Below are 57,671 nucleotides of genomic sequence, written 5' to 3' on the forward strand. Positions count from 1 at the left end.
AACGGTATTCGTATAGGCCACAACCATTTCCATGGATTCATATGGATACGGCGTACTGAATAGCCCCAGTTCGATACCCTCACGGATTATTTCCGTCAAGATTGGCGGAAGGCCGTTTATGATAACCTTTTGTATTTTCCGATGCATAAGTGCGTTTTGGGGCTTATGTATATGATCAATAATTTCCTTGCCGTTTCCGTCACTTATATTTAGTGCCATGACAACACGGACAATACGCTCGTTAATGGGAATGCTCTTATCTGCGGCAATTGCCTTAGCAGCCCCTAAAATTTGGGCATTATATCGCTCAATTAGCGCATCCATAATATCCTCTTTCGACTTGAAATGATAATACAATGTTCCTCGCGCAATTCCGACCTTTTCGAGAATATCATTTGTACTTGTACCATCAAAGCCCTTCTGACCGAACAGCTCATCCGCTGCATCAAGTATTTCGTTTCTGCGCTCCATCGCTTCTTTTCTCATTTTTATTCCTCCTTATAGACCGACTGTCTGTCTGTTTATAAAAATCATAACATTTTACAATTAATTGTCAATACAATATGCTAATTTTTGTAAAAGATGAATTACAAACTCTAATTCAAGTAAGGTGGCCGCCGCTTCGCTTTCGTCTTTAATGAAAAACGAAGGTAAAAATCTCCTTTCATAGATAATTAGTGATAGAATCATATGTAAGTTTATCGTTAAGAGGGGAAATCAATGATGTCAGAAGTAAAAAAAATAGATTACACAATGGGAAAAAAGATACGCGAAAGTTTACAGGCGGATTGCCAAAGCTGTTTCGGCCTTTGTTGCACGGCTTTAAATATTGCTGCCTCTAGCGACTTCGCGATTAATAAGGCAGCTGGGACACCATGCCCGAATCTACAATCGGATTTTAGCTGTCAAATTCATAGTAAACTTCGAGATCAAGGGTTTAAAGGATGTACAGTTTTTGATTGTTTAGGAGCAGGTCAAAAGGTTTCACAAACTACATTCCATGGGCAAGACTGGCGACAATCCCCTGAAATTTCTGAGAAAATGTTTCATGTCTTTCCTATTATGGAGCAGTTATATGAAATGATTGCGTATGTAGCAGAGGCTTTATCCCACAAGGTTGATTCATCTCTATTTAACAAGCTACGTTTGCAATTAGAACAACTACAGCGTGCAACAGAGCTGGAAGCAGATGCATTATTAGCAATAGATATTCCTAATTATCGACTGCCGGTGAACATTTTACTATTAGAAACAAGTGAGCAAATTCGCCAAAGTCTTATCGTAAAGATGAAGGAGAAAAACGCTCGCAAGTATGACAATAGAGGGGTCGATTGGATGGGGAAGAATTTAAAGAGGAAGGATTTAAGAGCAACTAATCTTAGAGGAGCTTATTTAATTGCTGCTAATTTTGAAAATGCAGATTTAAGAGGTGTTGATTTTATTGGTGCGGATTTACGTGATGCCAATTTACGTGGCGCAGACCTTTCAACAAGTATGTTTTTAACCCAAATGCAACTTAATTCAGCTCAAGGCAATCATCAAACAAAATTACCCTCCCACCTGAAACGTCCGTCTCATTGGGATCACTAATAAAAACAGGGCAGATGAAAATACCTTCATCTGCCCTTCTATTTATTTTTGTTTCTTTTTAAAGATGATCGTAACTACAACTAGTACAAGTAAAATCGCTTGTCCAATCATTGTCTCTACAGTTGGGTAAAAACCAATGAAGCTGATAACCGGTAAGCCATCTACAACTGTTGTTGAAACTGCATCCCTCAGCTGCAACGTATGCAGACTGACACCAATAATTTTAAAGGCCAGTACATAAATTAACACCGTTGCCACTGCGAAAAATTTATGAACTGGTATTTTTCCACTTGCTTTAAATAACACAAATGCAAAAATCGTTAATACTAGGAGTGCTACTACGATACCTAGTACAAATTGCGATGTCTCCATTTTAGGTGCAATTCCTGCATAGAAGACAAGTGTTTCTGCCCCTTCACGGAAGACAGATAGGAAGCTAATTGCGGCCATGGCAAACACTGAACCACTGGAGATCGCATTGCCCATTTGTTTAGAAATATAGCGATTCCAGCTTGCCACACTTGATTTACTGTGGAGCCATATCCCAACTCCTACCATCATTGCAGCAGCTAGTAAGCCAATATAGCCTTCCATCAGCTCTCGGTTTGTATCAACTGTCGGAGAATTTAAAATTGTCGACATTAATATAGCCGCTACCGCTGATAACAGAATCCCTACAAATGCACCGATATAGATCCATTTGCGCATTGGCTTTTGTCCTGATTTCTCTAAGAATGAAACTAATGCCAAAATAATTAGCAATGCCTCCAAGCCTTCACGCAATAAGATAAGCGCTGAATCCCAAAAAGTATAATCTGAATCAGCTTGAATTAACTCTATTTCAGTGCGGAAATTATCTAATTTACTTTTAATAGCTTCTTTATCGACTGTTGATTTTAATAAATCACTAGCGATAATCGGCATATCACTTTCAATTTTAGTATATAGGCTACCGTTACGAGTCGAAATCTCAATTTCTACACTTGGCCATATTGTAATGAATTCAAGAATTTTATCAGAGGCAGCTTTATAATCACCTGCATCGATAAAATCGTTCGCCTCATCAATATAGGCAATTAATGTAGATAACGAATATTCTCCTTCGACCGCTTTCGCTGTTTCCTTACCAGCTACAAAATCCTCAATTGTTTGTTTTAACTCTGCAAATTGGGACTTCATAAGAGCTACATCAGGCTCTTCAGCGGAAATGGAAATGCGTAAAAACGCCATTTGTGTTTCAATTTGCCCGTACATCGCAATACTTTGCTCACGCACAGGTCTTTCATTTTTATTCCATTTGATATTAAAGTCTTTATAGGCTTCATCGATGGCAGCAATGTCCCCACTGGCTAATGCTTTTTCAAAGTCCGCCATGACGGGTTTAAACTTTTGTCCAAATTCTGCACGTTGCGCCGCTTCATCCACAGGGTTTTCAAGCTCTTCGAGGGCACGTAAAGCATTTGACAAAGCGGAAAGTGCCTCTAAACGTTCATCCTTTGAAGTAGCTTCAACTGCTTGTGCAAGAAGTTCATCCACTTTTTCTTTTGCTTCTGTCTGTTCAGATGTCACGGATGACCAATCTTTAGTAAACTGTTCAAGTGCCTGTTTTGCTTCGGCTTCTTTGTCTTGCTTCGTATTCATCAGTGCATCACTAATCGAGATGTACAAATGACTATAAGATTGCGCTGCCTGCACTGGTACAGCAAGTGCAAATAACAAGCATAATATTAAACTACAGCGCGTTAAAAAGTGCTTCACCTAAATAACTCCCCTTTTGTACACCAGGGAAGCAAGCAAACACTGCACTGCCTCGATGGGTAATGTACTCATTCATTTTATCCATACGCCCTAAACTATTTTGCACTGTTGTAAATTGGGCCGGGTCTTTTTGAAAAGATATGAACATAAGCCCCGCATCATGCGCGCCAGTATTCGTCATCACACCGGATGCATAAGAGTATGAGCGACGTAACATACGCGCACCCGATTTACGAGCCAAATGCACATGAGATGTATCTGGCATAATATACTCGCCATTACTATCCTTCGCTTCTACGTCGAAATCATCAAACTCTTTCTTTTTACCAAACGGTGCCCCACTATCGCGATAACGACCAAATGTTGCTTCCTGATCTTTTAAAGATGTGCGATCCCATGTTTCAAGATGCATTTGAACTTTACGAGCAACTAAATAAGAGCCACCTTTTAACCAACCTTTATCGACCCAAACCACTTTATTTAGATCTTTTTCATCAGTAGGATTGCCCGTACCGTCCTTGAACGCAAATAAATTTCGAGGTGTTCCTCCGCCAGTTGGGAAAGAGTTGAATCCTGCCTGTGACCATTTAATCTCTACTTTACCAGAAGCTGCACGTACTAAATTACGTACTGCATGAAACGCCACTTGTGGGTCATCTGCACATGCTTGAATACAAATATCTCCACCTGTGTATTCTTTTTGTAGCTGATCTTTTGGGAAATGTGGTAAATCATTTAATTCAGCTGGCTTTAAGTGCTGGATACCAAGCTTTTCGAAAAGAGATGGACCAACCCCTATAGTTATGGAGAGATTTGAGGCGTTTAATCCTTCAGCTTCACCCGTATCTCCTGTTGGAACTCTAGTATTTGTTGTTAAATCTACCATTAATTCACCATTCATTAAACGTACAACAAGAGGTGTCCATTGTTTGAACAACTCTTGTAGTTCCTTCTTTGATGTGAATAAAACATCTAAAGAAGCAAAATAAATATTCGTTTGAACGGGTGTAACAATGCCAGATTGATGTTTTCCATAGAAATCAACTTTATTACGTGCTGTCGTGCTATCCGCAACAGGCTCAAACACATCATAGCCCATTGCTTTCATAACACCACCTAAGCCTGAAGCACCGATTGCTACACCTGCTGCCCCGATGCCAGTTAGCTTTAACATGTCACGTCTAGATATTTTTTTATTGATCCATTTTCCATCATTTGACTCTGTCATTTATTATCACTCCAAAATAATCCCCATTTGACTTAATGGTTCTCCTAGTTGATTAACTGCTGCTGCAAGTGCTTTTGTGTTTTCTTCCGTTAATTCCTCGTAAGAAACATATCCACCTTCAGCTGTTGCGTGCTGTGCCAATAAATCATCCACTGCTTTGAATTTTTCATCTAATGTTGCGACTAATTCTTTATCTTTTGCTTCTAATTTCGGACGTAAGATTTCAAAGATTTTTTCTGCACCTTCAATATTTGCTTTAAAGTCGTAAAGGTCAGTGTGAGAATAGATTTCCTCTTCACCAGTGATTTTAGATGTTGATACTTCATTTAATAAATCAACAGCACCTGTAATCATTAAATCTGGTGTTACTTCAACAGTTTGAACTAATGCGTGAAGTTCTTTTGCATCGGCTAATAGTTGATCTGCTACCTTCTCGTAACCTGCAGTTTTATTTTCAACCCAAAGTGCATGTTCAAGCTTATGATAACCTGTCCACTCTTCCTCGCCCTTACCTTCTTCTTGGATATCGGCTAAACGACCATCGATTCGTGGGTCAAGGTCTCCAAAGCTTTCTGCGATTGGCTCTGAACGCTCAAAATACATACGAGCTGGTGCATAGGCTGCTTTTGCCCCTTCAATATCGCCAGCTTTAACTAGGTTTACAAATTTCTCTGTTTCTAGTAAAAATTGATCCATTTGTTCTAAAGCAAATTGTTTATAGGCTGCTAGTTCAGCTGTAAGATCAGCCTCTTTTGTTTGTTCTGCTTTATCTGCTTGCTCCGTTGCGGGCTTATCTTCTTTTTTTGTTTCTTCTGTATTACCACAGCCAGTCATTAGAATGCCACCTGCAACTAATACTGACAATATTGATGTTTTTTTCATGCTAAGTACCTACTTCCGAAATAGTTTATATTGAGAATGATAATGATTATCATACTCTATTGCAAGAAATATTTTTATTTAAAGAAAAAAACGTCATTTTCTAGTTTATATATTAATATAACTAGAAAAATAACGTATTTCCCACAATATAACGATTCTAATCTACGAAATTTTTGTTATTTTCATATTTTCCATATAAGAAATAATAAAGGACAATTGACAGTAAAATTACGAATACCATCGCAAAGAAAATCGCACTGTATCCCATCGTTGGAACGAAGAACCCTAAGAAATAAGGACCAACACCTAAACCTAAATCATATAAAATAAAATAGGTCGATGTCGCAAGTCCTAATCGCTCATTTGGTGTAACCTTAATAGCTATTGCTTGCGCTACAGAATTGAAGTTACCATAACCAATACCGATGCAAGCAGCAGCTAGTAAAAATACAACACTACTTGTAGCCGAGCTAAAGGCATACATACCGATTGCAAAAATAACTAAACACGGATAAACAACAATATTCGCGCCTCTTGAGTCTAGAAGCTTTCCTGTAAATGGACGTGTCGCTAGAATCACTATTGCATAAATAATAAAGAAATAACTTCCCGCTGAGACTAAATCAAGCTCTTTCGCATAAAACGTCATAAATGACATAACCCCAGAGTAAGCAAAACCGATAACTAACCCCACCAAAGCAATTGGCACAGCACGCATTTCGATAAAATTGCTTAGCTTAAAGCTTGTTTTTTCTACCATTTCTTTCGCTTTCTTCGGTACGTCAGGAACTGTCACGATAAAATACATCAAAAAGCAAATTATAGCTAATACTGAATCGACTGCAAAAATCATACGAAAATCTTCAAACAGTTGTGTTAAAAGAATACCTACAAACGGTCCAATAGCAGTTGCTAAGATGGCACTTAAACTGTAATAACCAATACCTTCACCACGTCGATTAGACGGTAAAATTTGTGCAATAATTGTTCCAGTTGCCGTACTCGCCAAGCCAAGTGCAATTCCTTGTACTAAACGATTGAGCATAAGAAGTGTCAAATTTACCGCAAAAAAATATGACATCGTTGATAGCATAAACAATAATAATCCACAAAATAATGTTTTTTTACTACCCCAATCCCCAATGATTCGTCCTGCCCCAAGACGCCCGAATAATGTACCTATAATAAAAATACTCGATACAAGCCCTGCCGTACTAGTTGAAGCTCCAAAGTGCTCAACCGCATAGCCTGCAATCGTTACCATCAATAAAAAAAAGATCAAAGTAATGGTAAAGTTAATAAGTGAGACGATTAAGAAGTCTTTTGTCCATAGTCTATCTCTAGTTGTTTCCACTTCCATCTCTCCTACCGATTTATGTTTGCACAAATTTTCGCTAAAACTTGTGTCGCAATCTCTATCTCCTGCTTTGATACGCCTGCAAGTGCCTGTTCAAACAACGGTTTTAAATGCGCCTTTATTTCTAGCACAAGTTCTTCACCATAAGCCGTTAATTGTACAAGCTTTTCGCGCTTATCCCTACCCGCTACCGTTTCCACATAGCCAAGTTCTACAAGCTTGTGAACGAACCTTGTGACACTTGGCTTTTCAATTGACATATAATTCGCAATCTCCACGAATGAATGTCGCCCCTTATCATTAAGTAATCGAAGAACAGCCCATTGCGAGCTATATAGTTGATATTTCTCTAATTGCACATTCACTTGATTGATAAAAGGTCTGTACATTAAGCGATACTGATTAAAAAAATCCTGTTCAACCGTCACAGTTACCACTCCTTATAAATTAGTTAGCCTAGGTAACTATATACCTGAAATAGCGATTTGTCTAGTAGGAAATTAGCGAGGATTCCTTTAGTTTAGAGCCGCTATCGTTGTCGTTGGTCTTTTCGTCGCTTCGAGACTTTTATCCGTCGGTGCCGGGGTTCTTTCCGTCGTTCTGAGGGTTCTTTCCGTCGGTCGCTCCATTGTTTCCGTCGCCCCTTTTCTATCCGTCTCCTTGAGATTTTTATCCGTCGGGGCCGGCGTTCTTTCCGTCGCTCTGAGACTTCTTTCCGGCGATCGCTCCATTGTTTCCGTCGCCTGTATTTCTATCCGTCGATCACTCCATTGTTTCCGTCGCCTCTATTTCTATCCGTCTCCTTGCCTTTTCTTTCCGTCGGTGCCGGCGTTCTTTCCGTCGCTCTGAGACTTCTTTCCGTCGATCGCTCCATTGTTTCCGTCGCCTCTATTTCTATCCGTCTCCTTGCCTTTTCTTTCCGTCGTTGTCGCTATTCTTTCCGCCACTCCTTTTAACTAAAAAGCCGCAACTGTATTAAACGGAATCTGTTCGCCATTTTTATATAAATAAATATATTCATAATTAGCATCTTTCGTTAGTTTATAAATATGCTGCTTCATAACTTCGTCGTTTTGATTTTCAATTTCGTCAATGTTTATTACAATCGTATCTTCCTTACTCTTCACGCTGACTGTAACAGTTTCCTTTGTATTGATCACAATATACGAGCGCTTTTCACCATTATTTATCATTTGGGCATAATCTTCCATTCCAAGGTCATTTAAAGTTTCTTGTAAATCCTTTGGTACAGATTTTACTTTAGTAATTGCTAATGTTGAATTACATGCTGACAATACAATTATTGAACATAATAAGACGATTAATAATTTCTTCATGTACCATCACTCCTTATTTATCATATTCAATAAATATTCCGAAAAAGCCTTTCAAAATAAAAAAACAACCGAACAGCCAAAGCCATTCAGTCGTTTTTTCGTAATAAATATAAAAAATAAGGAGCACCGATACATGCTACGACAATACCAGCTGGCACTGTCGCACTGGCAATCGCTACGCGGCCAATCGTATCCGCCAGCATTAATAAACTTGCACCTATAAACAAGGTAAGCGGTAAAAAGAACTGGAAGCGTGGTCCGACAAGCTGTTTCGCAATATGTGGAGCCATTAGACCGATAAAGGCAATTCCCCCTGTAATTGAAACAGCAGCCGCAGCTAATGCAACAGCGACCACTAATAATTGCAAGCGCTCGCGAGCAATATTCATGCCTAAACCAACTGCCGTTTGTTCGTTCATCGCCAGTACATTTAACACATTGGCCTTATAAAAAATAAATGGAATGCCTAGCACCAGCCAAGGCAATAACGCCCAGAAAAACGGCCAATCCGTTCCCCACACATTGCCCGCGAGCCATTGCGCGATAAATTGCACATCACTACGCTCCGCTGAAGAAATTAACATCATCATCAATCCAGATAAGGCAGAGGCTACTCCCACTCCGACTAAAATTAGTTGGACTGGCTGTACACCCATATTGCGCTTATAGGCGAAAAAGTAGATACACAATGCTGTTAATAAAGCACTACCAAATCCGACAAGTGGTAATACATATGCAAAGTTAGGAAGATTACCATCTACAAGGAGATAAAAAAGCGTAATCCCAACACCCGCCCCAGCATTAATCCCAATAATACCGGGGTCCGCTAAGTCATTTCGGGTCACTCCCTGCAACACGGCACCCGCTAATGCTAATGCCATCCCTGCTGCTGCCAATACAAACAATCTTGGCAAACGAACAGAAAACAATACGAATGATTCTTTAAAGCTGCCGTCTCCCAACAAGATCGGTATGATGCGGTCAATAGAAACCGAAGCAGCTCCCATGGATATGCCCATCACAAAAATAACGATTGTCAACAATATCCATACAATTAACCATTTACGTTGTTTTTTTCGCCCGTCATTAAACAAGCTGACGACCTCCCTTCCGAACAAGAAGTAAGAAGAATGGAAGGCCGATAATGGAGATAATTGCAACTACCGGTGTTTCATATGGAGCATTAATCATTCTACCTGCGAAATCCGCTGTTACCATAAACCAACCACCGATAATAGCACTCATCGGTAAGACCAATCGATAGTCTGTCCCAACAATAGCACGCACAATATGCGGCACCATCAAACCAACAAATGCAAGATTCCCAACAAGGGCAACTGCAGAGCCTGCTAGTACAACAACTACAAACATCATAATTCCTTTAATTACTGTTGTATTTTGTCCTAACCCTACAGCAACTTCTTCGTTTAAACTTAAAATGGTTAGCTGACGACTAAATATAAACGCTACTATTAAGCCTATTATAATAAAAGGAACAATCATTAGCGCTTGCCATGTTGTGCCAATTAAACCACCACTCGTCCACATCGATACATCTTTTGAAATTTGAAATAATATTCCCGTACCATCTGCAATTGCTTGTAAAAGAGCAGATACAGCTGCACCGGCTAAGACAAGCTTTAACGGAGAAAAGCCATTCTTTGTAGAAGCACCAATACCATATACAATCATCATCCCGATTCCAGCACCTACGAAACAGGCAAAAATAAGCATCATATAAGAGGCATTGGGGATAAATGCCATTGTTAAAGCAAGTACAGCATTGGCACCCGCTGTTAGACCGAGGAGCCCAGGATCTGCTAATGGATTTCTTGTAACTCCTTGCATAATAGCACCAGCAACCGCAAGTGCACTGCCTACAAAAATAGCCGCAATGATACGTGGAAATCGAATTTCACGTAAAATCGTATAATGCTTGCCACCGCTTTGTCCGACAACAGCTTCATAAACATCTTGAATGCTAGTATTAGCCGCGCCAACACAAAGCGAGATCGTCACTGTCACTGCTAATAAGATCAGTGCAAACAGCGCCTGAAGCCAAAATGGGAATTGTCGAAACTTTGTCATTTGCCTTCGCTACTCTCTACTAAAAATTATTGTAAAAACTTCTCTTCAAAGAAATCTAATTGATACTCTAAAGTGATCGGATCATTAAAGTAAAATGCGTTGGCATTCACTTCAAATAATTGTCCTTTTTTCACCGCTTCTAAATCTTTAAACCACGCAGCATCTGTAAATGAATTATCTTGATCCTGGAACATACTAAAAATCACATAGTCTCCTGCATATTCACCTAAAACTTCTTGTGAAATTGCAAAATAACCTGGCTTCAAAGCATCTTGTTTCACTTTTTCAGGCATATTTAAGCCCATTGCTTGATATAAAATTTCTGTTCCACGACCCCAGTTATCACCATAAACATACAATTGCTTATTAAAGCTTTCTGCAACAGTAACGGTTGCATCTTCACCGATTTTTTCTTTAATTTTCGTACCTGTTTCTGCAGCACGCGTTTTAAAATCCTCAACCCACTCAGTAGCTTCTTTTTCTTTGTTAACGACCTTACCGATTTCAATGAATTGTTGTAAATAGTCGACTTTTCCGTAAGTAAATAATACCGTCGGAGCGATTTCTGCTAATTTATCCGCATTTTCAATACCACTTAAACCAATAATTAAATCCGGTTCTAGCTCAAGAATTTTTTCAATATCTGTATTCTCAACAACCACTGCATCTTTAATATCATCTTGGAAGTTTGGATTTTTCGCAGCCCATGAATCAACGCCAACGACATTTACTCCAAGTTGTAATAAATCCCCAACAAAAGAAGATAACACAACGACACGTTTAGGGTTAGCAGGTACTTCAATGGGACCTGTTTCAGATTGATACGTAATCGTTTCTGCTGATGATGCTTCTTTAGAGCCCTCATCTGTCTTCTCTTCTTTATTGCCGCACGCTGCAAGCACTAGTACAACCATCATAAACATTGGTAATAACCACTTTTTCATTAATTCATTCTCCTTCTACACCGTTTCTAGTAAGTTATATGTAATGCACATTGGCTTGTCTGTTCGTGGATCCTTGCCAATGACTGCATCAATATTAAACACTTTTTCTAATACTTCTGGTACAATCACTTCCTCTGCCGTACCAAACTTCACAAGCTTTCCTTGCGAAAGAGCAACAATATAATCTGAAAAACGAGCTGCTTGATTTAAATCATGTAGCACCATGACAATTGTGCGTCCTTCTTCTTCGTTTAACTTGTAAAGTAGTTCTAAAACTTCTAACTGATGGGCCATATCTAAATAGGTTGTTGGCTCATCTAAAAAAATAATAGCGGTCTCCTGTGCTAATGCCATCGCAATCCACACTCGTTGACGCTGTCCACCAGATAAGGCATCAACTGTATTTAACCGAAATTCATCCGTTTTAGTTACCTTTAAGGCCCAGTCAATCACGTCTTTATCCTTTTGTGATAAATTGCCGAAGCCTTTTTGATATGGAAATCGACCGTAAGATACAAGTTCTTCCACTGTTAAACCATGCGCACTTTCTGGACTTTGTGGCAATATAGCAAGCTCTTTCGCTAATTCCTTCGTTTTCATCTTGGAAATATTTTGACCGTCTAGAATGACTTGTCCACTCTCATGCTTCAAAATTCTTGTAATAGCTTTTAAAAGTGTAGATTTACCACAGCCATTAGAGCCGATTATCGTTGTAATTTTACCGTCTGGAATTTCCAGCGACAAATCATGCACAATCGTTTTGTTCTCATAGCCAATACGAATCGATTCAACTTGTAAACGCAAAATGTAACCTCTCTTTCTTTTTACTTCTTTCCATGCTATGATACTCACAACTAACAATGATAATCATTATCACTAGATTAGTCTAGTAATCAGATCAAGTTTTGTCAAATACTTTTTTAATATTTTTCTAAGGATGTGCGAGAAAATGCAACATATATATGATGTGACAATTATTGGTGGTGGGCCTGCTGGTCTATATAGTGCCTTTTATAGTGGTTTACGAGGATTAAAAACGAAATTAATCGAGAGTCAACAACAGCTTGGAGGTAAAGTATTGCTTTATCCAGAAAAGCTAATTTGGGATATTGGTGGTCACCCTCCTGTGTTAGGCGAACAATTTGTACAACAATTAATTGCGCAAGCTAAAACGTTTGATCCAACTATTTTAACAGACACAAAAATCGATTTCATAGAGCGTCAAGACGATATTTTTATACTTCATAGTGCCCAAGGTGATCAGCATTACTCTAAAACTGTTCTTATAGCCGTTGGTGGTGGAATCATCAACCCTCAAAAGCTTACTCTGGATGGCGCAGAAAAATACGAAATGACCAATTTGCATTATACCGTGCAATCCTATCAACGTTTTGTGGACAAGGAAGTTATTATTTCGGGAGGCGGAAATGCGGCGATTGACTGGGCAGTTGAGCTTAATCGTATCGCTAAAAACGTTACTGTTGTTTATCGCAAAGATAAGTTATCTGCCCACGAAGCCACAATTCAAGAAGCTTCGGATGCCGGTGTCCAAATTGAATGCAATACAACTATTACGAAACTAACTGCGAATGCTGACAAAACGGCTATTCAATTAGTAACGTGCGAAAACTCAAAAACGAAGCAAAGCTATACACGTCAAATTGATGAAGTCATTGTAAGTCATGGTTATAACCGCGAAGCATCATTAGAATTTGATCAAGCGATCACCATTCCTAAAAAAGATGATTACTATTTCGAAGGCACAGCTACAGGAGAAACCGCACAGCCTGGAATTTTTGCAGCAGGTGATATTTTAGCATTTGAAGGGAAAATTCATCTTCTCCTAGGAACCTTCCAAGATGCAGCCAATGCCGTGAACTCCATCAAAACATTTTTAGAGCCTACTGCCTATCGCCATGGCATCGTTTCATCACATAACGAGGCATTTAAAGAGAAAAATCGCTCTATTATTGAAAAGCACCTTATACAAGTAAAATAAACACAAAAACCTTTGCGCTAGTAGCAAATTAGGTTGCTGTCTTCTTTCAATCTAAAGAAGAGGCTGGGACAAAAAGAAAAAATGTTAGACTGATTGCATCGGTCTAACATTTTTTTGATTTAGGAAGGAACACTCTACTCATTGAAGCGAAAAAGTTATTATCTATTTTCTCTATTTTTCAAAATAATCGAGTTCTGTCCCGGCCTCTTTATTACTATTCGTCTATAATCTAGAAAAACTACCTAAATAAACTTAAAAAATATCCCATTTGCCTGATCATATTTACTCCGTTTGTTATGGTTCCGGCATGGCCCATAAGCGTATTGAGATGCTGTGGTAATCTTCCTACTCTAGAGGTTTGAGGTTGTTGATATGGATAATAAAAGGGCTGCACGAATCTACCTTGAGAAGGGCCATAGCCTTGTCGATATCTTGGTTGGATTGGTCCCCTTCTAGGATTTGGCGGAAAATACGGCATTCATTCACCCCCTAACAAATAACTTTTAAATAGTATATGTTGGTATTTTTTCGATACTTAGACTTTCACAGATGTTTGTGAAAAGAACATCCTATATATGACATTAAAAAGCCCCGAAATCTAGTAATTTATTCTATCTCTCGGAGCCTAAAATAGCGCACTGGCAAGCGGATTTGATCTCTTACAGGAACCATACTATTTTTTATTTCATATTATAGAAAAAGACGATTAAAGAAGGGATTCCTATTCAAAATTCTAAATATCTAGAGTTTCTGTCCAAATTTGGTGTTGGTGGTGCGCATCCTGGTGGTATTAATCTAACAAAGGAAATATTCAAGACTGAGAACATTAGTAAAACTTCTCACATTTTAGATGTAGGGTGTGGTACAGGTCAAACCGCTGCCTATTTGGCTGACAAATATAAATCAAAAGTAACTGGTATAGATAGCAATTCCATAATGGTTGCAAAAGCAAAAAGGAGAATGAAAAAAAAACGCCTACCAGTAGAAATATACCCATGTTCTATAGAACAAATGCCTTTTCCGGATCATACATTTGATGTCATTATTTCCGAATCAGTTCTTTCTTTTGTCAATAAACCTAGTGCCTTAAAAGAAATCTTTCGTGTATTAAAGAATGGCGGTCGTTTTATCGCCATTGAATTTACTATTACTCAACCACTTGAAGCGAAGGTTGAAAAGGAAATCCAACAGTTTTATGGATTTGATTCTTTCTCAATGAAAAAGGATTGGATCGCTTTGTTTCAACAAGCTGGCTTTAAAAATATTCGTATTCAAAAAAACAAATCTATCTCATCGGTACCTGAATTTCATTACTCGGAGGATATTGAACCTGAACTTTATGAGGTAATGGATAAACATATGGATATGAACTTAAAGTATGAAGGGATTTTAGACTATAGAATTTATTCATGTACCAAATAGTTAAACAAATAAATGTACAAAACCAGCAGCCAATTGCTGGTTTTTTTCTTATCGAGCACACCATAAAATGACACCTGTCATAAAGAACCTTTGACTCGTGTGAATGTTTTTTTCCTTTGATTTTCCATATGATTGTAGTAAGAAAACAAAGAAAGAGTGATTTGAAACATGCAAAATAATCAAAGACTACCATTAATCGATATATTACGAGGTTTTGCTGTATTAGGGACGCTTGGTACAAATATTTGGATTTTTGCTTACCTTGGGGATCCATCATCTATTATGACCAGTAATTATTCAGGCTGGTGGTCATTTAATGACTTTTTACGAATGTTCGTTTTATTTTTAGTAAACGGCAAGCTACTTGGTTTGTTAACAATTATGTTTGGGGTTGGTCTGGAATTAAAATATCAGCAATCCATGCGACAAGGAAATGCTTGGCCAGGTATGTATATTTGGACACTGTTATTTTTATTTACGGAAGGGCTTATCCACTTTACCTTAGTCATGGAATACGATATTTTAATGAGCTATGCTGTGACAGGGGTCATCGTTGCCTTTATCGTCAAAATTGGTGATAAAGCGATTAATCGTTGTTTATATGTGTTCGGCGGCTTTCATGCCATGATGATTCTTTTACTTTTATACAGTACATTGCAAGGTGCCAATGCACTTTATGAAAGCGATTCAGTTGTTTCGCTTTATCAACACGGTACTTGGTTTGAACAAATACAATATCGCTTAGCAAATTTTCTCTACTATAGAACGGAAGCAATCTTTATTATTCCAATGAACATCTTTTTATTTTTACTTGGTGTGAAATTTATGCGTAACGGTGTCTTTTCTCAAAGTGAACAGGGTCGCAAGGTACGAAAAAAGCTTTTATTAATTGGGATTTATATGGGGATACCATTGAATCTTCTTATTTTTATTCCAGGAGGAACTTTTGATTTTCCAGTTCGCTATTTATTTGCACCAATCCTATCAATTGGTTATATTGGTATTTTAGGTAAACTGATAGAATACAAGAAGGTAGATTGGTTATGGAAGAAGCTTGGAGACGTCGGTAAAATGTCCTTAAGCTGCTATGTCCTTCAAAATATAATGGCATCGATCATTTTCTACGGCTGGGGTTTAGGTTTAGGAGGAAAGCTAAATAGCATTGAGATTATTGCCATTTGGATGACGATTTCCCTGCTACAAATTTTTATCGCCAAACTGTGCATAAAACACTTTCATTTTGGACCATTAGAATGGATTCGTAAAAATACTATTCAAGCTATTACACGTAAATAATCAAAAGGGCTGGTGTAGCATATAAAAATTTACCCAAGAGATCAAGCAAAGCATTATCTAATTATCGATGTAGTATCGCTCATTTTTTTATTCACCATGGTATTAGGGTCAAATTCTCAATTACCATTATTAGCTAAAACAATAATCCTACTGTTATTTTTAGTAGCGTTCTATATTGCTTTATGGTTTAAAGATTGGCGTTTACTTGTAGCTTCTTTAATAGGCTTTACTCTTATTATCATACTAGGTATTTATGAAGGATCTTCTATGTTGATTTTTGGATTTACATTTGCTGATTTACTTGGAAGAGCTAAAACGAAGTGGCATATTGCAGTAGGCATGATGGCAATTGCCCTTATGTTTTTAATCGTTATTTTGTTTGAATCCGAAACATCTTTCCAATTAGAGACCGAAGCTTTAATACCTATAATGATCATTCAGCTACTATTTCCAATGTTAATCTATTATGTGGAAAAATCCAAAAAATTACAATCGGAATTAACAGAGGTCAATACGCAGTTAGTTCAGCAAGAAGAAAGACAACGTATTGCCAGAGACCTCCACGATACGCTTGGTCATACATTGACAATGATTAAAATAAAAACAGAACTAACATCAAAATTAGTCGATAAAGATACGATGCGTGTAAAAGATGAATTAAGTGATATTTTAGCAACAACGCGGACGGCATTAAAGCAAGTAAGAGAATTAGTCTCTGATATGAATTTTATTTCTCTAGAAAGTGAGCTCACACATTGTAAACAGCATTTACAAACAGCGAATATTTCCATAAAAATGAAAAACAACTGCCCAAAACTACTACTAGCCAGTGTGGAAGAAACGATGCTGTCTTTATGTCTTCGAGAAGCAACTACAAATATTATTAAACATAGTCAAGCGAAAAAATGTCGAATTGAAATGAATGATATTGATGGCATTTTGACGTTAAACATCGTGGATGATGGTGTGGGCTTACATAACCAAGGGCTCGGAAATGGACTAACATCAATGAAAGAAAGAATGACTGCCCTACACGGAAGTGCTTCCATTGAAAATGTATCGACGAATGGAACAATTGTGACGTTAACACTCCCTATCCAACACTACAGAAAGGAGCCAACTACATGATACGAGTATTACTAGCAGAGGATCAACAAATGTTACGCGGCGCCTTAACTTCCTTGTTATCGTTTGAGCCAGATATCAAAGTGATTGCAGAAGTTTCAGACGGTCAAACAGCGTGGGAATCTATTCAACAAGAGCTACCCGATGTTTGTGTATTGGACATCGAAATGCCGAACCTTACTGGACTTGAGCTTGCAGAAAAAATAAGGCAAGCAAATTTACCATGCAAGGTGATGATTGTCACAACCTTTGCACGTCCTGGCTACTTACAGAAAGCAATGGACTGTGAGGTACACGGTTATTTACTAAAGGATGAGCCGATCGATTATTTAATTGAAACCATCCGAAAAGTAATGAATGGTGAAAAGGTTGTCAGCAGAGATTTAGCTGCTACCTTATTTATGAAGGAACAAAATCCATTAAATGACCGTGAAATTGCTGTTCTTCAGCTTGTAAAAGAAGGGCTCACAACGAATGAGATTAGTAAAAAATTATTTTTAACAAAAGGTACCATTCGAAACTATTTATCAACCTCCATTCAAAAGCTACATGTCGAATCTAGACAACAAGCAGCCCAAGTTGCCAGTGAAAAAGGCTGGCTTTAAAAAAAGAAAAGCGATACTGCATTCCTCATCTAGAAAGGATACAGTATCGCTTAGTATTTTAATTGACTTCTTTTTTATTCTTAGATACCAAATTTATTATTATTTCTATCAGTACAACAGCAATTAAAGAAAGTCCGAATAGTGGCATCAGTATACCTAAAATTATCATGAAAATGATAAAAGGAATGGATACCTTTTGAGAGATTTTAGGTGGTGCAGAAAGATGATCTTTCTTCTTTCGTAGTACCCATGTTCTAATTCCCCAAGCAATAACAACTAAAAATGCTAGACATACTAATAAATTTATTAATTTATTTGGCCAGCCAAACAAGTGACCTTCATGTAAAGGAATTCCCCACGTGAACCATTTGGCAAGAATACCATAGTCCTCATATCCAACCTTGTCAATAAACTTCCCGCTATACTGATCAAAATACATCGTTGTTTCATCATCCGGACTAACATCAAGTCCTGTTATACCTGTGTTACTTGATTTTGCAACTGTATAGACACCGACTTCACTAGTAGGATAGATAATCGCGTAAGGTTTTGATATATTCATTGCATCAATTTCATGTTGTAGCTTTTCTACGCTTAGTTGGTACGGGTTAACACCACAGCCCGTATTGGCTTCCATACCATGATGTGCTGCATGTCCTGAATCTGACGTTGGAGGGATTTCTTGTCGAGTAGCCCAAGGAATCTCACTTATATCCGATGTAGGAGGCTGCTGCTGTAATAACGGCGTGCCGAAAGAAGGATAATCTTGTGAAGCTTGGTAAATATAGTTCCCCATCACTGCAGACCATGGTAAGCCTGTGAAAATAATAACAAGCATAGGGATCGTAATAATTGTCCCAATAAGCGCATGAAATTTTCTACTTTTTTGACGTTTGTTTGTCTGCTTTGTTTTCTTTAGTAGTTTTGCTTTAAATGTCATATATACACCTGAAAGCAGTAAAAAAACAGCCCAGCACGAAGCTAATTCTACTAAATAATTAACAAAAGTTCCCCCAATAAATAAAGAACTATGCAGATTTCTCATAATATTTGCAAAGGTGTAACCAGCATCTTGACCACCAATAATTTGGTTATGATCATCTAAGAACACATATCTTTCGTCACCATCTGCATTTTTCATCGTTAAACGTGTATTGTATGGCTCTTCTAACTCTATAATTTTAGTTGTTTTAAAGCCAGCATATGATTCTTCTGCAAGTTTAACAGCCTCGTCAATGGATAGTACTTCGGTTTTTCCACTTTCACCAAAAAAGTAGTTATCATATAAATGATCTTCAACATCGGTATAAAATAAATAACCTATACCACTGAGTGTTAGCGAAATAAGTAGTGGAGTAATAAATAAAGCGGCATAAAAGTGCATTCGCCAAAAACTCTGATAAAGCGGGTTTTTCATGTCTAGTTCTCCAATCTATAAAATACAATTTCGCCTTGGCGTAATTGTAGCTGACGCTTTGCTTTCGCTACAGAAAACATTTGTAGCTGACGCTTTGCTTTCGCTACAGAAAACATTTGTAGCTGTCGCTTCGCTTTCGCACTGATAAACATTTGTTGCTGTCGCTACAGATAAACAATGAGTCCGGATTTTGAAAGGAATGAATTGTGCCCGCATAATTCATTCCTTTCAAAATCCGTGACATCCGCCGGAGGCATTAGCTTCATTCAAAATGTCTTTACTGAATGAAGATAAGTGCAGAATTATTATATAAAGAAAAAGTGAAATAAGAATGAAGTCCTAGTAAAAATTTTATGTCTTCGATAGGTTTAATGTATGATTAATTTTCGTTCCGACTTGGTATTTTCCATGGGGCGTCTGATGAGCCGCTTCGCTCCAGAGTGTCAAAAATCAAATTATACTACTGTTGGGACATTAAAAGAATGGCAAAATAAAAAACCTCAATATTAAGAGGTCGTTAGTAGTATTAAAGCTCCTACTCTACTGATTTTATTTATAGTATCAGAAAAATTTAATTACCATAAATTATCAGGCGTGTTGATTAGGGGAAAAATAGGGTTTATTAATGAGCGATAATAGGATTTTTTTTTGGCTATTGAATATATGCCCATTTTAACTGATTGTAGCTTAGGGCTACTCGACCGTGGAAAGCGAGACAGACGAGACCTGCACGGAGATTCGTGAAGACAAATAAATAATCAGTGGGGATGAAGAAAACCCCCACTGAATTAAACTGTTACTTTATCCAATTAGTTCTTTCATCACATTCGAATAAGCAGTAAATATGTCATTTTTATGAACAGCATCCTGCCCTACATACTGTTCAACTAGCTCCCTTAATGTTTGAGAAGCGTTTGTATATTGCTTTTGCATGATTTCAAATTTCAACAGACTTTCATAATACTCAATTACTTGTGGATTCATGTGAAACACTCCTCCTCTTTAAAAAGATGTCTACTATGACAAAAACATGGCATACTATGTTGATCATCATTACGAATCAATGTAGTCATGATTTTATGATCTGTACCTCTATCTTATTATCCCGTTTTAATTATTATTCCATACTGTATGGAAGTCAATTTTTAAAGTCATTTTACAGGCGTGTTGATTTAGAAAAAATGGTATATCATTGAGCGATAAAGGATTTTTTTGTTTGTTGTAACTTTTTCACTATTTTTTACAAACAAAAAAGAGCGTACCAAAATTCGCTTACCTTCTTCTTTTGAAATATTTAATTGGTTTGAGAAATAATAAAACCCTCCCATCACAGTATAAAATGAGAGAGTTAGGTATATTAAAGTTTTTCTTAGTTAGTTAAATGCTATGTACGTTTTAAACTTTCCTCATAATCTTTTTGCATATTTAAGATAGGGTAAAATTCATTAAATTTCAAGACAACTCTATCGGAATCACTTTATTCTAGCGTCCTAATAAATTCCGCTTCTCCATCTAAAATGAAAGATGTATATCGGTCACATTGAACATATGACTCACAATCTAAATTAGCTTCTTGCCAATATCTAATTTCTACTCGATTTTGAGGTCTCGGTTTTGTAGTTATTTTTAATGCGAGGAATTCATGAGGCGTTGAGTCAAAACAAAAACAAGGACAGGGCGAACTTTATCACCATGTCCTTCTTAAGGATGGTTAAGTTTGTATATTTCTCTTACTTTCATAAATCAATCAATCCTCCATCCAAAAGTCATAATCAGGATGAGAAGGATTAATTTGCATGACTCCATTCTTGACTATTACAGTTTCTTTACTTGCTACAAGTTCCTTAATTCGTTTACTATCAAGATCATACCTTTTAGGAATCTTTTCTTTTGTATCGAATTTTTCTTCTTTTAGAACTTCTAACATATCTTTATCATCCCTTTCTTTCACATTCTATCACCTCCAATAAAGTAGAATGGATACTACTACTATTATATTAGAGATTGATAGGGTTTATTTAGGAGAATTATAGCATATATTGGCGTAGTATCAAGAAAGGTTAACTTTTCTATCGACAAAAGAAGTAAGAACCACACCTAAAGTGATACAGTACTTTAATTATATATTCTATTAGTTGATTTTACTTAAAAGGTTTTCCGTTAACTCTTCTCTTGTGTCTAAATTTTTTATAATAAAATCTAATAGTACGTGTGTTGATTAGCCATTTTTATCCACTTAAATTAATTAGAATCCTCTGATTACTACTACGTTGTTGCTGAAGGTAATCATAAAAATTAACCCCTTGTTATATCAACGTTTTTTTGACATAACAGAAACCGTTCAATGGATCCGTCTGTTGCTAACATCCCCTTGTCAACATAGGAATTTTTTGTTATTTTAAAGTTAGTTATCCAACTAACTAATACTAAGGAGGAAAATAAATGGCAAAACCTACTGGTATCGAAAAGTCAGATTTATTAACTGCTGCCAAGCAATGTTTAGTTGACAAAGGAATTGAAAAATTCACCTTAAAGGCTGTTGCCGAGCAAGCTGGTGTGACACAAGGAACTATTTATTATCATTTCAAAACAAAAGAACAAATAATTCTCGAAATTGTCCAAGACATCTGTGAAAATTCTTGGAATGAGATTTTGGCATTCGATCAGCAGATGATTCAATCCGCGCTTATCTCCGCAAAGAGCCGTTATGATCATGATGCCTTTTACCATAAATTATTTTTCACCTTAATCGTCTTTGGCTTTACGAATCCGTCAATTAGACAGCAAATTGGACAAATTTTAGCGACAGAAAATGAACATTTATGTAATGGTTTAAAGAAATTATGGGATACATCACCAATTGAAGGAGTGTCGCTGGAAACTTGGAGTATTTTTTTCAATGCCCTTATTGATGGTTTAGCTATACAAGTTATGATGCGGGATGACTTTGACGTAGATACATTCTATCAACAATTAGAAAAAATCTTACAGACACTGCATCATCTCGGAAAATAACGTTAGGAGGAACCACAATGCCATTCTTTTTATGTTGGGGGTTTGTGATTTGGCTTGTAGCAAGTGCTGTATTCCGATTAATGGGGCATTACTTTTTTATTCCTGACGAACCTTTATTCATGATTAGTGCTTACATTTTAGTTATTCCGATTATCTGGATAGTAACTATCCCCGTCTATTCTTTGAAAAAGTTATCTGACTCAAAGCAACTTCAAGCAGCCATTTGCATCGCATTACCTGGGATGCTCATCGATGCAGTCGTATTATTATTTTTTGATACTATTTTCACGAATTTACCAGCTGACGTAGATCGCTATTTTGCTTCATGGCTGTTATGGGCCTATTCCCTCATTGTTCTTACTGGTTTTATGAAAGTTTCTTATAAAACAAAAAACAGACTCATACCATAACGTAAGGTTGATTTCCTTTCCGACTAGGCGCTTTGTTGCTGCCGCTACGTTAGCACTACGCTTTCGCACAGAGCAAAGCTTCCTGGGGGCGTCCGATGAGCCGCTTGGGCCAAAAGGATGTTGGTCACGAAGGCGTTATCACAGGACGTGATGCTTTTAGCCTTCGTTCCTCTACCTGCTCGCTCCAGGGTCTCATCTGTGACGCTAACCCCCAAGGAGTCGCCAAGTCTCCACTCCAATCAACTAATATACAGGGCATATATTTTAAAAAATGTCATCCACAACTTTTGATGATGAGCCAAAAAAGACCAGACTTGGAAGGGTTTAAAAACATCATTCTAGAATTAAGTATAGAATCAATCATTTAAGGGGGAAGAAAAATGATTATTGGCTTACACCATGTTCAAATTACTATTCCAAAAGGCCAGGAAGATCAGGCCAAACATTTTTATTGTACGATATTAGGGCTAAATGAGATTGAAAAACCAGATTCTCTTAAAGGACGAGGCGGATTTTGGTTACAAGTCGGCAATAAAGAGGTACATATAGGAACCGAGGATGGCTTCGATCGATTAACGACGAAGGCTCATATTGCCTACCAAGTTGAAAATATAGACTACTGGAAACAAGTATTAGTCGAACATCATGTAGAAATTTACGATTCAGTGCCTATTCCTCATTTTGAACGTTTTGAATTTAGAGACCCATTTGGTAATAGAGTTGAGATGATTCAGGAAAATTAAAAAGCCCTTTTTGTACTGCTCCAACGATGTTAGGAAGTCCTCTAACATCGTTGGAGCAGTTTATGATTTCATGCAATCTACAAATAATACATCCTACTGAAACATTTGTAATGAAACTGTAAACTCTCGCGATGAAGCCTTTTATATCAAGCGTTGAAAGCCTATTTCAAAAAGGCGTGGTAACAATTACCTCAAAGAAGCCCTACTTTTTCATGCTACGATTAATTCCAATGGCAAGCCAAAACAGGATTTATCCTAAATAAGCTTCAGGAGGAATTAACAACATGAATAAACGATTTTTAACTACAACATTAGCATTGACGATCGGTTTTAGCACAGTGGGGATGGTACAACCTACTGTTCATCCAATAGAAGTAGAGGCTGCAACAACAAATGCCCAAAATAACGCACAGGCCGTTTCTGCGAAAGCAGATCAATTAATTCAAACCGGTAAAAGCTTAATTGGTAAGGCAACATACAGTAATTCCGTATATAAGCCTACGTATCCTTATAAATTTTCATGCGCTTCATTTTTAATGTACATTTTCGAGCAAAACGGTGTTGACCTAGGCACTTACAATGAAAATTATATGATTCAACAAGGAACATATGTAGCGAGAAATCAATTACAAAAAGGCGATTTACTATTCTTTAAGAGTAAAAAGACAGGAACAGACCCTGATCACGTAGGTATGTATATCGGAAATAATAAAATGATCCACATGGCTGATTCTAAACAAAATATTATTATTTCTGATTTAAATAGCAAGCCATATTACACAGAAAATTATGTCTCTGCTCGCAGAGTCTTACCTACCTTACTGTCAGCTAACCCTGCAACGAAAGGCGATAAAATTGTTGAAAACGCCTTAAATTATAAAAATAAAGTAACAATTAGCTCAACGAATAATGAAAAGAATCTACGTTTTACAGCACCAGGATACGTAGAGTTTATTTATCGTAAGAGTGGCGTTAATCTTGGTACAACCAATTTACAACAACAAATGAACGTCGGAACAACAGTTTCACGTGCCAATTTAAAAAAGGGCGATTTGGTGTTCTTCAATAGTACAACAGGCTCTAAAACCCCTTCAATGGTAGCTATCTATGCTGGTGATCATCGTATCATCATTCCAAATTCTGATGGTGTTATGACAAGAGTACTATTGGTTGACTATTATAAAGACCACTTTATTACAGCAAAACGTGTGTTTTAAAAAAGTTCAACTCTAACTGCTGATCATTTCTACTACCTAAACAGTGGAGTGGACCGGAATTTCTCTCCTATTAACGTCGTTTTTAGTTTAAATAGAAGTAAAAAAGCATTCCTTTATGATGAATGATATTATCCCCTTCAAGTAGAAAATGTTAAAAGAGCTACAGTAATCTGTCATTAACATTCTACTTAAGGGGATTTTTCTATGCCTAGAAAAAATAATTCGTATTACAGTAGAAGCTTTTTTATTTGCATTTTATTATTTAAATTTGCCAAATAGATAAAATAAACCATTTTAAGTTTGTCGGATGAACTTTAATAGAAACCGACACTAACTATAAAAATTAAAAATAAAAATACCATCAGCATGAATCGCACAAATGCATGTCTAATTTCTTCATTACTTTCAGCTATTTTTATTTCTTTTCTATATTTGAACCAACTACATAATGTTGTAATTGTAATAAGAATAAATATAAAAATCTTCATATAATCTCCATTCATCTCTTTAAATATTTTATACGAAGCAATAAGCGCAAAATAAGTTCAATCAAAAATTTCATACACTAATAATATATCTTTTATTTCTTTAAAAATGAATCTAATGCTCATCAATCAATTCCAGTCTAGATTTAACCTCAGGCTTTTCAAAAATATTACCTATAGCATAAAGTGATACAAGTAGTTGAAGAAAATCTATACTTTTCGCTTCCAAAAACAACTCAACCATCTGGCACCGATAGAATATCGACACCAGATGGTTGCTTAGTCTCTTATAAAGCTGTCTACCTGACAGGGGTAACCTCAGAAGCTTCTTTTTCTATTTATATATTTTTTAGGTTATTGGCAAATTCAATCATGGATCTACTAGACATCGGTCCCTTGATAAGCACTATCGTATCTTGATCAAGCTTTGGTTTCAAAATATCTAAAACGCCTGTAACATCTTGAAACTTATGAACTTCTGCGCTTGTTCCTTCCTTTAGCACTTGTTCTGCAATAGTCTCTGCTCTTTTGCCAATCGTAATCAGTGTATCAATTTTTCTTTGGGCGACCATGGAGCCTATTTCACGATGATATTTTTCTTCGTAATTACCTAATCGCTTAATATCTCCTAAAATAAGGATGACTTTTTTATCTTTTCCTATCGTATCTATAACTTTTAAAGCTGCTTCAACAGATGTCGGGTTATTTGTCCACGTGTCATCTACTATCGTACTATCTCCAATACCTGTCGAAAGTTCTAAATGTCTTGCCATCGGTTTATATGATCGCAAACTTGAAATGGCATGACGAATGGACAGTCCCATTTCTTTTATGGCCGCGATAGCAGCTAATGCGTTATATACTTGGTGTTCACCGTAGCCAGGGACAAATACATTGTACTTTGCATCGGAAACCTGTAAAACAAACCTCATACCGTTATCTTGAAATTGTATTTTAGACGCTTTGTAATCTGCTTGTTCATGTAATCCGACAGTAATAATCTTTCCCTTAAAAGTATGCAAAGGGATCTTCTTGATATTTTCATCATCGCCATTGATAATCAAGATGCCGTTATTCCTTATTCCATCTATAATTTCTGCCTTCGCTTTAATATAGCCTTCAAGGTTTTTACAGCCATCTAAATGATGCACACCAATATTTGTAATGATGCCAATAGTCGGCTGATAAATCATACACTGATGCTTAATATTCCCTGTATTTCCTAAACCTAACTCAAATATTGCTGCTTTCGTTGTGTCATCGATACCTGTCAAATAAGGTAATGATTGCCGAGGTTCGTTTTTACTACTTATAGATGCTTGAACATTCCATTCTCTACTTGCTATATGTTTAATCATTTCTTTTGTCGTTGTTTTTCCACATGTACCTGTCAAAGCAACCACAGGTATTTGGAACAGACCTCTGTAATATTCGATAAACTTCCAGTATGCCTGCACAATACTTTTAACGTGTATAACAGTTGTATTCTCTAGTGCGTTTTTCAGCTCTGTTGTTGATTTATTTGATAACACTAGAGACGGACCCATACGATTGATCTCTTGCCAGTTTATTTTATCATTTTTACTAACAAACATTAGTGTATGACTTTGCGTCAAATCGTGTCGATTATAATAGATGGCATGTTTGACAGACCAATTTTCAGAACCGCTTATCAATTCCCCCTGTAGTAATTTCCTAATATCACTCACACTTATATGTTGCAAGGACTATTCCCCCTCTCTTTATCCAATATCTCTCTAATCAACTGGGTATTGTTTGGCTCATCACCATAAAGAGTGGTTGATTTCTGTTCTGACCGGGCGCTTTGTTGCTGTCGCTTCGCTTTCGCACAGTTAAAACATTTGTCGCTGTCGCTTCGCTTTCGCACAGTTAAAACATTTGTCGCTGTCGCTTCGCTTTCGCACAGTTAAAACATTTGTTGCTGTCGCTTCGCTTTCGCACAGTTAAAACATTTGTCGCTGTCGCTTCGCTTTCGCACAGTTAAAACATTTGTCGCTTTCGCACAGTTAAAACATTTGTTGCTGTCGCTTCGCTTTCGCACAGTTAAAACATTTGTTGCTGTCGCACAGAGCAGAGCTTCCTAGGGGCGTCCGATGAGCCCCAGGTAGTCGCCCAGCCTCTACTCTACTCAACCTATATAGATGGCAAACGTTTTATCAAATGTCATCCACAACTTTTGGTGATGAACCTGTTTTTTGGCCAATTTTCCAACATTTCTCGTATGGACTTCTGTTTTATTCCTTTTTATCTTCTTTCCAGAGCGCTCCTTTCTAGCAGAATACAATATATTAGTAGAGAAACACTCTGTATGGCACAGTCATGATCCCACACGATTAGTTGAGACTATTCAGCTGGGGGTACAGTTTTTACCTTTAATTTTGCAGCTAATTCAAAAATTTGTTTACTATACATATCTCCTTTAATGAGAACAATCGTATTTTCATCAATAAGTTTTTGTAATAATTTATAGACGAACGTACTATTTCTAAATGTATAAACATGTGAACTAAATCCTAACTCAATGGCATGGTCCGCCATAATGCGTGCATGCTCCCCTATTGTAATGAGTACATCGACCCCAATCCGATTAATTAACTCTCCCGCCTGCTCGTGAATAGTATATCCCCAAGAGCCTAAATCTGTAATCGTTCCAATTATTGCAATCTTTTTCTTACCTACTCCAAGCTCATTCAAAACCTTTAATGCGGCTTCCAAAGAAGTGGTCGTAATACTCCATGTATCATCTAATAACACGGAATGATTAATGCCCTCAAAAAGCTGAAGCTGCTTATTCAAATGTCGGAATGATTGCAGTTGTTCAGCTGCCATAGGAATAGGAATACCTATTTCATAAACGGCTGCAATGGCTGCAAGCGCATTATATACTTGATGCTCACCAAATCCTGGTACAAAGATTTCATAGCTCATCTTTTTATGATGAACGTTAAACAACATACCATTTTTGTGGTAGCGAATATCACTTGCTCGAAAATCACTGGATTTATGCTTACCTACTTTAATGATTTTTCCGCGAAACCTCGATAAATCTATTTTGCGTGTGTTGACATCCTCAGCATTAAGGATTAATGAGCCTGCGGGATCAATAATGTCCAGCATTTCTCCCTTTGCCTCAATATAACCCTCCAACGTTTTACAATAATTTAAATGATGGGCTCCTATATTGGTAATAACACCAATAGATGGCTTAAAATATTTTCCTGCTTTTCTGACATCCCCTGGTGTTCCAACAGCAGTTTCAAAAACAGCCGCTTCAGTTTCATCATCAATGCTCAGTAAATATTGTAAAGAAGCTGTTCTAGAATTGCTGCTTAGCGTAGTGGCTGTCACTTTTTTTTCAGCAGAAAGAATATGTTTAATCATTTCTTTTGTCGTTGTTTTTCCTGAAGTGCCTGTAATCGCAACGATTGGGATATTAAACTGACTTCGATAAAAATGTACAAATTTCCAATAGGCCTCATCTACATTTGCTACGTTAATAATGATTACTTGACTAGGAATCTCTTTTGGACTATAAGACCAATCCGTTACTAGCACTAGAGGAAAAAGTGACTCTAGACTTTTCCAATTAACAATATGTTTATCCGTAAAAAGGGCTGTATTTGTGTTTTTCACTTGCTTTAGTCGATAAGCACCATACTGAATGAGCACTTTCTCTGACCCATGCACTAGTTTACCTGCAGTAATCATGGTTAAATTCTTCACCGAAAGAGGCTTCATATTTTCTCTCCCTCCTTTCTTTTTCTAGTATATGTAGCACGCATAAAGTTGCTTGGATGTAGACATGATACATAACTAGAAGAAAACTATGTGTTTGCATATATATATAGATGATTAAGTAACTAAGTACCAATAGAAGGAGTGATATATCTGAAAGCCATTGTATTTATCGGTACAAATAAATCCGGGTCAAGTCGCGAAGCAACAAGAGCAGCAGAAAGATTGGGCTACTTTACAATACTTTTCACCAACAATGAAAAACAACTTCAACAGCGAAAAGCCTACCCCGACATTCATAAAATGATTCTTATTGACACTTTGAACATTGAAAAAATGAAAGAAGAAATTAATAAATTATCTAGAAATGGATTTGAGATTAAAAGTGTTGTTAGTTTTGTTGATCCATTTGTCCATATTGCTTCTATTTTGTGTGATGAATTTTGTCAAAACTATACATCTTCATCCGCCATCGAAATAATGGAAGATAAAGAGAAAACAAGACATCATTTAAGGGACCAAAGTTATTCACCTCAATTTGCCCTAATTAAACCAGACGAAACCATTTCTAATAATATGGGTTTTCCATTGATTGTGAAGTCTCCAAAATCAACGGGCTCCAAAGATGTGTTGTTAGCAAAAAATTCAGCTCAGCTTAATAATCACCTCAAATCTCTTCGTAGTAAGAATCCAAATGAGACAATTATGATTGAAGAATACCTTGATGGCCCACAATATTTAGTGGAAGCCATCGTTTTTCAACACCAAGCTCATGTAATAGGCATTATTGAACAAGAAATCACAAAGGGGAAACGTTTTATCATTACCGGTTATGGCGTAGTCGTCAAAGCTCCTGCGAACATTCAAACTGGGATCGAAGAAGTACTCCATTCCATTGTTAAGGCGTTTAATATTGAGAATGGTGCCCTTCATTTAGAGCTACGTTTAACACAAAATGGTTGGAAGCTGATCGAGATTAATCCTAGAATTTCAGGCGGCGCCATGAACAATATGCTACAAGCTGCTTTTGGATTTAGTTTAGTGGAAGAAACGCTTAAGTTATTTTTAGGTGAAGCCCCTAATGTCAAACCGAGGCATAGAAAATCTGTTTATACAAAATACATCATTGTTGACAGTAAAGGTATTTTAGAAAGGGTAATTGGAAAAAATAGAGCAACTAAATCACCAGGTATTGTAGAGGTATATGTCAAGCCGAAAAGAGGAACATTACTAACCCCACCTTTATCAATGGGTCATCGCTATGCATATGTCATTGCAGAAGGTAAAACATTAGCCGAAGCTAGAAATAATGCGACAACCGCAGCAAAAGAGATAAAATTTATTCTAAAAGTGTAAAATAAATTTTCAAAAAAAGAATATATTTCAAAAAAAATTGCCCGAGTACTTGTCACGTTCCAGTGGACAGTTACTCGGGCTTATAAATTATTCTTTAAACGTTTGGTCTAAAAATTTTACCGTTTCAAACATATTCGTTTTACTTGCACCCTTTACTAAAATGGTGTCATTAGGTTTTATGATTTTCTCTAATAGTACATGCAGTTGTTCCTTATTAATAAAGTGATAAACTTTGGAAGGATTCATCCCTTTAGCTATTGCAGCATTTCCCATTTCCTCAGTTCTAAATCCGTAAGTAATGAGTAAATCTATCTCTTGCTCTTGAATGTACTCGCCAACTTTACGATATTCCTCTTCCCTTAAATCCCCTAGTTCTCGCATCTGACCTATGATTGCTACTTTCCGTTGCTTTGCAATATTCTTAAGAACATCAATTGCAGCCCGTACACCTTGAGGATGAGAATGAACAGTATCGTCTATGACGGTGATTTCATCGCGACAATTATAAATCGTTAACCTTCTTGGCGGTTTTTTGAAATTTAGTCCCGCTTTAATATCTGATGGGCTAAATCCTAAATGATCGGCCACTGCAATCGCATTGAGCGCATTATAAACATGATGTTCCCCTAAAATCGGGATATACATTTCAGTTTCTTGTCCCTGCAGCTTTATTTTAAAAGTCATACCAATATCTTTATATTGAATATCATAGGCTTTATAGTCTGCTGGGCCATGAATGCCAACTGTTAAAACCTTTCCTTTAAACTTCTGTGTTTCTAAAAGCTTAGAATTGTCATCATCTTTATTTAATACTAGTAAACCGTCTTGAGTCATTCCATGTATTAACTCTGATTTTGCCTTTGCCACCCCTCTAATATCTCCATCAAAATTACCGACATGAGCCAAACCGATATTTGTGATGATACTAATATTCGGTTGAATAATGCTACAATGATTTGTTATGATTCCAGGATAGGCCATTCCGTACTCAAGTACGACCGCTTCATGTGAAGCATTGATTTCTTCGGCGTGTTTTTTTGTATGCTCTGTCGTATTCCAATAATCTTTCGACTCAAAGATTTTCCATTTTACCGATAAGATAGAGGCAAGAAATGCTTTAGAAGTCGTTTTTCCAGCACTACCGGTAATCGCGATAATTGGTAACTTTTGCTTTTCAGTTAAATGTTTATTTTTCTGTTGAGTAATTTCACTTTGAAGTTGTTTCTTGTTCTTTGCAAGATACATTGCATATTTAATAGAATGGATCACCACATCTAATTCTAAATAAAAGGCAGGTGGGCAACCCGGCCGCCAGTTTACCTCATACATCCAAATTTTTTGATTTTCATCTAAGCCAATATCAATGCCAATTTCATCAATTACCTCACCAAATTGCACCATTTGAATGTCATCTAAATGATGGGCTAATGACAAAGAAAAATGCTCTAGCATGCGCCGGATATTATAGCTATCTTCTTCAAATTCCTGCTCCAAAAAAGGTTCTAAATAATTTGTAAAACCACCATTGTTAATATTAGGTATAATCGAGCCATTTGGGGCAATACGCGGATAGATTGTCGTAATAATCCATTTGCCTTCCCCGTTTTTTTGCACATGCAGACGAAAATCATAAACTTGCCCTGATTTTGTTACTGATTGAATATAGGGCTGCATGATAAAGGTTCCAGTAGAAAGTTGATCAGCTAGTAATTTATCTAACTGGGGCTTCGAATAAACACTCTTTTCGCTATCCTTCCTTACCTCAAAATTAGTACTCCCTGCTTTCGAAATAAAATAGATCCCTTTTCCCTTTCGACCATCTATTGGTTTAAACACTACTTTTGGATAGGTACCCATAAACTTGTGGAACAAATCAATACTTTTCACAATCTTTGTTGGGATTAAATACTTGTCAAATTTCTTAGCTTCCCTAAGACGTTCCATAACGTTCCACTTATTTCCGATTGAATGTGTTGTAAATGGTATTTCTTTTTTTAATCTATTGATAATTCTCCTTGATACCGACAATTTTTCAGGACTTCCTGCATTGTATATTACATCTGGAAAGGGCATTTTCCTGTCGTGCCATTCGCCATCTTCATATACTTTCCCATCTATGGAACGTGTATTAAAATTCACGCTTCTTGGTGTAAAATAAAAAAATTGAGCTCCTTCTGCTTTTGCCACAGCTGCATATGCATACGATTTAATAACAGTTCTAGGATCTAAACGGTGATGTAACATCCCAATAATTATCATGCAGTAATCTCTTCCTTTCCTATAACTCTCTTTCTAATAAATTCAATCAATCCAGCGTGCATACAGACAGATTCTCTAATCATTCTGTTATTTTAGTGACTCCTCACCAAAATATGTACTTGACGGCACTCCTGCTTTTTTATATCAAGAACAGATTTTAGTATTGATTCATTTAAATAGTAAAAACATGATCATCACCATTTGGGCTCAATGATGTATTTCCCTTTTAACATATCAGGCTTTAATAATTGAATGGCCGAAATACCACTTAATTCAATAGATTTTTTTGTGGATGTTTTCTCTAACCTCACAACCTCTGTAATCAAATTCGTATCGTGCCCTTCATAATCATAGGCACGTAAAAGCGAAATAGTTCCACGACAATGTTCCCGATCAATATCCTCTATACGAAAAAACTCTGTTTCAAATTTCTTTACTGTATCCAATAGTTTTAAACGAGCACCTTTATGTGTTACTAAAAAAAAGGGTATCGTATCACTTCCGATTATATTCACAAGTAGCTGTCCAAAGTATTTAGAATGAAAATCATTCATCACATCCTGGAGTGTTTTTATGTCGTAGAGTGCTTCACATAAAAAATGATTTCTTCTGTTTTCATTATTCATTTCCCCAGCCCCTCCCAAGTCTTGTGAGACATCTATTATCAATGAACCCATTTCAACATGTTTAACACCTTCTTGTTATAATATGTAGAACTTAGGAATATGACGACTTTTTTCGTGAAAGAAACCGTATGAAGTGAAGACTACTAATGAGTGAGGATGCTCTCCATCCCCCACTGATTTTGTCTTCATCCATCGATCTTTTAGGGGAAGTTCATGAAAGAATTCTACAAAAAAAGAAAACGTTCATCATTTAAAATTTAGACGTTTTCTTGTTATGAACGCTATGTTGTCGCATTATGTCGGTCTCCTTGATTTAGAAGAAGAACACCACCAATAATGAATGTAATTCCGATGGCTGAGTAAAGATTAAAAATATCTCCCCATATAACGATTCCCACAATGACTGTTAATGCAGTGCCTATTCCAGACCAAATGGCGTATGCAAGGCTTAATGGTAACGTTTTTAAACATAAAGATAATGAATAAAACGAAATGCCATATCCAAATACGACAGCAATGGATGGACCAAAAATTGTAAATCCTTCTGAAAGCTTGAGCATCGTTGTGGCAAATACTTCGCTAACAATGGATAACGTTAAAAATAGATAACCTTTCATTAGCAACTTCCTCCTTAATGTCCACCACCAGCAAGGTTAAGAAAAACCACACCGACAATAATGAACAGAATACCAATCAATTTTTTTACATTGAATAATTCCTTATAAAACACTACGCCCACTATCGCTGTTAGTGCCGTTCCTACTCCCGCCCAGATCGCGTAGACTGTGCCAATTGCTAAAGATTGTAGGGTTAAGGATAGGAAATAAAAGGCAGTCCCGTATCCAACTACTACACCAATTGACGGTAGTATTCGTTTAAAGCCATTTGTAAGTTTCAGCATGGAGCTTGCAAAAACTTCTGAGATAATTGAAATGAATAAAAAACCAAAAGCACTCATCTATGTTAGTCCTTCCTTGTCATTTGCATGAATCGTTCAAAACACCCTCTACTGCTTCATCCGGTGCGATATTTAATCGTTTTGCATAATACAATTCAGCAATCGTTAACCGTATAAATGATCTTTTTGCCTAATTTGAATTTTAAATGCCTTGCATATCACATTTAACGTTGACACGATTTTTGTATATTGAATATACTTTGTTCATTATACACTTCATTTTAACCGTTCCAATAAAATTCTGTATACTATTACAAAAGACAGAAAGAGAGGATATATAATTGGATTCTTTAAATACATACAGAGCCATTTTGCAAATGGACCAAAAAGGAATCTCTCCAGCTTCAATTGATTTTTTAGTTGAACATATTGGGGATGACTTTGAAAAGTTTCGCAGAAAATATAAATTTTTATCTATTTCAAAAGGATTTTTAAGAAGCTACTCCTCACTAAAGGAAATGGAATTAAAAACCGAAGTATTAAAATTAGCGCAGTCTGGTGAGGAGGCACCTTTAACGAAACTTGAAAATGACTGGTACTTTGCTGATATTATCAATAAACTACCGACTTATTTAAATTTTAAGAACTTTTATCTGATTAAAGAGCATAGCAATCATGAATACTTTGTACTCAATCGACTTAATGATGAAATTGTTTTATTAGACTATAGCCATATTGAAAACAAAGAACGCATCTATGTCAATTCATCAATAGAGACTTTTTGTCATTCGCTAGCGATCTATAAACGGTACGTCAATAAAATTACTAAATACTATAACGATTTTCGAGATCAAGAGGAAATGAAGTTTAGTGATGAAATATTAGCAATTCCTCATCAATTAAGGACGAAGTTACGAAAAATTGATTCTACTATACTTTGTTCAGAAAATAATTCTTTACACTATTGGGAGAAAAAATGTGATGACTGGGTGGAAAAACTTGCTCTACTAGAAACGTCTCATCGAAAAGGATTAGGGTTGAGAGGGTGGTAAATATATAGCGGTACTTTAAAGTGTTGAGGTGAGGACAAAATACTCATCTTGTATGAATCCCCAACAACGAAAAAATGAAGCCCTCTCAAATTAGCTTGAGAGGGCTCTTACAATTTATTTTGGTAATGTAAACGTGACTGTATGGCCTTTAGACGTATCCTTTGCATCTTTATCTCGAATTGGACCTAATTCAAGTTCAAAGGCTTTGTCTTTCCAAATTTTTTCATATTGCTCTTGGTCTAATACGAATACTTGCAATAGCTCGCCAGCTTCTCCAGCTTTAATAATGTCATTATAACTGTAATTTAATAACATACCTTCGCTCAATAAATATTGTGAGCCATCATTAACCGTTAATTTTGAAGACATAGAAGATAAGCCAATTTCATTAGCAGCTTTATTGTCTAACTTAAATTTCACTGTTAATAACGTAACACCATTTGTGAAATTGGAGAAACGAGGAGCTTCCACCTCATTTGGTGTAAATGCTGTAAACTGATACCCTTCTAAAGTAGCATTGACATCACCAATTTTTTTGCTTTCATTGATGTCGCTTTTTTCCTTCAGCATCTTCTTTTCACCCATATTTTCCATCGTTGCTTTATCTTGATAGAATGATGAGTTACTTGATACTTTTTCCGAACCAGCAGCATTTAAAGCTAGATTAAATCTTCCTTCCGAACCGATCGTAGAATCATATTTTTCTTTTTCAGTAAGCGGTAGTGGAATCATTACTGCTACAGTGCCCAGTTCATTAATTTTTGCTAAATCTGTTGCACCGAATGGATAAGCAACATATCCTGTTACCTCTTCACCCTTTTTTAGCAAATAATCTGTTGAGTAGCTTAGCTTTGTTGGTAATTGATCTTCTTCAGGAATTAACTCTTTATAGTTCGTATAATATTTATCTGCACCCGTAAATGTGATATCTAAGCTAGGCATATAATAAACATCTTTATCCATGTCATTTTTCACTGTATATTTAGCTAAAATAACACCACCATTTGTTTCCTCGTTAAATGGAATATTAAAATCAGTATGGAAATCCTTCAATTCTACTACCGAATATGCATCCAGTGAAATCGAAACATTCTCCATTTTATGTACTTGGGGTTCATTGTTTTCAAATAGAACTTTCGTTTTCCCTTGAGTTTCCTTCTCCATATAAGAAATTAAAGAAGCAAAGTCAGCTGAACCTTCAGTAGTTTCTTTTTCTTTTTTAGGCTCGTCTTTTTTAACTTTATCTTGTTCTTGTCCTTTTTCTTCCTGTGTGTTCTTTGAATTTTCATCTTTTTTTGCTTCATCTTCATTGTTTCCACAGCCACCTAGAATAATTGAAGTGGATAAAATTAGCGAAGACATTAAAAATAAACTCTTTTTCATTTCTTCCTCCAGATGTATCTTTATCATTTTTTAAGCTCAATTAAAAAACAATTTATACTAATAAAAGCAATTTTTTGAGCTGATACCCATTTTAATCCACATTTGGTTCCAAAACAACGTACATTGGAAGAAATTATACTATCGAAGCAATGACAATCCAAATATTGTTTTTTTAATAATTCAATCTTATTTTTCAATTTCCATTAATTTGCATATTCAAGCTTTTTTAAACTATTTTCTTTGAATAATAATTATAAATGTACTAAAAAAAGAGTATATTCTATAACTTTCAGAAAATAAGGATAATATACCTAAGAACATAGATACATGTGAAATCACGTATTTTCACCTTAACGTAATGGCGGCTGTCCCTTCACTTTGATGCAACTCCATCCTAAAACTAACAAAAAAGAGGCAAGGACATAACTGGTTAAAACCTTAAAAAGCGTGAGAAATCAATTTTAGAAACGTTGATTTCTCGCGCTTTTCTGATGCAAAGGTTTTTAATTTTGCTTAGAATATATAATTATGTCCCAGCCTCTACTTGTTTCATATGATGATCGTGTTACAACAGTCCAGCTTTCATTAAATATTCACGTGCCACATCTTCTACATTTTTACCTTCTACATTTACTTGATAATTCATTTCACGCATCTCATCATCTGTTATCCGATTTGCCAGCTTATTTAAAGCTGTTTCGATCTCTGGATATTTATCTACCGTCTCTTTCCTTAGTAAAGGGGCTCCTTGATAAGGTGGAAATAGTTGCTGATCATCTGCCAAAACCTTCAAATTGTATTGACGTATTTCACTATCTGTTGAATATGCATCTAATAAATCGATATTTCCTGTTTCGATCGCCTGATATCTAAGCTTGGGCTCCATTGTTGTTATATTAGACAGTGTAATACCATAACGGTTTTGAATGCCCAAATAACCATCTTCTCGATCATTAAATTCCAATGTGAAGCCAGCTTTTATCGTTTCTTGAAGAGGCTTAATGTCAGAAATTGATTGCAAATCATACGTTTCAGCCATTTCCTTTGATACAGCCAATGCATACGTATTGTTATATTTCATCGGACTTAGCATCACCATGCCAAATTTATTCATCATTCCTTCTTGTGCTTGATGATAAACATCTTCCTGATTATTATTGATGGCTTCCTCTTTTAAAAACTCAGAAATTGCCGTTCCAGTAAATTCTGGATAAATATCGATACTGCCAGATTTAAGTGCATTAAATACAAAGGAAGTTTTACCAAGGCCAGGTTTTAATTGCACCGTTAAGTCCGTTTCATTTTCAATAAGCAATTTATACATATTGATAAGAATCTCAGGCTCAGAGCCAAGCTTACCTGCAATGACAATTTCTTCTTGCTCTTTGAAGTTTAGTAGCGGCAGGATCATTAGTGATAATGCTACAATGCTAATCATGCTCAATGCTGTCATCGTTTTTCTAAAGGACAGTGATTCTAGCTTTTTTAGCAAGAAGTCGAACACTAATGCTAAAATCGCCGCAGGAACAGCTCCTAAAATAATTAGTGCTGTATTATTTCGGTCAATACCAAGCAAAATGATATCCCCTAATCCTCCTGCTCCAATTAATGCTGCTAAAGTTGCCGTTCCAACGATTAATACCATAGCTGTTCTAATTCCTGCCATGATCACTGGCATAGCGAGCGGTAATTCTACCTTCACCAACCGCTTGCGCTTGTTCATCCCCATAGCCATTGCTGCCTCTTTTAAAGAAGGATCCACTTCGTTTATTCCCGTAAATGTATTACGTAAAATAGGAAGAAGAGCATAAACAACTAAGGCAATAATAGCAGGGACTTTCCCGATGCCAAACAGAGGAATCAATAACCCTAATAGTGCTAATGAAGGAATCGTTTGTAAAACCGCACTAATCCCAATAATACTTTCCGCTATTTTCTTTTTATTCGTTAAATAGATTCCTAGAGGTATAGCAATGACTACTGCAAAAAATAGCGCTATAAAGGAAATTTGAATATGCTCTAATAAGGAAGCCAATAGCTGGCCTTTTCGTTCGCTAAATACTTCAAAAAAATTAGTCATTTGCATTACCTCTTTCTAAGGAATCCTGCGCTAAATACTGCAGCATCGATGCTCTTGTGACCATGCCAATTAGTTCTCCGTTATCGACGACACCTAAACATTCAAATTGAGCTAATTTTTGCAGAATCGTTTGTAAAGAATCGTTAGATGAAATGCTTTCTTTACAATTTCTTTCACTATCTTCATCCGTAATTGGTTTCATTACAGCTTCAAGATGGAATGGATTCATTTTATTTACCCCAATAAATTCTCTCACAAAATCATTAACAGGATTTTGTATAATTTCTTGCGGCGTTCCTACTTGTACAATTTCCCCATCCCTCATCATACAAATGCGATCACCTAATTTTAAAGCCTCTTGCATATCATGCGACACAAAGACGATTGTTTTTTGTATGGCTCGTTGAAGCTCAAGAAGGTCATCTTGCAACTTCGTACGACTAATCGGATCTAATGCACTGAATGGCTCATCCATTAAAATAATCTCGGGATCAGCTGCTAATGCTCGAACAACGCCCACTCTTTGTTGTTCACCACCAGAGAGTTCTTTTGGCTTACGCTGACTATATTTGTCTGGTTCAAGTCCGACCATCTCCAATAATTCATACACTCGCTTTTGGATTTGCTGTTTACTCCATTTCTTTAATTCAGGGACTACTGCGATATTTTCTTCTATGGTCATATGAGGAAAAAGGGCAATCTGCTGAAGCACATAGCCAATATTCCAGCGTAATTCATGTATGTTATAATCACTTATTCTTTTTTCATTAATTCGAATGGTCCCTTCCGTTAAAGGAATTAAACGATTAATCATCTTTAATAATGTTGTTTTTCCACAGCCACTCGGTCCAATAAGAACAAAAAATTCTCCCTTCTTGATCTCCAAATTAATAGCCTTTACTGCGACTTGGTCATTTACATATTTTTTTGTGACATTTTCAAATGTTATCATTGTATATGCTCCTTTGGTTATGCTTTTACGTACACTATTTTTCTTCTTCATTTTCATATACGGTAAACATAGTAGATCTAGAACTAGCATTATTTTTAAAGAAACATCCTTTTTCTTCTATATAATTCACAAACTAAAATCCTTTCAAACTTTTTTTGATTCTACATCCAATGTTGGGATTGAGTTATAAATATGAAGGATCCAAAAAAACACGAGAATGGCTCACTTTTCTTACCAGATGTTCTCCCAAATAAAAACAGTCTAATAGGCATGATGAATAGAAAATCGAATAAGTAACATGAAATTACTATTTTTTAAGAAATTAATAGCTTTTTAAAAGTTCATAATACCATTATTTGTTTTCACAAGGAACTATCCCCACTATATGTAACGGTCATTTCATTTCTAAAATATGCTGGTAATGGAGGAAACTAATTAAGTTTTTTTTCGTTTTATGAATATGTACTCTATAAAATATAAACATGACTTTATTTCTATTTATGACTCTGTAATAATTATAAATATATTAACTTTATACGAAAGGAGGGAGATGTTGTAATCTACCAACATCAATGAAACAATGAAATACGTAATAAATTTTTTTAAAGGTCTTATGATTACAATCGTAGTTATCTGTATTTCGTTTTTTATGGTGACGCAGGTGTTCAATACGAATGACAACACAGAAGAACCTGTAGTTGTCGATGATAATCCTAGTGTTGAAGAGTTTATCGGCTCCATAGCAGAAACTGCTCGGAAACTTGGTGCTGACAATGACTTATACGCATCGGTTATTATTGCGCAAGCCGTTTTAGAAAGTGATCATGGGCAAAGTGGCCTTGGCTCTTCTCCTAATAACAATTTGTTTGGCATGAAAGGTAGTTACCAAAATAACTCCGTAACATTGGAAACATCTGAGGATGATGGTTCGGGTAATATGACAACGGTAATGGCTGAATTCCGCAAGTATCCTTCTTACGAGGCATCCCTACAAGATTATGTTAAATTAATGCGCAATGGTGTTTCCTGGAACAAAGATTTCTATGCAGGTGTTTTTAAAAGCAATACGAAGTCCTATACAGATGCTACGAAGTTTTTAACAGGCTCCTATGCAACAGATTCTAAATACAATGAAAAGCTTAATGCAGTAATTGCAAAATATGACTTACAACAATATGACAGTCCTGTTAAAGATAAAAAGACGATTACCGTAGCCGACGGTGACTCCCTTATGCATATTGCGGAGGCTCATAACGTGAACGTGACGTCCATTAAACAATGGAATCAACTTCGATCTGATAGAATTGAAGCAGGCCAACAATTAAACATTTATAAATATTAACGGAAAAAATCTCCATGTACAATTTTCAACATGGAGGTTTTTTCATTACTTCTTATTTAAATAAACTACCAACAGCGGTAATAGATGTTGCCAAATCTTTTCGATATTGCGGATGCTGGTCGTCCAGACTATTTATAGTAACCTCGTTCCCACCAAGCGAAGAGTGTACATAAAGGTTATCTCCTATATATAAAGCAATATGTCCTGGGAAGTATAATAAGTCTCCCTTTTGTATGTGCTTTAGAGAGATTTCCTTGATAGGAAAACCTTCAACGATTTTGGCATCGCGATAAATATATACCCCGTTTAGCATATATGCCATAGAACATAGACCTGAGCAGTCAATTCCTAGTGGTGATTTTCCTCCCCAACGATAGGGTGTTGCTAAATAGCTAAGCGCTGTTTTTATAACATTTTCTCGTAATTGTTGGTCGAATAAGCTGTTTACTAGTATTTTTTCTTGTAGCCATTTCCTACGTACATAACCGATCTCACCTGACACTAATTGCACTGCTGCCCATTCTGGATCTAGCTCTTCAACAGCAGAAGAACAGATGATTGAGCCTTTAACAAGCGTCATCATTTTCGTGCTTTGAATTCGAGGCTGCTGCAAAACATCGGCGAAGCTTTGGGAAATAAAATGGTTTGCTTCTTGTAGCCAAGTATCCATTTTTGCTTCATCCACTAGTAAGTTAGCCTTCTGGCAATACCCTTCATAGCGATAAGCGGTTTGTATACGAACCCAGCTCTCATCAATGTCTTCCATGATTTGAACCGTCATTCCGTATAGTACCTCATCCACTAATTCTGAAGCTACATCTGGCTTTGCATGTAAATTTGCAAGCATCGACGTCACAATGGCATTCATTTAATCATCCCCTTCCGCTTCACCACATCATCATAAACAACTTTGGAAATCCGACCGATTAACTGTCTTGCCTGATCATTATTCGTAACCTCGGTAATGAATACACCGATAAGATAATCTCCAAAGTTGCTGTATACAATCCCAACATCATGATCTACCGTATCAAGACCTCCTGTTTTATGAGCAAGTTTCACATCATCTACTAAATAACGCTTTAATGATTCGTGTACACGTTGACGGCTTAAAATATCTAGCGTAAGCTCACTAAATGCTGGTGATAACAGATCTCTGCGATAAATTCGCAAAAATAGATGTGCCATATCACGTGCAGATGTCGTATTATCAAAGCCTTTTGCAAGCCTTTCAAAATCCATCATCTTGCGTTGGATTGTTGTATGCAGAAGCCCAATTTCACGAAAATATTGATTGAGTACATCCATCCCTAGAAAATCAATCAGGACATTTGTTGCTGTATTATCACTTGTAATAATCATCCACACTAAAAGCTCATAGATGGTGCTTTGCTCTAGGTGCTGCTCACTAATAACACTAAAGTCAACCCATTCTTCTGGTGCTATCTTCATTTCTTGCTCTAAGGATTTATTATTGCTTTCTAAATTGTTCAGCACAGCAAGCAGTATGGGTACCTTTATTAAGCTAGCACTTTGGAACACCTCTTCTAGCCTTTCGTTCATGAAAAATTGTTCTGTCTTCGGTTCTTTCACAAACATATGCACTTTATAAGTAGTTTCTTGTAGCATTTGTTTGATTGTCCGCTCCATATTTCACCTACTCTACAACTTTAATCGTCTGATTTACCGTGTCCATTGTTATTGTTCGCCCTAAAGGCAGTGACATCGTAGGTAAACAGTGACCGCAAGTGATATCCATGATAATAGGTTTTTTAAGTGAACCCATTATTTCTTGAAAAACTGTTCGTAGGGATAGACTATGTTCAGGACGCTTAGGATTTTCAGGACCACAATTTGTCCAAGCCCCTAATAGTAAACCGGCTACATCATCTAGCTTACCTGCCAATTTTAATTGGGTAAGCATCCGGTCTACTCGCTGCTCATTCTCGTCTATATCCTCCAAAAATAATATTTTTCCTTTTGTATCAATTTCATAAGGTGTCCCAAGAGATGCTGTAACGAGTGTCAAATTCCCTCCAATCAGCTGACCTGTTGCGTTGCCAGCTGCAAGGGTTGTCATATTACAGCCAGGTGCATTTTCAAGATAGTAATCACTTCGGTCTGTGGCTGTCACGCTCTCAAGAAAAGAATTCCATGTATATTCATCCATCTTTTCCTGAATAAACTCTGTAGAAGGCATTGGTGTATGATACGTAACAAAGCCACATTGTTGGTTAAAGGCGATATGTAGTGCTGTCACATCGCTATAGCCAGCAAATACTTTGGGATTTGCCTTGATCATCTCGAAATCCAAAAGGGGTAAAATTTTCGTTGCTCCGTACCCTCCACGTATACAGAAGATGCCGTCAATATTGGAATCCCTAAACATCTCATTCACTTCAGAGGCACGTAGTTCATCAGAGCCCGCTAAGTAGCCATGCCTTGCTCGACACGTCTCCCCTGCAACAACTTTAAAGCCTAGCTTCTCGATACTTTCTATAGCAGGAAGAAATTTATCAGGCGGCGTGGCACCCGAAGCACTTATAAGACCAATTGTGTCACCTTTTTTCAATGCCTTTGGACGAATCATTTGCTTACCTCCATTTTTAGTGAAGTTCGGTATCTTTCCAATTCCTCTTCATTGGCTAATACAAAATGACCTTCCTCCATTTCGATAAATGACGGTGGCTGAATGTCATAACGGTGCTGTGACGGATCATAGAATTCTACGACTTTATCACGTTCCTTATAAGGATTCGGCTCCGGTACTGCCGATAATAATGCCCTTGTATATGGATGGATCGGATTAGAAAACAGTTTTTCAGTCTCTGCTAGCTCGACAATTTTACCTTTATAAATAACAGCTGTTCGATCAGTAATGAAACGTACTACAGATAAGTCATGTGCAATGAATAAATAGGTTAAATCATTTTGCTGTTGGAGATTTGCTAGTAAGTTTAATACTTGTGCACGAATAGAAACGTCTAATGCTGAAATCGGTTCATCCGCAATAATAAATTCTGGCTCCATTACTAATGCTCGTGCAATGCCAATACGCTGTCGCTGTCCTCCTGAAAATTCATGCGGAAAGCGACTAGAAAACTCCGGTAATAATCCTACATTTAATAGGGCATTACGTACCTTCTGTTCGCGATCAGCCTCATTTTTGAAATTTTTAGTATTCATAAGCCCCTCAGAAATAATATAGTCAACCTTGGCGCGTTCATTTAGAGATGCCATAGGATCTTGAAAAATCATTTGGATCTTCTGTGTAATTTCTCGATCCCACTCTTTCGAGATTTTGCCATTTACTTTCTTACCGTGATACAGTATTTGGCCTTCAGTCACTTCATTGATACGCATAATAGCTCTGCCAATCGTTGTTTTTCCTGAGCCTGATTCACCGACTAAGCCAAATGTTTCACCTTTAAAAATATCGAAGCTGACATCATCAATCGCTATAAATTTATTTTTGCCTTTACCAAAAACGACCTTTAAATTTTTTACCTCAAGTAACACTTCTTTATGGCTCATATGCGTATCGTCTCCCTTCTTCGAAAAATGCTTGTAGCGCTTCAGGAGGCTCTACTTTAGGAGCGAGTGGATCTAATAGCCATGTCCGAGCATAATGTGTGTCACTCACCTGGAAAAATGGCGGACGTTCTACAAAATCAATCTTTAATGCATATTGATTGCGAGGTGCGAAAGCATCCCCTTTAATTTCCTGAAAAAGATTTGGTGGAGTACCCTTGATCGAATAAAGCTGCTCTCCTTTTGAGCCTAGTTGCGGTAATGAAGAAATGAGTGCCCATGTATAGGGATGCTTGCCATTAAAGAAAATTTCATGCGTCTTTCCTACTTCAATGACATCACCTGCATACATGACAGCAATACGGTCAGCAACCTTCGCTACAACGCCTAAATCATGCGTTATATAAACAGTTGTTAGTCCATATTTTTGCTGGAGATTTTTTAAAAGCTGCAAAATTTGCGCTTGGATGGTTACGTCTAATGCAGTTGTTGGCTCATCACAAATTAAAATTTTAGGCTTACAAGCTAGTGCAATAGCTATCACAATTCGTTGACGCATGCCACCCGAAAATTCGTGAGGATATTGCTTATAGCGCTTTTCCACATCGTGAATACCAACATCTTTTAACAATTTCAACGTTTCTTCGTATGCGGCTTTGCCCTTTACATTCTGATGTAAAACAACACATTCCTCAATTTGCTTGCCAATCGTTTTAAGTGGATTTAAGGATGTCATTGGATCCTGTGTAACCATTGCCACTTCTTTTCCACGAATGCTCAGCCACTCCTGCTCGGTTTTAAACTGTGCTAAATCCCGGTCGTTGTAGATGATTTTCCCCTGATCAATGTAGCCATTTTTATCGAGTAAGCCCATGATTGATTTCATCAGCACAGACTTTCCTGAACCCGATTCGCCAACGATAGCAAGGCTTTCACCTTTGTATAAATCAAGGGAAATAGTACGAATGGCCGTTAGCACTCTGCCACGAAGTGTGAATTTAATGACTAGGTTTTGAATCGTTAAAATAGGTGATTTAGTTTGTATCACATCCAACATCCCCCTTATACGTGATTTTTCGGATCTGCTGCATCTGCAAATGAATTTCCTATAATATAAAATGCAATCGTAATGACACTTAATACAATACTAGGGAAAATGAGCTGATATCGTAAATCGGGAGACATCATGAGTACCCGCCCTTCATTGATTAAATTTCCTAAAGACGGTTCACTAATCGGTAGTCCTAATCCGATATATGTTAAAAAAACTTCGGCGCCTATTGCAAATGGTATAGCCAGACTCATTCGTAACATAATGACCGAAATTAAATAGGGTAATAGATTTTTTAAAATAATGCGGTAATCAGGTGTCCCTAAACATTTAGAAGCTAAGTTATATTCACGATCACGTAAAATAACAATTTGATTGCGGATAAACCTTGCCATTTCTACCCAACCAGTAATACACATGGCAATAATAATGGTTGAAATACTTGGTCGCAAAATATAGGACATTAAAATAAGTACAATGGTTGTCGGTATATTATCCACGACGTTATATAGCTGTGTGATAGGCACCTCTAATTTGCGTGAAAAACCCCAAAGTGTACCGATTGTAATACCAACGATAGCTTCTACTAGAGCAACAACACAGCCAATAAATAACGAAGTCCTTGTCCCTGCCCAAATACGTGACCATAAATCTTGCCCAATAGAGTTTGTCCCAAACCAAAATTCAGCGTTCGGTGCAATATTACGTGCTTGGAGACCTGTCTGCTCATCAATATATATTTCAGTAGGCGATTTTTGTGCTGGTAAATACGGCTGTAAAATGGTAAAGGTAACGATAACAAGTACGCCCACTAATAAAAAGACAGCGATGCGGTTTTTCAAAAAGGATTTCCATGTTGAACGCCAATAGGAGTAATTCGAATAGGCAGTTTCTTCAGCTTGACGTTCATCTACTTCCGCAAATTCGAACAATGCTTCACGTGATTTGTTTGAAATATTGTTAATTTCTTCTGAATACATCCCCATTAACGTACACTCTCCCCTTTCCCTAATTTAATCCTTGGATCAACAACGGCCATTGCTATATCACCTAAAATGAGTCCGATAATTCCAAGCGAAGAGAACACAAGCACTAAGCCTTGTACAATCGTATTATCCTGTCGCTGTATAGCATCTACGAGTAAGCCCCCCATCCCAGGAATGGAATATAAGGATTCAATGTAGATGGAACCTGTAATGGTAAAAAGAATAGTTGCGGGTAAATATTGTGCCATCGGAATAAAAGCGTTTCGAAGTACATGTTTAAACATTAATGTACGTTCTTTCACTCCTTTTGCTCGTGCAAGCTTAATATAATCTTTGTTTAGTTCATCTACCATGTAACGTCGCATCCACATGGCATAGGAGGCAGTCGGTGCTAACGCCATTGAAAATAGCGGTAAAATCCAAGTAACGGGATTATACTCATCAAAAAGCATTGGTAAATGAAAAATTTCTGTAATATACATTTGAATGACTAAATAGTAAACGGCAGCTGGCACTGCAACAACAACGACTATATAGCCCGTCCCTAAGCGGTCCAACCAACGTCCCTTCATCTGAGCCATTAGTATGCCAAGCGGGACCCCGATAAGAAGAGATAGCGCAACTGCACCTAAACCAAATAACACCGAATACATCATCTTATCTGCAATAATCGTGACGACTGGTACATCTGTCCGATATGTAACGGATTTACCTAAATCACCTTGAAACAGATCAGTATAAAAATTTCCCAATTGCACAAGCAAAGGATCACGTAAACCTAAATTCGTTAAATATACCTCTTGTTGTGCAGGTGACATTTTATCAGCTGCTGACCCTAAATAACCTTCTTCTGGCATTAAACGTAATAAAGAAAAAACAATCGTGATTATAATAAAAAGTGTGAAAATGGATTGTAATAATCGTTTTCCTATATACCACAGCATCCTATCATCCCTCCGTTTCTCAGAAAGACTAAAGGAGATGCCGATTATTCTATTTCGGTATCTCCTCGAATCAATTTCGCCTTGGCGTAATGGTAGCTGCCGCTTCGCTTTCGCTACAGTAAACATTTGTAGCTGACGCTTTGCTTTCGCTACAGAAAACTTTTGTAGCTGACGCTTTGCTTTCGCTACAGAAAACTTTTGTAGCTGACGCTTTGCTTTCGCTACAGAAAACTTTTGCTGAATGAAGATAATTACTTACACCGCTTTATCTTGAATGTAGCAATGATCTATGTTCCCATTATTTCGCTGCTTTAGCTAATGCATCCGCACGTTCCTGCTCCCACTTCGCTAAAGCTTCTTTAAACTCTTCATTACTCATTGGTTTTTCTAAAATACGTTGCCCTTTAAATTTCTCGGCAGTCACACCAAATGGAGAGTATTGAGCCTCAAATGGATTTAATTTAGAAGCAACATAGCCGCTACCCCCTACTGAATAAGGAATGACAAATGCCTCTTCAATTAAGAAGGCTTCTGCTTTGGCAAACAGCTCGTAACGTTTTGCTGGATCAATCGTTGCCTTTGCTTCGTCCACTAGGTTTTGATATTTTGATTGTCCATTTGCTTCTGCATAACCTTCAGCTAGCTCTGGTTTATTATAAGTACCATCGACAGTGAATGGATCCGTATAGGTTGATGGATCGGCATAGTCTGGACCCCAGTTTGCTTCAAGTAATGCAAATTTACCAGGTTTACGAACTTCTGATAAAAAGCCTGTTGATGGTCCTGCCTCTATAATAATGTCTACATAATCAGTACCTAATAATTTTTCAATCTGCTGTTCAACTACTTGTGAACGATTTGCCCAATCTGGACTGCCAGAATTATAAGGCATTAACACTTTTACTGGGAAAGTTGCTTTTCCTGCTAAAGCTGTCTTCGCTTTTTCCTTGTATTGTAATGCCATATCCTTGTTAAAGGTGTCATTATTTGAAATATCAGCGAATGGTGCTAATTGTGTATAGTCAACCCCCTCTACATTCACAAAGTTTTTAGGCGTGATTGTGTTGCTCAGCAAATCTTTTGGATTATAAGGTTCTAAAGTTAGCATGGCAGATTCACGGTCAAGCGCATGGAATAGTGATTTTCGGAAATCTTTATTGTTGACCGCGACTTTCCAATTTTCAGGCTCGTATTCTGCATCAAATTGCGGGTTAAAGTTTAGTGCATAGAAATACGTATAGAAGTTATTTTGTGTTTGACGAATTTGAGATTTTTTCTTTTCATCTTTAAACCACTCATCAACGATCGATGTTGGAATACTCGCTGAATCGATTTCTCCTCGTAAAAATAGTTCTGGTGCCACTGTAGCCGCTTCTTTATTGTATTTATAGCGAATACGATCAATCAGTACATTGTCTTTATCCCAATACTTATCATTTTTCACAAGTACGCGCTCATTTTGCGGTTCAAATTTATCTAAAATAAAGGATCCGTTATAAAGGAAATTTTCACGAGTTGTACCAAAGCTATCTCCTTTTTCTTCTATAAACTGACCATTAACCGGGAAGAAACAGACATAGTTCAACATAGAAAGGAAATAAGGTGTAGGCGTTTCTAAAGTATATTCTACTGTATGTTTATCAATCGCCTTTATGCCGACCTTCGTAAAGTCTGTCATCTCACCGTTAAAGAAGGCATTCCCATTTTTTACAACTGTAGCAATCCAAGCTGTCGATGATTCATTCTTGGCATCCAGCACATAATGTAAGCCATCTACAAAATCTTGAGCGACAACATCTGCATACTCTTTACCATCATGGGTAACCCATTTTGCATCTTCTCGAAGTTTGAATGTCCAAACTGTAGCATCGTCATTTGATGACCATTCTTTGGCTAAGCCTGGTTGTACGACACCATACTGATCATATTCAATCAATCCATCGACTAAGTTTGCAGCCACAGCAAACTCATTCGTTTCAGAGGTCTTTAAGTAATTTAACGTTTTTATTTCCCCCGAATAAACAACGCGATACTCTGATTTTTTTTCATTTGAAGAATCATCACTACATGCTGCACAAAGCATTACAACAAGACACACGAAAAGCAACCAATACTTTTTCATAATAAACAACCCCCCTAGTAATCTTTTTATCCAGCATTAACGGGCAGTATTTATCTGTACCAAAAGCGAAGCGTCAGGTACAAAAAACGCCTTTCAGAAGCAAAAAATATAGATGGGCGATCAACTGCCCGTAAATGCCCGATTGATGAAGACTAACAATCTACGGGGATATGGAAACCCAATAGATTGTAGTTTCACTTTATTATGAAAATCCTATTCCAACTGCATCCGTCATCCTAATTCGATCATTTTCAAATATTGGACCCCCTGCAATAGGATCTTTCAAACATAAACTTGGTCCGTCTAAATCTACCATCGTGATATTTTTCTGCGATGCGGCAAAATGTGCAGCGGCACTGACACTAATTTTGGATTCTAGCATACAGCCAATCATGCAAGGTATGTCGTTTGCTTCTGCAATGTGACAAATTTTCTGTGCTTGATAAATGCCCCCTGTTTTCATGAGCTTAATATTAATCAAATCTGCAGCTCGCTTTTCAATAATGGTATAGGCGTCTTTTGCGGAGAACACACTTTCATCAGCCAAAATATTTGTCAAAGTATGGGCCGTCACGAATTGCATTCCTGCAAGATCATGACAATGAACAGGCTGCTCAACCAATTCGACATTCGCCCCTGCATCTTCAAGTGCACGAATAATTTGTACAGCTTGCTTCGGTGTCCAGCCCTGATTCGCATCAACTCGCAATGTGATGGCGTGTCCAACTGCATCACGAATGGCCACAACTCGTGCCACATCACCTACTGGATCTTTCCCAACCTTGATTTTTAAAATGTGAAACCCCCGCTGCACCGCGGCTATACTATCCTTCACCATTTCTTCAGTATCATTGACACTAATCGTAATATCCGTTACTAATTCTTTGCGATAGCCCCCTAATAATTTATACAGAGGTGTTTGATAGTGTTTCGCAAATAAATCATAAATCGCCATATCTACAGCGGCTTTAGCACTGGTGTTTTGATAAATACTATTGTCGATTCGCGTCATAATTTCTGTCATATCCTCAATATCCATCCCGATAATGGCTGGCTTTATATACGCTTCTATAGCGTGTGAAATAGACCCCAATGTTTCACCAGTAATAGCTGCAGTTGGTGCTGCTTCACCGATACCTATATGCCCATCATCCGTGTGGACATAGACGCCAATATTGTGAATGCTATGCACGGTTCTTAGTGCTGTTTTAAACGGTGTTATAAGCGGTGCCTCTACCTTCCCGACGACAATCTGTTTTATTTTCATCCATTCACCTACCGTTTGTTTACTTATGTTAAGAACTGTAAAAGTCGAAGCACCTCATAAAAATCATCCGTTACGAATTCCACAGTATTATGTGGTTTAAACGTAGCGTTCGGATAGAATGAATTTCGATATGCTCGCGTATGATCCCGATAAATGATTTCCACTACAAAGCGCTCAGGCAATGTCACTTGTAAATCTTCACGTGACACCTTCATCGAATCCTCAACAAGTCGTTTCGTTTCCATAATTGTCAGCTGTGGACTGACGCTAATCGTCGCATTTCCTATCCCTTCTTTTGTAGCAAATGTAATAATGCTGTCATTGATGGAGCGAATTTCTTCTGTTAACCCTACATCCCCACTAACAAATGACACTGGTACACCATGTAAGGCAGCCGCGTACGTATTAATTAAAAATTCACTCGCATACTCACCATTAATTTTCACATCAGCAAAAACACAAAGTGTATGTGCTAATGGATTCCTTGCACTTCCACCTTTACTGTGATAGCCAATAAAAATGGCGCGATCAAAGCTCTTATCAAGTCCCGCCACCATACACATCGGATCATACGTCCAACCCCGAATGACCTTGCAGTTTACTGGCAAATTAGAAATATCTAGATTACGTGCCGAATCATGAGCATCCTTTAATAAAATTTCAGTTGCTCCGCCAAGAATGGCCCCCTCTATAGCTGCTTCTACTTCCTTTGTCATTTGCTTTTGGAAAAATTGATAATCTGGCGCATTTAGCTCCGTTTCACTCCAAGCTGTTGTCCCTGTAATTCCTTCAATATCTGCACTAATATAGACCTTCATAGAAATCGAAACTCCTTTACTTTATTGTCTTGGATAATTGCCTCCACAGCTCCATAACTAGCTTCTTGCGACCCTACACGCCTTGCCCATGAAGCATTATTGAAATCAAAATGCCACCATTCCTCTGAATAATTCGAAAAACCAACCATTGTCAAACAGTTATACAGAAGACGTCGATGTACACAAGCTTCCCAATCTTCCTCTGGATGTTGTTCAAAATAGCGTGTCGCAGACTTTTCACTGATTTCATCAAATGCTGTACCTAAATTTAAAGCATTGCCATCTAAATCGCCTAGCGTCACATCAATCGCTCCACCTGTTAAATGGGGAGCAAGATGAGCATGATCAATGCTAGGAAACGCAACATACTTCCGCGTTTCTCTAACAATCTCTTGTTCAGTAAAATGTGGAGATCGTTTTGCAATTTGCTTTGAAAAACTCGTAAACAAATATTGCTGCAATTGGAACGGACGATAGCCATCATATAAGATCAGGCTATAATTTTTAGACAATAATAACAGCGCTTGTGTTAATCGTTCATACACACTCTTACGTAAATAAATCGCTTGTAAACTGTTTGGTATTTTTTGATGATAGTAAATTGGTTCAATAAAAATCCTAGAATGTTCTTCTCCAATTTGAATTAATGGCTCGCCATTTTCACAAATTGCTGGCGTTGATTCCCTCATTGAAGTTATATTTTCCTCAATAGGTCGAAAAACGGCGTCATATATAGTACCCACCTCCAATTTCAGGTTTCGATAAAATTTTTAGATAATTCAGTTTTCATTGAATGTATCACACCTTAAATTTATTGACTAGATAAAAAAAGAAATATTACAAAATAATGGCTATTCTCTTCTTTTTTTACAAAGTAAGTCATTAAAGTCGAAAAGCGTTGTTTTTCCACTTATTTAAGAATTTTATTCATGGATCGAATCGAAGATTACTGAAATAGCACAAAAAATGACGAATGATGCTTGGTACATCCTCATGTAGTTCTAAAATTCTATATAAAAAACTAAAACCTCCATTTTGAAAAACATCAATCAAAATGGAGGTGAACTTTTTGTATTAGATTATTTTAAAACACGGTTTGTTACTACAAGACGAAAATGGGGACTTGTTGCTATTTGAAGACGAAGAAGGCTATCCACTTTCACTACCTGTTTGGAAAAGCAGGAGCTTTGCTGATATAATAGCTGCCAATTTAGACGAGTCATTCGAAGCGTTCAATATACCACTTTAAATTTTTCTAGACCTTATAAAAGTAGTCCCTTATATTTAATTGGTAAATAATTAAAATTGAATTTTTTATTGAAACATCAGAGTAGGTTTGTTGAAGATGATAATCTATAATATGAGGTGGTAAGAGATGAGCATTGTAGATTTTAAAAAAAGGATTTCTGACTTAAGCAAGTTTATTTATTTTGATAAAAACGATTATCTACGAGAAAAGACCTCGAATCCTTTGAAGTTAAAACAAGTTATCGCTGAAGCTGAAAATTTATTGAAAATTAATAATGAAGAAGATAAATATTTTCTTTATGGAACAATAGGTAATTTGTATAGAATTTGTGGGGAGCCTCAAAAAGGAATTTATTATTTAAACCATTGCCTGAGTTACGCATTAGAAAAAGGAAACATACGAAATGAAATCGTTACATTAATACGACTCGGAGAAGCGTTAAAATATGATATGAAACATAATGAAGCGTTAGAGTGTTTTGATGAAGCTCTCAATAAATGTAAAGCCAATAAGTTAGACGCGTACTTAGATTTTGCTTTACAACATAAGGGAAAATCTCTGATGGAATTGGGAAAGTTTATTGAAGCTGAAAAATGCTTTATACAAGCATTCAAGCTAAGAGACTTTAAAGGTGATCCTGCTTTAATTGATTCTACTAAACAAGCATTGGATTTGGTGAAAAGATTAAAAAACCAATAATTCTAAATAGAAGTTGAGGAGAATGCTTAATGAAAGCTAGATTATCAGATTACACTGGAGATTGGAAAGTGATGTTTGAAGAAGAAGTAAAAATATTAAAAGCTATTTTTGGTAATGAAATAACATCCTTTGAGCATTTTGGTAGCACTTCCATTCCGGGTATGAAAGCAAAGCCTGTAATAGATATGATGTGTATAGTAAATGAAATCGAAAAAATAGATTCATACAACGAACAAATGAAATTAATGCAGTATGATGTTGCTGGTGAATGGGGAATTGAGGGGAGAAGGTTATTCCGTAAAGGTGGAGAAAACAGGACACACCATATTCATTTTTATCAATCTGATAACCCACAGATTAAGCGTCACATAGTTTTTCGAGATTATCTTCTTACAAATCCAGAAGAAGCTAGTAGATATAGTCAATTTAAAGAAGCTTTAGCGAATAAATATGAGTCAACTCGTGATTATAGCCCTGCTAAAAAAGCATTTGTTTCAGCAATGGAGAAAAAAGCACTTGCTTGGCATAAAAAAGTAAAAAACATGCATAAATAAATTGAACGAATTAATTGTTTGTTTTAATACAGTTTAAAGCAAAGCCGTTTTGTTTATGGGGGAAATGCTAAGAGTTCGGTAAGCCTCTTCGTAAAGATCATGCGTAAATACAAACAAAACCAGCAAAACACCTTTTCGGTGTCGTACTGGTTTTGTTGAAGTACATCTTCAAATGTCGTTAGTTCAACTTGATTGCAAATTCCGAATTCGGCGCGCCAGCAAATACAACTGTTCCGTTCTTCGGCAGTTTTACTTTGTTATTGCCGCTCACAACAGTAAAATTGACGCATACCCCCTCCTCATCATACACCGCGAACGAACTCTTTGATGGCAACGCCACGGTCATCGTTTTCCCTGTCGCCTCTTGCGGGATCGTAAACCATTTCGCATGCCCATTTGCTTGCAGCGTAACTTTGGATGATTGGCCTGCATCCAGCGGTTTTACGTTGGATTCACTTACGTATAAATATCCGGACATCTCTAAATATTCATCGCCGCCTTCTGTATAGAAACGGGCTTCCGACATATCCCGGCCACCCATCACAGGTATTTGGAACTGATGCATCGCCGTGTTAGGGCCTGTAATTTTTCTGCTTTCCCAATAGCCCTCCTTGCCTTCCTTGCTATTAATTTGGTTGATAGGCATCATTAAATATTGCATAGAACTAAATTTCTCGCTCACAAGATAGAAGTTGACGCCTTCCCGCTTTGCCCATGCGGCAGTGGTTTCCTTCGATAGCACATTGTCTTCTAGTTTCTCGGCTGCATATTGAGTAATCACTGCTTGCCCTAAGCCTGGCAGCGATATAAATGTGCTCTGCCTCAAATATGTTCGTCTATTCTTCTCTGTGACGAAGTTGAACTTGGAGGTACCTTCAGCATTAATAAAGCTTCCATCCGCAGTATATACATATTTTTCTTCTTGATTAGATGGTAAGAACAGTTCTCCATTCTTCGTAATTTCTATTTTGTATTGACTGAAACTATTGCCGTAAAAACCTGCTTGCTTTACTACATCTTGAGGCATCTTGGCCTTGACCGGCTTGCCAAAGGATTTGTTCGGCTTGATATCCTTAATTATGCCCTTCTCTTTAAGCGCGGCGAGCAGTATATCAGTCGCCATCAGTTGATTTGTAGTGCTGCTACCGCCGGAGGACAACACAGCCACTGCCATCTTCTGTTCAGGAAGTACGACCAGTGAAGCATGTTGCAGTGCCGTGTCGCCGCCTTTAGCCAAGCCCTTTATCCCATATTCACTGAATGGATATAGTTTCACACTATCCCAGCCAAGACCATAGTTGACTATATTATCTCCATCCCCTGGCCACATTCCTTTTTTATATTCCTCTTGCTCCATCGCCTTGACTGCCTTATCAGAGAGGATTCCTTTTTCCTGCCCCATAAATATTTGTGAGAATCGCACCATATCTTCTGCTGTGGAATAGATCCCTCCCGTACCAATCACATTCACCGATTCAGTAGGAAGCTGCCCTTGGAACGTTGGAAAATAAAGACCAGCTCGCTTATCGTCTGCCCATTTGTCCTGCGGCGTTTTCGTATGACTTAGCTTTAAGGGTTTTGTAAACCGTTGATGTATAAATTCGGTAAAGCTCATACCGCTGACTCTTTCCACCATAATCTCGGCTAGCGTAAAACCGTCGTTGCAGTATACAGAGAACGCGCCAGGATCTGCCTTCAATCGCTGGTTGGCCAATTGCTGCAACAAGTTATCATGGGCATAGGTATCATTATCATTAAATAAAAATGAATTACTAAGCGTACTACCTTGTAAGCCGGAGGAGTGGTTCAACAGCATACGTGGCGTAATGCTTTTGTAACGTTCGTCTTTCATTTTGAAATCAGAAACATAGCGGACAACAGGAGTATCCAAATCTACTTTTCCTTCGTCGACCAATTTCATCACAGCCGCCGTTGCATACATTTTACTGACTGAACCAATCCCGTATAGGGTATCTTTGGTCAGCGGCTGTTTCCCTTTCATATCGTTCTTGCCTGTCTGACCCGATAAAATAAGTTTACCATTATCAATTAGCGCATACTGCACGCTAGTCGTCTCATAGGATTTTGTGAGTAAAGTAGCTTTCTCTGCCGCGATTTTTTTCAGTTCTTGACTAGCTAATTCTTGGCTAGCCACAACCGTAGTTTGACTGCTAGAAAGCGCCATAGCCCCTGTTGGTAGGCTCATCGTTAACGCTAATGTAGCGGCTAATACCGCAGATAGTTTATTTTTCATAAAAGTACTGCCCCCTTAGATAAGTGATCGATTTCATTGCTTATTGTGGTCCTTGTTTAGCAGTATACATAAACAAAACCAAATCAAAGAAAAAATAAAGTAAACAGATGGTAAAATTTGTGGAAGCTGCCTTTCGTCAGTACCATATGAAATGAGTGGAGCTCCACAATTTTTATCTCTTGTAATACTTTTGTTTATAAACTTTTTTGTAGAAGCCGTATTGATTTCGTCGCTTTTCCATAAAGAATGGATTTAAGGCTATCAGTGTTTCATAAACATTATATAAAAGAATCACACGGTAGTATACCTTTTTATTCCAATAACTCTTTTTTCTTGAAGATTTGTATGGACGAGATGAGAACGACAATGATACTAGCAATAGTTGTAATAAATGCTAGCAAGAAACTAGAATCTAGTTCCCCTGACAACAAGACTTGTCCTGTGTGCTCAGCCATCGTAGCCGGACTCCATTTCATATACTTTCCTAGAATGGATGTAACCGTCGAAATGGCAAAGACCACAAAAATTGTAACAAAAGCGACACTGCCATTTCCTTTCATTATCGTACTAAAAAAGAGCGTCAATGTAACAACAAAAACTAACCATATGCTGTAGATCACTACACTTTGAAAAATGCGCTCAAAAGCGACTGTTTCAATGAGTAAACTCGTATAATACCAAGAAGCTACATATCCGATAAACAATGAAATGAGTGTAATTGTAAGTATGTCTTCATTAACTAACCCGCCCGTTCGTGGAATAAGAAAAAATCCTGCTTTGATACAGGATTCATGATCAATCTTTTTTATAAAACTCCAGTTGTTGATGTTATTCAGATAGAAGATCCCCTTCTTTACTTAGATTAAAAAACTCCATTTTGATATTAACTATAACGAAGGCAAACACTCCTATTTATTCCATCAAACAGGCTAACTAGATAATATTTTTATTAATATTTCCCGTACTAATGATGACGTTTCATTCACAGAAGAGCGGATATGGCATTGGACAATTTTTTCATCAAAACTAAACCAAACCCATCTTGCAGGATATTTTGTTTCTTGAACTCCATAATATACTTCAATTTTTCTAGTTTTATATGAAATTTTCAATAACCTAAATCTCCATTTTTGACGAGTTCCAATGTTTCTTCCTAAAACTTTTGGTAAATCTTGCTCTAAAGTATGCGGTGCTATTGAAATCCAACAGCCATCTGTAAGGTTTTCTTTTTGTCGATATAGTAATTGAACTTCATTCGTTTCTTTTCCAATCCCAACAGAATCTAGCTTATAATCTAATAATGTCTCTGAGAAAATATTATTCAAATCAATTGTTTCTGGTTTAAACCATTTTACTCTAGTTACTTCATCTTCTCCCCATTTTCCTTGATCATATCTAGCTGTATAACTTACGGTAGCAAATGATTTTTTGGACAAATCAGGGTTGATGCTTTTTAAACTTGAAAGATATGCAATGAACTCATCATCCGTCACATCTCCATCAAAAACGGATATCTCCACAGTTGTAAATCCTACAGAATAGCTTAAAGCCTTATTATTTTTGTAATCCACGCC

Annotated in this window: 58 protein-coding genes (2 of these 58 cut by a window edge); 17 read left to right on the top strand and 41 right to left on the bottom strand. The window is 37.0% G+C overall.

Annotation, left to right across the window (positions count from 1 at the left end):
* On the bottom strand, nt 1-486 hold the 5' portion of the coding sequence (locus BFJ97_RS15855; RefSeq protein WP_068985626.1) for a TetR/AcrR family transcriptional regulator. Its footprint begins 171 nt before the window's first position; only the first 486 of its 657 coding nucleotides appear in the window; the start codon lies at nt 484-486; its stop codon lies off the left edge, out of view.
* 237 nt (nt 487-723) lie between these two features.
* On the opposite strand from BFJ97_RS15855, the gene BFJ97_RS15860 reads away from it, so the two are divergent.
* A complete protein-coding gene (locus tag BFJ97_RS15860; protein WP_068985703.1) occupies nt 724-1,590 on the top strand; it encodes a pentapeptide repeat-containing protein in 867 nt (288 codons plus the stop codon).
* A 42-nt stretch (nt 1,591-1,632) separates the two neighbouring features.
* Here the strand turns inward: BFJ97_RS15860 and BFJ97_RS15865 are convergent, their stop codons facing one another.
* From BFJ97_RS15865 to BFJ97_RS15915, 12 genes are all read right to left on the bottom strand, one after another.
* A complete protein-coding gene (locus BFJ97_RS15865) occupies nt 1,633-3,348 on the bottom strand; it encodes an FTR1 family iron permease (protein WP_068985627.1) in 1,716 nt (571 codons plus the stop codon).
* A complete protein-coding gene (gene efeB / locus BFJ97_RS15870; protein WP_068985628.1) occupies nt 3,323-4,576 on the bottom strand; it encodes an iron uptake transporter deferrochelatase/peroxidase subunit in 1,254 nt (417 codons plus the stop codon). The genes BFJ97_RS15865 and efeB overlap by 26 nt, the downstream gene beginning before the upstream one ends.
* 6 nt (nt 4,577-4,582) lie before the next feature.
* Nucleotides 4,583-5,458 carry an iron uptake system protein EfeO gene (gene efeO / locus BFJ97_RS15875; protein ID WP_068985629.1) on the bottom strand — a complete coding sequence of 292 codons (876 nt, stop codon included), beginning with the start codon at nt 5,456-5,458 and terminating at the stop codon, nt 4,583-4,585.
* A gap of 157 nt (nt 5,459-5,615) precedes the next feature.
* Entirely contained in the window at nt 5,616-6,818 is a 1,203-nt protein-coding gene (locus tag BFJ97_RS15880) for an MFS transporter (RefSeq protein WP_068985630.1), read from the bottom strand.
* A gap of 5 nt (nt 6,819-6,823) precedes the next feature.
* Complete coding sequence (locus tag BFJ97_RS15885; protein WP_068985631.1) at nt 6,824-7,243, bottom strand: MarR family winged helix-turn-helix transcriptional regulator; 420 nt, start codon at nt 7,241-7,243, stop codon at nt 6,824-6,826.
* An 87-nt stretch (nt 7,244-7,330) separates the two neighbouring features.
* Complete coding sequence (locus BFJ97_RS15890; protein ID WP_068985632.1) at nt 7,331-7,546, bottom strand: hypothetical protein; 216 nt, start codon at nt 7,544-7,546, stop codon at nt 7,331-7,333.
* Between the two features lie 20 nt (nt 7,547-7,566).
* Complete coding sequence (locus BFJ97_RS25490) at nt 7,567-7,689, bottom strand: hypothetical protein (RefSeq protein ID WP_302621802.1); 123 nt, start codon at nt 7,687-7,689, stop codon at nt 7,567-7,569.
* A gap of 82 nt (nt 7,690-7,771) precedes the next feature.
* Nucleotides 7,772-8,152, bottom strand: coding sequence for a hypothetical protein (locus tag BFJ97_RS15895; RefSeq protein WP_068985633.1), 381 nt, complete (start codon nt 8,150-8,152; stop codon nt 7,772-7,774).
* 86 nt (nt 8,153-8,238) lie between these two features.
* Nucleotides 8,239-9,246: a FecCD family ABC transporter permease gene (locus BFJ97_RS15900; RefSeq protein ID WP_068985634.1), complete on the bottom strand. Its 1,008-nt coding sequence runs from the start codon at nt 9,244-9,246 to the stop codon at nt 8,239-8,241.
* Complete coding sequence (locus tag BFJ97_RS15905; protein WP_068985635.1) at nt 9,239-10,240, bottom strand: FecCD family ABC transporter permease; 1,002 nt, start codon at nt 10,238-10,240, stop codon at nt 9,239-9,241. The genes BFJ97_RS15900 and BFJ97_RS15905 overlap by 8 nt, the downstream gene beginning before the upstream one ends.
* A gap of 26 nt (nt 10,241-10,266) precedes the next feature.
* Nucleotides 10,267-11,184 (bottom strand): iron-hydroxamate ABC transporter substrate-binding protein, encoded by a 918-nt coding sequence (locus BFJ97_RS15910; RefSeq protein WP_068985636.1) that lies wholly within the window; start codon nt 11,182-11,184, stop codon nt 10,267-10,269.
* A gap of 15 nt (nt 11,185-11,199) precedes the next feature.
* Nucleotides 11,200-11,988, bottom strand: a complete 789-nt coding sequence (locus BFJ97_RS15915; protein ID WP_439098003.1) for an ABC transporter ATP-binding protein — start codon at nt 11,986-11,988, stop codon at nt 11,200-11,202.
* 145 nt (nt 11,989-12,133) lie between these two features.
* On the opposite strand from BFJ97_RS15915, the gene BFJ97_RS15920 reads away from it, so the two are divergent.
* From BFJ97_RS15920 to BFJ97_RS15945, 5 genes are all read left to right on the top strand, one after another.
* Nucleotides 12,134-13,183 carry an NAD(P)/FAD-dependent oxidoreductase gene (locus BFJ97_RS15920; RefSeq protein ID WP_068985637.1) on the top strand — a complete coding sequence of 350 codons (1,050 nt, stop codon included), beginning with the start codon at nt 12,134-12,136 and terminating at the stop codon, nt 13,181-13,183.
* Nucleotides 13,184-13,972: 789 nt separating this feature from the next.
* Nucleotides 13,973-14,605 (top strand): class I SAM-dependent methyltransferase, encoded by a 633-nt coding sequence (locus tag BFJ97_RS15930; protein WP_083227072.1) that lies wholly within the window; start codon nt 13,973-13,975, stop codon nt 14,603-14,605.
* A 168-nt stretch (nt 14,606-14,773) separates the two neighbouring features.
* Nucleotides 14,774-15,901 carry a DUF418 domain-containing protein gene (locus BFJ97_RS15935; protein WP_068985640.1) on the top strand — a complete coding sequence of 376 codons (1,128 nt, stop codon included), beginning with the start codon at nt 14,774-14,776 and terminating at the stop codon, nt 15,899-15,901.
* Nucleotides 15,902-15,997: 96 nt separating this feature from the next.
* On the top strand, nt 15,998-17,029 hold the full coding sequence (locus BFJ97_RS15940) for a sensor histidine kinase (RefSeq protein ID WP_083227073.1): 1,032 nt from the start codon (nt 15,998-16,000) through the stop codon (nt 17,027-17,029).
* A complete protein-coding gene (locus BFJ97_RS15945; RefSeq protein WP_068985642.1) occupies nt 17,026-17,631 on the top strand; it encodes a response regulator transcription factor in 606 nt (201 codons plus the stop codon). The genes BFJ97_RS15940 and BFJ97_RS15945 overlap by 4 nt, the downstream gene beginning before the upstream one ends.
* A gap of 58 nt (nt 17,632-17,689) precedes the next feature.
* Here BFJ97_RS15945 and BFJ97_RS15950 read toward each other — a convergent pair whose 3' ends face one another.
* From BFJ97_RS15950 to BFJ97_RS15960, 4 genes are all read right to left on the bottom strand, one after another.
* Entirely contained in the window at nt 17,690-19,048 is a 1,359-nt protein-coding gene (locus BFJ97_RS15950) for a PepSY-associated TM helix domain-containing protein (RefSeq protein WP_068985643.1), read from the bottom strand.
* A 2-nt stretch (nt 19,049-19,050) separates the two neighbouring features.
* Nucleotides 19,051-19,200, bottom strand: coding sequence for a hypothetical protein (locus BFJ97_RS24800; protein ID WP_175401779.1), 150 nt, complete (start codon nt 19,198-19,200; stop codon nt 19,051-19,053).
* A gap of 649 nt (nt 19,201-19,849) precedes the next feature.
* Nucleotides 19,850-20,032: a hypothetical protein gene (locus tag BFJ97_RS15955; RefSeq protein WP_068985644.1), complete on the bottom strand. Its 183-nt coding sequence runs from the start codon at nt 20,030-20,032 to the stop codon at nt 19,850-19,852.
* A gap of 763 nt (nt 20,033-20,795) precedes the next feature.
* A complete protein-coding gene (locus tag BFJ97_RS15960; RefSeq protein ID WP_068985645.1) occupies nt 20,796-20,999 on the bottom strand; it encodes a hypothetical protein in 204 nt (67 codons plus the stop codon).
* A gap of 491 nt (nt 21,000-21,490) precedes the next feature.
* Here BFJ97_RS15960 and BFJ97_RS15965 point away from each other — a divergent pair, with 491 nt between their 5' ends.
* The 5 genes from BFJ97_RS15965 (at nt 21,491) to BFJ97_RS15985 (ending at nt 24,433) form a co-directional block, all read left to right on the top strand.
* Nucleotides 21,491-22,063: a TetR/AcrR family transcriptional regulator gene (locus BFJ97_RS15965; protein ID WP_068985646.1), complete on the top strand. Its 573-nt coding sequence runs from the start codon at nt 21,491-21,493 to the stop codon at nt 22,061-22,063.
* Nucleotides 22,064-22,080: 17 nt separating this feature from the next.
* The gene (locus BFJ97_RS15970; protein ID WP_068985647.1) at nt 22,081-22,473 is read left to right on the top strand and encodes a DUF5367 domain-containing protein; all 393 of its coding nucleotides are present in this window, start codon (nt 22,081-22,083) and stop codon (nt 22,471-22,473) included.
* Nucleotides 22,474-22,568: 95 nt separating this feature from the next.
* Nucleotides 22,569-22,841, top strand: coding sequence for a hypothetical protein (locus BFJ97_RS15975; RefSeq protein ID WP_068985648.1), 273 nt, complete (start codon nt 22,569-22,571; stop codon nt 22,839-22,841).
* A gap of 12 nt (nt 22,842-22,853) precedes the next feature.
* Nucleotides 22,854-23,216, top strand: coding sequence for a VOC family protein (locus BFJ97_RS15980; protein WP_068985649.1), 363 nt, complete (start codon nt 22,854-22,856; stop codon nt 23,214-23,216).
* A gap of 284 nt (nt 23,217-23,500) precedes the next feature.
* Nucleotides 23,501-24,433, top strand: a complete 933-nt coding sequence (locus tag BFJ97_RS15985) for a C40 family peptidase (protein ID WP_083227074.1) — start codon at nt 23,501-23,503, stop codon at nt 24,431-24,433.
* A gap of 823 nt (nt 24,434-25,256) precedes the next feature.
* Here BFJ97_RS15985 and BFJ97_RS15990 read toward each other — a convergent pair.
* The 3 genes from BFJ97_RS15990 to BFJ97_RS15995 all read right to left on the bottom strand — a co-directional run bounded on the left by BFJ97_RS15990 (nt 25,257) and on the right by BFJ97_RS15995 (nt 28,677).
* Nucleotides 25,257-26,642: a UDP-N-acetylmuramoyl-tripeptide--D-alanyl-D-alanine ligase gene (locus tag BFJ97_RS15990; RefSeq protein WP_068985650.1), complete on the bottom strand. Its 1,386-nt coding sequence runs from the start codon at nt 26,640-26,642 to the stop codon at nt 25,257-25,259.
* Nucleotides 26,643-26,845: 203 nt separating this feature from the next.
* The gene (locus BFJ97_RS25495; protein WP_302621803.1) at nt 26,846-26,980 is read right to left on the bottom strand and encodes a hypothetical protein; all 135 of its coding nucleotides are present in this window, start codon (nt 26,978-26,980) and stop codon (nt 26,846-26,848) included.
* Nucleotides 26,981-27,282: 302 nt separating this feature from the next.
* Complete coding sequence (locus BFJ97_RS15995; protein ID WP_068985651.1) at nt 27,283-28,677, bottom strand: Mur ligase family protein; 1,395 nt, start codon at nt 28,675-28,677, stop codon at nt 27,283-27,285.
* A gap of 150 nt (nt 28,678-28,827) precedes the next feature.
* Here BFJ97_RS15995 and BFJ97_RS16000 point away from each other — a divergent pair, with 150 nt between their 5' ends.
* Nucleotides 28,828-30,030, top strand: coding sequence for an ATP-grasp domain-containing protein (locus BFJ97_RS16000; RefSeq protein WP_375200778.1), 1,203 nt, complete (start codon nt 28,828-28,830; stop codon nt 30,028-30,030).
* Nucleotides 30,031-30,117: 87 nt separating this feature from the next.
* Here the strand turns inward: BFJ97_RS16000 and BFJ97_RS23775 are convergent, their stop codons facing one another.
* From BFJ97_RS23775 to BFJ97_RS16020, 4 genes are all read right to left on the bottom strand, one after another.
* Complete coding sequence (locus tag BFJ97_RS23775) at nt 30,118-32,289, bottom strand: YheC/YheD family protein (RefSeq protein WP_083227075.1); 2,172 nt, start codon at nt 32,287-32,289, stop codon at nt 30,118-30,120.
* A gap of 194 nt (nt 32,290-32,483) precedes the next feature.
* Nucleotides 32,484-32,915 carry a hypothetical protein gene (locus tag BFJ97_RS16010; protein WP_068985653.1) on the bottom strand — a complete coding sequence of 144 codons (432 nt, stop codon included), beginning with the start codon at nt 32,913-32,915 and terminating at the stop codon, nt 32,484-32,486.
* Nucleotides 32,916-33,196: 281 nt separating this feature from the next.
* Nucleotides 33,197-33,532 carry a DMT family transporter gene (locus BFJ97_RS16015; protein WP_068985654.1) on the bottom strand — a complete coding sequence of 112 codons (336 nt, stop codon included), beginning with the start codon at nt 33,530-33,532 and terminating at the stop codon, nt 33,197-33,199.
* 14 nt (nt 33,533-33,546) lie between these two features.
* On the bottom strand, nt 33,547-33,873 hold the full coding sequence (locus tag BFJ97_RS16020) for a DMT family transporter (RefSeq protein ID WP_068985655.1): 327 nt from the start codon (nt 33,871-33,873) through the stop codon (nt 33,547-33,549).
* 281 nt (nt 33,874-34,154) lie between these two features.
* Between BFJ97_RS16020 and BFJ97_RS16025 the strand changes: the two genes are divergently transcribed.
* A complete protein-coding gene (locus BFJ97_RS16025) occupies nt 34,155-34,865 on the top strand; it encodes an SUKH-4 family immunity protein (protein WP_068985656.1) in 711 nt (236 codons plus the stop codon).
* A 114-nt stretch (nt 34,866-34,979) separates the two neighbouring features.
* Here the strand turns inward: BFJ97_RS16025 and BFJ97_RS16030 are convergent, their stop codons facing one another.
* The 3 genes from BFJ97_RS16030 to BFJ97_RS16040 form a co-directional block, all read right to left on the bottom strand.
* Nucleotides 34,980-36,248, bottom strand: a complete 1,269-nt coding sequence (locus BFJ97_RS16030) for a DUF5068 domain-containing protein (RefSeq protein WP_068985657.1) — start codon at nt 36,246-36,248, stop codon at nt 34,980-34,982.
* A 565-nt stretch (nt 36,249-36,813) separates the two neighbouring features.
* Nucleotides 36,814-38,328 (bottom strand): osmoprotectant update ABC transporter permease/substrate-binding subunit OpuFB, encoded by a 1,515-nt coding sequence (opuFB, locus tag BFJ97_RS16035; RefSeq protein WP_068985658.1) that lies wholly within the window; start codon nt 38,326-38,328, stop codon nt 36,814-36,816.
* Nucleotides 38,321-39,280, bottom strand: coding sequence for an ABC transporter ATP-binding protein (locus BFJ97_RS16040; RefSeq protein ID WP_068985659.1), 960 nt, complete (start codon nt 39,278-39,280; stop codon nt 38,321-38,323). Before BFJ97_RS16040 ends, opuFB begins: the two co-directional genes overlap by 8 nt.
* Before the next feature lie 613 nt (nt 39,281-39,893).
* Here BFJ97_RS16040 and BFJ97_RS16045 point away from each other — a divergent pair.
* Nucleotides 39,894-40,622: a glucosaminidase domain-containing protein gene (locus tag BFJ97_RS16045; RefSeq protein ID WP_254660191.1), complete on the top strand. Its 729-nt coding sequence runs from the start codon at nt 39,894-39,896 to the stop codon at nt 40,620-40,622.
* A 52-nt stretch (nt 40,623-40,674) separates the two neighbouring features.
* Here BFJ97_RS16045 and BFJ97_RS16050 read toward each other — a convergent pair whose 3' ends face one another.
* From BFJ97_RS16050 to BFJ97_RS16100, 11 genes are all read right to left on the bottom strand, one after another.
* Nucleotides 40,675-41,490 carry an SH3 domain-containing C40 family peptidase gene (locus BFJ97_RS16050; protein WP_068985661.1) on the bottom strand — a complete coding sequence of 272 codons (816 nt, stop codon included), beginning with the start codon at nt 41,488-41,490 and terminating at the stop codon, nt 40,675-40,677.
* Nucleotides 41,487-42,272, bottom strand: a complete 786-nt coding sequence (locus tag BFJ97_RS16055; protein WP_068985662.1) for a serine hydrolase — start codon at nt 42,270-42,272, stop codon at nt 41,487-41,489. The genes BFJ97_RS16050 and BFJ97_RS16055 overlap by 4 nt, the downstream gene beginning before the upstream one ends.
* Before the next feature lie 7 nt (nt 42,273-42,279).
* Nucleotides 42,280-43,212 (bottom strand): S66 peptidase family protein, encoded by a 933-nt coding sequence (locus tag BFJ97_RS16060; RefSeq protein ID WP_068985663.1) that lies wholly within the window; start codon nt 43,210-43,212, stop codon nt 42,280-42,282.
* Nucleotides 43,209-44,156 (bottom strand): ATP-binding cassette domain-containing protein, encoded by a 948-nt coding sequence (locus tag BFJ97_RS16065; protein WP_068985664.1) that lies wholly within the window; start codon nt 44,154-44,156, stop codon nt 43,209-43,211. The genes BFJ97_RS16060 and BFJ97_RS16065 overlap by 4 nt, the downstream gene beginning before the upstream one ends.
* Entirely contained in the window at nt 44,146-45,201 is a 1,056-nt protein-coding gene (locus tag BFJ97_RS16070) for an ABC transporter ATP-binding protein (RefSeq protein ID WP_302621804.1), read from the bottom strand. The genes BFJ97_RS16065 and BFJ97_RS16070 overlap by 11 nt, the downstream gene beginning before the upstream one ends.
* A gap of 14 nt (nt 45,202-45,215) precedes the next feature.
* Complete coding sequence (locus BFJ97_RS16075; RefSeq protein ID WP_068985666.1) at nt 45,216-46,190, bottom strand: ABC transporter permease; 975 nt, start codon at nt 46,188-46,190, stop codon at nt 45,216-45,218.
* The gene (locus BFJ97_RS16080; protein ID WP_068985667.1) at nt 46,190-47,134 is read right to left on the bottom strand and encodes an ABC transporter permease; all 945 of its coding nucleotides are present in this window, start codon (nt 47,132-47,134) and stop codon (nt 46,190-46,192) included. The genes BFJ97_RS16075 and BFJ97_RS16080 overlap by 1 nt, the downstream gene beginning before the upstream one ends.
* 298 nt (nt 47,135-47,432) lie before the next feature.
* Entirely contained in the window at nt 47,433-49,256 is a 1,824-nt protein-coding gene (locus tag BFJ97_RS16085; protein ID WP_068985668.1) for a peptide ABC transporter substrate-binding protein, read from the bottom strand.
* Nucleotides 49,257-49,458: 202 nt separating this feature from the next.
* Nucleotides 49,459-50,523: a dipeptide epimerase gene (locus BFJ97_RS16090; RefSeq protein WP_068985669.1), complete on the bottom strand. Its 1,065-nt coding sequence runs from the start codon at nt 50,521-50,523 to the stop codon at nt 49,459-49,461.
* Nucleotides 50,524-50,546: 23 nt separating this feature from the next.
* Nucleotides 50,547-51,341: a M55 family metallopeptidase gene (locus BFJ97_RS16095; protein WP_068985670.1), complete on the bottom strand. Its 795-nt coding sequence runs from the start codon at nt 51,339-51,341 to the stop codon at nt 50,547-50,549.
* Nucleotides 51,338-52,030 (bottom strand): M15 family metallopeptidase, encoded by a 693-nt coding sequence (locus BFJ97_RS16100; protein WP_083227076.1) that lies wholly within the window; start codon nt 52,028-52,030, stop codon nt 51,338-51,340. Before BFJ97_RS16100 ends, BFJ97_RS16095 begins: the two co-directional genes overlap by 4 nt.
* Before the next feature lie 437 nt (nt 52,031-52,467).
* Here BFJ97_RS16100 and BFJ97_RS25500 point away from each other — a divergent pair, with 437 nt between their 5' ends.
* The 3 genes from BFJ97_RS25500 to BFJ97_RS16110 all read left to right on the top strand — a co-directional run bounded on the left by BFJ97_RS25500 (nt 52,468) and on the right by BFJ97_RS16110 (nt 53,843).
* Complete coding sequence (locus tag BFJ97_RS25500; RefSeq protein ID WP_263297530.1) at nt 52,468-52,590, top strand: hypothetical protein; 123 nt, start codon at nt 52,468-52,470, stop codon at nt 52,588-52,590.
* 126 nt (nt 52,591-52,716) lie between these two features.
* Nucleotides 52,717-53,289, top strand: a complete 573-nt coding sequence (locus BFJ97_RS16105; protein WP_068985671.1) for a hypothetical protein — start codon at nt 52,717-52,719, stop codon at nt 53,287-53,289.
* A gap of 29 nt (nt 53,290-53,318) precedes the next feature.
* Nucleotides 53,319-53,843 (top strand): GrpB family protein, encoded by a 525-nt coding sequence (locus tag BFJ97_RS16110; RefSeq protein WP_068985672.1) that lies wholly within the window; start codon nt 53,319-53,321, stop codon nt 53,841-53,843.
* Nucleotides 53,844-54,021: 178 nt separating this feature from the next.
* Here the strand turns inward: BFJ97_RS16110 and BFJ97_RS16115 are convergent, their stop codons facing one another.
* The 3 genes from BFJ97_RS16115 to BFJ97_RS16125 form a co-directional block, all read right to left on the bottom strand.
* Entirely contained in the window at nt 54,022-56,097 is a 2,076-nt protein-coding gene (locus BFJ97_RS16115; RefSeq protein WP_068985673.1) for a serine hydrolase domain-containing protein, read from the bottom strand.
* Between the two features lie 311 nt (nt 56,098-56,408).
* A complete protein-coding gene (locus tag BFJ97_RS24805; RefSeq protein ID WP_175401780.1) occupies nt 56,409-56,552 on the bottom strand; it encodes a hypothetical protein in 144 nt (47 codons plus the stop codon).
* Nucleotides 56,553-57,026: 474 nt separating this feature from the next.
* Nucleotides 57,027-57,671, bottom strand: the 3' portion of a protein-coding gene (locus tag BFJ97_RS16125; RefSeq protein WP_068985675.1) for a hypothetical protein. The gene runs 249 nt beyond the window's last position; 645 of the gene's 894 nt are visible here — the last part of the coding sequence; its start codon lies off the right edge, out of view; its stop codon occupies nt 57,027-57,029.

Origin of the sequence: Lysinibacillus xylanilyticus (assembly GCF_001708185.1) — a bacterium.
GTDB lineage: Bacteria > Bacillota > Bacilli > Bacillales_A > Planococcaceae > Lysinibacillus > Lysinibacillus xylanilyticus_A.

Excerpts from the sequence above, each read along its gene's own strand:
- BFJ97_RS24805 (WP_175401780.1), bottom strand. The coding sequence starts at position 56,552 with ATGGCTGAGCACACAGGACAAGTCTTGTTGTCAGGGGAACTAGATTCT.
- opuFB (WP_068985658.1), bottom strand. The coding sequence starts at position 38,328 with ATGACTAATTTTTTTGAAGTATTTAGCGAACGAAAAGGCCAGCTATTG.
- BFJ97_RS15975 (WP_068985648.1), top strand. The coding sequence starts at position 22,569 with ATGAGCCGCTTGGGCCAAAAGGATGTTGGTCACGAAGGCGTTATCACA.
- BFJ97_RS15945 (WP_068985642.1), top strand. The coding sequence starts at position 17,026 with ATGATACGAGTATTACTAGCAGAGGATCAACAAATGTTACGCGGCGCC.
- BFJ97_RS15880 (WP_068985630.1), bottom strand. The coding sequence starts at position 6,818 with ATGGAAGTGGAAACAACTAGAGATAGACTATGGACAAAAGACTTCTTA.
- BFJ97_RS16115 (WP_068985673.1), bottom strand. The coding sequence starts at position 56,097 with ATGAAAAATAAACTATCTGCGGTATTAGCCGCTACATTAGCGTTAACG.
- BFJ97_RS15950 (WP_068985643.1), bottom strand. The coding sequence starts at position 19,048 with ATGAAAAACCCGCTTTATCAGAGTTTTTGGCGAATGCACTTTTATGCC.
- efeB (WP_068985628.1), bottom strand. The coding sequence starts at position 4,576 with ATGACAGAGTCAAATGATGGAAAATGGATCAATAAAAAAATATCTAGA.
- BFJ97_RS16055 (WP_068985662.1), bottom strand. The coding sequence starts at position 42,272 with ATGGAGCGGACAATCAAACAAATGCTACAAGAAACTACTTATAAAGTG.
- BFJ97_RS16090 (WP_068985669.1), bottom strand. The coding sequence starts at position 50,523 with ATGAAAATAAAACAGATTGTCGTCGGGAAGGTAGAGGCACCGCTTATA.
- BFJ97_RS15860 (WP_068985703.1), top strand. The coding sequence starts at position 724 with ATGTCAGAAGTAAAAAAAATAGATTACACAATGGGAAAAAAGATACGC.
- BFJ97_RS16085 (WP_068985668.1), bottom strand. The coding sequence starts at position 49,256 with ATGAAAAAGTATTGGTTGCTTTTCGTGTGTCTTGTTGTAATGCTTTGT.
- BFJ97_RS16010 (WP_068985653.1), bottom strand. The coding sequence starts at position 32,915 with ATGAATAATGAAAACAGAAGAAATCATTTTTTATGTGAAGCACTCTAC.
- BFJ97_RS23775 (WP_083227075.1), bottom strand. The coding sequence starts at position 32,289 with ATGATAATTATTGGGATGTTACATCACCGTTTAGATCCTAGAACTGTT.
- BFJ97_RS16030 (WP_068985657.1), bottom strand. The coding sequence starts at position 36,248 with ATGAAAAAGAGTTTATTTTTAATGTCTTCGCTAATTTTATCCACTTCA.
- BFJ97_RS16045 (WP_254660191.1), top strand. The coding sequence starts at position 39,894 with ATGATTACAATCGTAGTTATCTGTATTTCGTTTTTTATGGTGACGCAG.
- BFJ97_RS15910 (WP_068985636.1), bottom strand. The coding sequence starts at position 11,184 with ATGAAAAAGTGGTTATTACCAATGTTTATGATGGTTGTACTAGTGCTT.
- BFJ97_RS16075 (WP_068985666.1), bottom strand. The coding sequence starts at position 46,190 with ATGGGGATGTATTCAGAAGAAATTAACAATATTTCAAACAAATCACGT.
- BFJ97_RS15920 (WP_068985637.1), top strand. The coding sequence starts at position 12,134 with ATGCAACATATATATGATGTGACAATTATTGGTGGTGGGCCTGCTGGT.
- BFJ97_RS15985 (WP_083227074.1), top strand. The coding sequence starts at position 23,501 with ATGAATAAACGATTTTTAACTACAACATTAGCATTGACGATCGGTTTT.
- BFJ97_RS15890 (WP_068985632.1), bottom strand. The coding sequence starts at position 7,546 with ATGGAGCGATCGCCGGAAAGAAGTCTCAGAGCGACGGAAAGAACGCCG.
- BFJ97_RS15895 (WP_068985633.1), bottom strand. The coding sequence starts at position 8,152 with ATGAAGAAATTATTAATCGTCTTATTATGTTCAATAATTGTATTGTCA.
- BFJ97_RS16105 (WP_068985671.1), top strand. The coding sequence starts at position 52,717 with ATGAGCATTGTAGATTTTAAAAAAAGGATTTCTGACTTAAGCAAGTTT.
- BFJ97_RS16060 (WP_068985663.1), bottom strand. The coding sequence starts at position 43,212 with ATGATTCGTCCAAAGGCATTGAAAAAAGGTGACACAATTGGTCTTATA.
- BFJ97_RS24800 (WP_175401779.1), bottom strand. The coding sequence starts at position 19,200 with ATGTTTATCAGTGCGAAAGCGAAGCGACAGCTACAAATGTTTTCTGTA.
- BFJ97_RS16050 (WP_068985661.1), bottom strand. The coding sequence starts at position 41,490 with ATGAATGCCATTGTGACGTCGATGCTTGCAAATTTACATGCAAAGCCA.
- BFJ97_RS25490 (WP_302621802.1), bottom strand. The coding sequence starts at position 7,689 with ATGGAGCGATCGACGGAAAGAAGTCTCAGAGCGACGGAAAGAACGCCG.
- BFJ97_RS16080 (WP_068985667.1), bottom strand. The coding sequence starts at position 47,134 with ATGCTGTGGTATATAGGAAAACGATTATTACAATCCATTTTCACACTT.
- BFJ97_RS15905 (WP_068985635.1), bottom strand. The coding sequence starts at position 10,240 with ATGACAAAGTTTCGACAATTCCCATTTTGGCTTCAGGCGCTGTTTGCA.
- BFJ97_RS16100 (WP_083227076.1), bottom strand. The coding sequence starts at position 52,030 with ATGAGGGAATCAACGCCAGCAATTTGTGAAAATGGCGAGCCATTAATT.
- BFJ97_RS16095 (WP_068985670.1), bottom strand. The coding sequence starts at position 51,341 with ATGAAGGTCTATATTAGTGCAGATATTGAAGGAATTACAGGGACAACA.
- BFJ97_RS15980 (WP_068985649.1), top strand. The coding sequence starts at position 22,854 with ATGATTATTGGCTTACACCATGTTCAAATTACTATTCCAAAAGGCCAG.
- BFJ97_RS15965 (WP_068985646.1), top strand. The coding sequence starts at position 21,491 with ATGGCAAAACCTACTGGTATCGAAAAGTCAGATTTATTAACTGCTGCC.
- efeO (WP_068985629.1), bottom strand. The coding sequence starts at position 5,458 with ATGAAAAAAACATCAATATTGTCAGTATTAGTTGCAGGTGGCATTCTA.
- BFJ97_RS15995 (WP_068985651.1), bottom strand. The coding sequence starts at position 28,677 with ATGAAGCCTCTTTCGGTGAAGAATTTAACCATGATTACTGCAGGTAAA.
- BFJ97_RS15935 (WP_068985640.1), top strand. The coding sequence starts at position 14,774 with ATGCAAAATAATCAAAGACTACCATTAATCGATATATTACGAGGTTTT.
- BFJ97_RS16020 (WP_068985655.1), bottom strand. The coding sequence starts at position 33,873 with ATGAGTGCTTTTGGTTTTTTATTCATTTCAATTATCTCAGAAGTTTTT.
- BFJ97_RS15970 (WP_068985647.1), top strand. The coding sequence starts at position 22,081 with ATGCCATTCTTTTTATGTTGGGGGTTTGTGATTTGGCTTGTAGCAAGT.
- BFJ97_RS15955 (WP_068985644.1), bottom strand. The coding sequence starts at position 20,032 with ATGAATCCACAAGTAATTGAGTATTATGAAAGTCTGTTGAAATTTGAA.
- BFJ97_RS16065 (WP_068985664.1), bottom strand. The coding sequence starts at position 44,156 with ATGAGCCATAAAGAAGTGTTACTTGAGGTAAAAAATTTAAAGGTCGTT.
- BFJ97_RS16015 (WP_068985654.1), bottom strand. The coding sequence starts at position 33,532 with ATGAAAGGTTATCTATTTTTAACGTTATCCATTGTTAGCGAAGTATTT.
- BFJ97_RS15940 (WP_083227073.1), top strand. The coding sequence starts at position 15,998 with ATGGTATTAGGGTCAAATTCTCAATTACCATTATTAGCTAAAACAATA.
- BFJ97_RS16110 (WP_068985672.1), top strand. The coding sequence starts at position 53,319 with ATGAAAGCTAGATTATCAGATTACACTGGAGATTGGAAAGTGATGTTT.
- BFJ97_RS16040 (WP_068985659.1), bottom strand. The coding sequence starts at position 39,280 with ATGATAACATTTGAAAATGTCACAAAAAAATATGTAAATGACCAAGTC.